This is a genomic window from Enterobacter sp. JBIWA008 (genome assembly GCF_019968765.1).
GTDB lineage: Bacteria > Pseudomonadota > Gammaproteobacteria > Enterobacterales > Enterobacteriaceae > Enterobacter.
The window spans coordinates 2,683,192-2,739,468 of the sequence record NZ_CP074149.1; the positions used below are offsets into that span (position 1 = coordinate 2,683,192).

General features: G+C 54.0%; 58 protein-coding genes, 1 pseudogene and 1 other annotated feature (2 of these 60 cut by a window edge). Of the genes and pseudogenes, 33 read left to right on the forward strand and 26 right to left on the reverse strand.

Translation table 11 applies throughout. The features are described 5' to 3' along the window. From sapB to KGP24_RS12990, 5 genes are all read left to right on the forward strand, one after another. Positions 1–170: the 3' end of a putrescine export ABC transporter permease SapB gene (gene sapB, locus KGP24_RS12970; protein WP_223560717.1), read on the forward strand. Its footprint begins 796 nt before the window's first position; 170 of the gene's 966 nt are visible here — the last part of the coding sequence; its start codon lies beyond the left edge, outside the window; the stop codon is at positions 168–170. Further along, positions 157–1,047, forward strand: a complete 891-nt coding sequence (gene sapC, locus KGP24_RS12975; RefSeq protein ID WP_223560718.1) for a putrescine export ABC transporter permease SapC — start codon at positions 157–159, stop codon at positions 1,045–1,047. Before sapB ends, sapC begins: the two co-directional genes overlap by 14 nt. Further along, positions 1,047–2,039 carry a putrescine export ABC transporter ATP-binding protein SapD gene (sapD, locus tag KGP24_RS12980; RefSeq protein WP_033145732.1) on the forward strand — a complete coding sequence of 331 codons (993 nt, stop codon included), beginning with the start codon at positions 1,047–1,049 and terminating at the stop codon, positions 2,037–2,039. Before sapC ends, sapD begins: the two co-directional genes overlap by 1 nt. A 1-nt stretch (position 2,040) precedes the next feature. Further along, on the forward strand, positions 2,041–2,847 hold the full coding sequence (sapF, locus tag KGP24_RS12985; RefSeq protein ID WP_023312051.1) for a putrescine export ABC transporter ATP-binding protein SapF: 807 nt from the start codon (positions 2,041–2,043) through the stop codon (positions 2,845–2,847). A gap of 161 nt (positions 2,848–3,008) precedes the next feature. Further along, on the forward strand, positions 3,009–3,950 hold the full coding sequence (locus tag KGP24_RS12990) for an ATP-grasp fold amidoligase family protein (RefSeq protein ID WP_223560719.1): 942 nt from the start codon (positions 3,009–3,011) through the stop codon (positions 3,948–3,950). On the opposite strand, the gene KGP24_RS12995 is transcribed toward KGP24_RS12990, so the two are convergent. Both KGP24_RS12995 and KGP24_RS13000 read right to left on the reverse strand, forming a co-directional pair. Then, positions 3,931–4,995: an ATP-binding protein gene (locus KGP24_RS12995; protein ID WP_223560720.1), complete on the reverse strand. Its 1,065-nt coding sequence runs from the start codon at positions 4,993–4,995 to the stop codon at positions 3,931–3,933. The genes KGP24_RS12990 and KGP24_RS12995 overlap by 20 nt on opposite strands. Next, on the reverse strand, positions 4,992–5,696 hold the full coding sequence (locus KGP24_RS13000) for a response regulator (RefSeq protein ID WP_223560721.1): 705 nt from the start codon (positions 5,694–5,696) through the stop codon (positions 4,992–4,994). Before KGP24_RS13000 ends, KGP24_RS12995 begins: the two co-directional genes overlap by 4 nt. A 265-nt stretch (positions 5,697–5,961) precedes the next feature. Between KGP24_RS13000 and KGP24_RS13005 the strand changes: the two genes are divergently transcribed. The 7 genes from KGP24_RS13005 to pdeR all read left to right on the forward strand — a co-directional run bounded on the left by KGP24_RS13005 (position 5,962) and on the right by pdeR (position 17,023). Next, the gene (locus KGP24_RS13005; RefSeq protein WP_223560722.1) at positions 5,962–6,354 is read left to right on the forward strand and encodes a transporter; all 393 of its coding nucleotides are present in this window, start codon (positions 5,962–5,964) and stop codon (positions 6,352–6,354) included. Between the two features lie 124 nt (positions 6,355–6,478). Beyond that, entirely contained in the window at positions 6,479–7,387 is a 909-nt protein-coding gene (locus KGP24_RS13010) for an ABC transporter six-transmembrane domain-containing protein (RefSeq protein ID WP_198885629.1), read from the forward strand. A 4-nt stretch (positions 7,388–7,391) separates the two neighbouring features. After that, positions 7,392–10,487 carry a multidrug efflux RND transporter permease subunit gene (locus KGP24_RS13015; RefSeq protein ID WP_223560723.1) on the forward strand — a complete coding sequence of 1,032 codons (3,096 nt, stop codon included), beginning with the start codon at positions 7,392–7,394 and terminating at the stop codon, positions 10,485–10,487. Between the two features lie 270 nt (positions 10,488–10,757). Next, positions 10,758–11,546, forward strand: coding sequence for an enoyl-ACP reductase FabI (fabI, locus tag KGP24_RS13020; protein WP_003856831.1), 789 nt, complete (start codon positions 10,758–10,760; stop codon positions 11,544–11,546). 153 nt (positions 11,547–11,699) lie between these two features. Continuing rightward, positions 11,700–12,686, forward strand: a complete 987-nt coding sequence (locus KGP24_RS13025; RefSeq protein WP_223560724.1) for a CMD domain-containing protein — start codon at positions 11,700–11,702, stop codon at positions 12,684–12,686. An 88-nt stretch (positions 12,687–12,774) separates the two neighbouring features. Beyond that, positions 12,775–14,709, forward strand: coding sequence for an exoribonuclease II (locus KGP24_RS13030; protein WP_223560725.1), 1,935 nt, complete (start codon positions 12,775–12,777; stop codon positions 14,707–14,709). Positions 14,710–15,031: 322 nt separating this feature from the next. Beyond that, the gene (pdeR, locus tag KGP24_RS13035; RefSeq protein WP_223560726.1) at positions 15,032–17,023 is read left to right on the forward strand and encodes a cyclic di-GMP phosphodiesterase; all 1,992 of its coding nucleotides are present in this window, start codon (positions 15,032–15,034) and stop codon (positions 17,021–17,023) included. Here pdeR and KGP24_RS13040 read toward each other — a convergent pair. Further along, the gene (locus tag KGP24_RS13040) at positions 17,020–17,889 is read right to left on the reverse strand and encodes a crotonase/enoyl-CoA hydratase family protein (RefSeq protein WP_223560727.1); all 870 of its coding nucleotides are present in this window, start codon (positions 17,887–17,889) and stop codon (positions 17,020–17,022) included. The two genes, pdeR and KGP24_RS13040, sit on opposite strands and share 4 nt — an antisense overlap. A 193-nt stretch (positions 17,890–18,082) precedes the next feature. Here KGP24_RS13040 and KGP24_RS13045 point away from each other — a divergent pair, with 193 nt between their 5' ends. The 3 genes from KGP24_RS13045 (at position 18,083) to osmB (ending at position 19,543) form a co-directional block, all read left to right on the forward strand. After that, positions 18,083–18,265, forward strand: a complete 183-nt coding sequence (locus KGP24_RS13045; RefSeq protein WP_223560728.1) for a hypothetical protein — start codon at positions 18,083–18,085, stop codon at positions 18,263–18,265. 43 nt (positions 18,266–18,308) lie between these two features. Then, a complete protein-coding gene (locus tag KGP24_RS13050) occupies positions 18,309–19,061 on the forward strand; it encodes a DNA-binding transcriptional regulator YciT (protein ID WP_223560729.1) in 753 nt (250 codons plus the stop codon). Positions 19,062–19,324: 263 nt separating this feature from the next. After that, positions 19,325–19,543 (forward strand): osmotically-inducible lipoprotein OsmB, encoded by a 219-nt coding sequence (gene osmB / locus KGP24_RS13055; RefSeq protein WP_008501216.1) that lies wholly within the window; start codon positions 19,325–19,327, stop codon positions 19,541–19,543. A 105-nt stretch (positions 19,544–19,648) separates the two neighbouring features. On the opposite strand, the gene yciH is transcribed toward osmB, so the two are convergent. The 5 genes from yciH to pgpB form a co-directional block, all read right to left on the reverse strand. Next, the gene (gene yciH / locus KGP24_RS13060) at positions 19,649–19,975 is read right to left on the reverse strand and encodes a stress response translation initiation inhibitor YciH (RefSeq protein WP_223560730.1); all 327 of its coding nucleotides are present in this window, start codon (positions 19,973–19,975) and stop codon (positions 19,649–19,651) included. Next, on the reverse strand, positions 19,975–20,712 hold the full coding sequence (pyrF, locus tag KGP24_RS13065; RefSeq protein WP_223560731.1) for an orotidine-5'-phosphate decarboxylase: 738 nt from the start codon (positions 20,710–20,712) through the stop codon (positions 19,975–19,977). The genes yciH and pyrF overlap by 1 nt, the downstream gene beginning before the upstream one ends. 185 nt (positions 20,713–20,897) lie before the next feature. Further along, on the reverse strand, positions 20,898–22,067 hold the full coding sequence (gene lapB / locus KGP24_RS13070) for a lipopolysaccharide assembly protein LapB (protein WP_023335944.1): 1,170 nt from the start codon (positions 22,065–22,067) through the stop codon (positions 20,898–20,900). Between the two features lie 6 nt (positions 22,068–22,073). Next, positions 22,074–22,382 carry a LapA family protein gene (locus KGP24_RS13075; protein WP_023312067.1) on the reverse strand — a complete coding sequence of 103 codons (309 nt, stop codon included), beginning with the start codon at positions 22,380–22,382 and terminating at the stop codon, positions 22,074–22,076. Positions 22,383–22,530: 148 nt separating this feature from the next. Next, the gene (gene pgpB / locus KGP24_RS13080; RefSeq protein WP_223560732.1) at positions 22,531–23,298 is read right to left on the reverse strand and encodes a phosphatidylglycerophosphatase B; all 768 of its coding nucleotides are present in this window, start codon (positions 23,296–23,298) and stop codon (positions 22,531–22,533) included. Between the two features lie 198 nt (positions 23,299–23,496). Between pgpB and ribA the strand changes: the two genes are divergently transcribed. After that, a complete protein-coding gene (ribA, locus tag KGP24_RS13085; protein ID WP_008501210.1) occupies positions 23,497–24,087 on the forward strand; it encodes a GTP cyclohydrolase II in 591 nt (196 codons plus the stop codon). Between the two features lie 37 nt (positions 24,088–24,124). On the opposite strand, the gene acnA is transcribed toward ribA, so the two are convergent. The 6 genes from acnA to topA form a co-directional block, all read right to left on the reverse strand. Continuing rightward, a complete protein-coding gene (gene acnA / locus KGP24_RS13090; RefSeq protein WP_223560733.1) occupies positions 24,125–26,800 on the reverse strand; it encodes an aconitate hydratase AcnA in 2,676 nt (891 codons plus the stop codon). A gap of 161 nt (positions 26,801–26,961) precedes the next feature. Next, a complete protein-coding gene (gene ymiC / locus KGP24_RS13095; RefSeq protein WP_223560734.1) occupies positions 26,962–27,060 on the reverse strand; it encodes a small membrane protein YmiC in 99 nt (32 codons plus the stop codon). Between the two features lie 138 nt (positions 27,061–27,198). After that, positions 27,199–27,369, reverse strand: a complete 171-nt coding sequence (locus tag KGP24_RS13100; protein ID WP_032656727.1) for a hypothetical protein — start codon at positions 27,367–27,369, stop codon at positions 27,199–27,201. A gap of 2 nt (positions 27,370–27,371) precedes the next feature. Further along, positions 27,372–27,512, reverse strand: coding sequence for a YmiA family putative membrane protein (locus tag KGP24_RS13105; protein ID WP_213327741.1), 141 nt, complete (start codon positions 27,510–27,512; stop codon positions 27,372–27,374). A gap of 338 nt (positions 27,513–27,850) precedes the next feature. Continuing rightward, on the reverse strand, positions 27,851–28,825 hold the full coding sequence (gene cysB / locus KGP24_RS13110; RefSeq protein WP_223560735.1) for an HTH-type transcriptional regulator CysB: 975 nt from the start codon (positions 28,823–28,825) through the stop codon (positions 27,851–27,853). Positions 28,826–29,012: 187 nt separating this feature from the next. After that, positions 29,013–31,610 (reverse strand): type I DNA topoisomerase, encoded by a 2,598-nt coding sequence (gene topA, locus KGP24_RS13115; RefSeq protein WP_223560736.1) that lies wholly within the window; start codon positions 31,608–31,610, stop codon positions 29,013–29,015. Between the two features lie 399 nt (positions 31,611–32,009). On the opposite strand from topA, the gene KGP24_RS13120 reads away from it, so the two are divergent. Beyond that, positions 32,010–32,261: a YciN family protein gene (locus tag KGP24_RS13120; RefSeq protein WP_003856804.1), complete on the forward strand. Its 252-nt coding sequence runs from the start codon at positions 32,010–32,012 to the stop codon at positions 32,259–32,261. A gap of 34 nt (positions 32,262–32,295) precedes the next feature. Here the strand turns inward: KGP24_RS13120 and sohB are convergent, their stop codons facing one another. After that, a complete protein-coding gene (sohB, locus tag KGP24_RS13125; protein ID WP_223560737.1) occupies positions 32,296–33,342 on the reverse strand; it encodes a protease SohB in 1,047 nt (348 codons plus the stop codon). Positions 33,343–33,593: 251 nt separating this feature from the next. On the opposite strand from sohB, the gene KGP24_RS13130 reads away from it, so the two are divergent. Both KGP24_RS13130 and cobO read left to right on the forward strand, forming a co-directional pair. Continuing rightward, positions 33,594–34,355, forward strand: coding sequence for a YciK family oxidoreductase (locus KGP24_RS13130; RefSeq protein WP_223560738.1), 762 nt, complete (start codon positions 33,594–33,596; stop codon positions 34,353–34,355). Next, positions 34,352–34,942: a cob(I)yrinic acid a,c-diamide adenosyltransferase gene (gene cobO / locus KGP24_RS13135; RefSeq protein ID WP_223560739.1), complete on the forward strand. Its 591-nt coding sequence runs from the start codon at positions 34,352–34,354 to the stop codon at positions 34,940–34,942. The genes KGP24_RS13130 and cobO overlap by 4 nt, the downstream gene beginning before the upstream one ends. A gap of 35 nt (positions 34,943–34,977) precedes the next feature. Here cobO and rluB read toward each other — a convergent pair whose 3' ends face one another. The 3 genes from rluB to rnm all read right to left on the reverse strand — a co-directional run bounded on the left by rluB (position 34,978) and on the right by rnm (position 37,448). Next, on the reverse strand, positions 34,978–35,853 hold the full coding sequence (gene rluB, locus KGP24_RS13140; protein WP_023312076.1) for a 23S rRNA pseudouridine(2605) synthase RluB: 876 nt from the start codon (positions 35,851–35,853) through the stop codon (positions 34,978–34,980). Between the two features lie 96 nt (positions 35,854–35,949). Beyond that, positions 35,950–36,570: an L-threonylcarbamoyladenylate synthase gene (locus KGP24_RS13145; RefSeq protein ID WP_003856793.1), complete on the reverse strand. Its 621-nt coding sequence runs from the start codon at positions 36,568–36,570 to the stop codon at positions 35,950–35,952. After that, positions 36,567–37,448: an RNase AM gene (rnm, locus tag KGP24_RS13150; RefSeq protein WP_223560740.1), complete on the reverse strand. Its 882-nt coding sequence runs from the start codon at positions 37,446–37,448 to the stop codon at positions 36,567–36,569. Before rnm ends, KGP24_RS13145 begins: the two co-directional genes overlap by 4 nt. A gap of 160 nt (positions 37,449–37,608) precedes the next feature. Next, positions 37,609–37,702 (forward strand) — a sequence feature (Trp leader region). Between the two features lie 23 nt (positions 37,703–37,725). On the opposite strand from rnm, the gene KGP24_RS13160 reads away from it, so the two are divergent. The 7 genes from KGP24_RS13160 to yedF all read left to right on the forward strand — a co-directional run bounded on the left by KGP24_RS13160 (position 37,726) and on the right by yedF (position 45,880). Continuing rightward, a complete protein-coding gene (locus KGP24_RS13160) occupies positions 37,726–39,288 on the forward strand; it encodes an anthranilate synthase component 1 (protein ID WP_047174183.1) in 1,563 nt (520 codons plus the stop codon). After that, the gene (trpD, locus tag KGP24_RS13165) at positions 39,288–40,883 is read left to right on the forward strand and encodes a bifunctional anthranilate synthase glutamate amidotransferase component TrpG/anthranilate phosphoribosyltransferase TrpD (RefSeq protein ID WP_023312079.1); all 1,596 of its coding nucleotides are present in this window, start codon (positions 39,288–39,290) and stop codon (positions 40,881–40,883) included. Before KGP24_RS13160 ends, trpD begins: the two co-directional genes overlap by 1 nt. A 3-nt stretch (positions 40,884–40,886) precedes the next feature. Next, a complete protein-coding gene (gene trpCF, locus KGP24_RS13170) occupies positions 40,887–42,245 on the forward strand; it encodes a bifunctional indole-3-glycerol-phosphate synthase TrpC/phosphoribosylanthranilate isomerase TrpF (RefSeq protein ID WP_223560741.1) in 1,359 nt (452 codons plus the stop codon). 10 nt (positions 42,246–42,255) lie between these two features. Further along, complete coding sequence (trpB, locus tag KGP24_RS13175) at positions 42,256–43,449, forward strand: tryptophan synthase subunit beta (protein ID WP_223560742.1); 1,194 nt, start codon at positions 42,256–42,258, stop codon at positions 43,447–43,449. After that, positions 43,449–44,258, forward strand: coding sequence for a tryptophan synthase subunit alpha (gene trpA / locus KGP24_RS13180; RefSeq protein WP_223560743.1), 810 nt, complete (start codon positions 43,449–43,451; stop codon positions 44,256–44,258). The genes trpB and trpA overlap by 1 nt, the downstream gene beginning before the upstream one ends. Before the next feature lie 180 nt (positions 44,259–44,438). Beyond that, the gene (gene yedE, locus KGP24_RS13185) at positions 44,439–45,650 is read left to right on the forward strand and encodes a selenium metabolism membrane protein YedE/FdhT (RefSeq protein WP_223560744.1); all 1,212 of its coding nucleotides are present in this window, start codon (positions 44,439–44,441) and stop codon (positions 45,648–45,650) included. After that, complete coding sequence (gene yedF, locus KGP24_RS13190) at positions 45,647–45,880, forward strand: sulfurtransferase-like selenium metabolism protein YedF (RefSeq protein ID WP_223560745.1); 234 nt, start codon at positions 45,647–45,649, stop codon at positions 45,878–45,880. The genes yedE and yedF overlap by 4 nt, the downstream gene beginning before the upstream one ends. Positions 45,881–46,039: 159 nt before the next feature. Here the strand turns inward: yedF and KGP24_RS13195 are convergent, their stop codons facing one another. After that, on the reverse strand, positions 46,040–46,246 hold the full coding sequence (locus tag KGP24_RS13195; protein WP_223560746.1) for a hypothetical protein: 207 nt from the start codon (positions 46,244–46,246) through the stop codon (positions 46,040–46,042). A gap of 144 nt (positions 46,247–46,390) precedes the next feature. Further along, positions 46,391–47,023: an outer membrane protein OmpW gene (gene ompW, locus KGP24_RS13200; RefSeq protein WP_223560747.1), complete on the reverse strand. Its 633-nt coding sequence runs from the start codon at positions 47,021–47,023 to the stop codon at positions 46,391–46,393. Between the two features lie 282 nt (positions 47,024–47,305). Between ompW and KGP24_RS13205 the strand changes: the two genes are divergently transcribed. The 4 genes from KGP24_RS13205 (at position 47,306) to yciA (ending at position 49,575) form a co-directional block, all read left to right on the forward strand. Continuing rightward, positions 47,306–47,710, forward strand: a complete 405-nt coding sequence (locus tag KGP24_RS13205) for a YkgJ family cysteine cluster protein (protein ID WP_223560748.1) — start codon at positions 47,306–47,308, stop codon at positions 47,708–47,710. Positions 47,711–47,735: 25 nt separating this feature from the next. Further along, complete coding sequence (locus tag KGP24_RS13210) at positions 47,736–48,479, forward strand: YciC family protein (protein WP_223560749.1); 744 nt, start codon at positions 47,736–47,738, stop codon at positions 48,477–48,479. Between the two features lie 56 nt (positions 48,480–48,535). Continuing rightward, the gene (locus KGP24_RS13215) at positions 48,536–49,075 is read left to right on the forward strand and encodes a septation protein A (protein WP_223560750.1); all 540 of its coding nucleotides are present in this window, start codon (positions 48,536–48,538) and stop codon (positions 49,073–49,075) included. Between the two features lie 104 nt (positions 49,076–49,179). Beyond that, entirely contained in the window at positions 49,180–49,575 is a 396-nt protein-coding gene (yciA, locus tag KGP24_RS13220) for an acyl-CoA thioester hydrolase YciA (RefSeq protein ID WP_008502796.1), read from the forward strand. A gap of 38 nt (positions 49,576–49,613) precedes the next feature. On the opposite strand, the gene tonB is transcribed toward yciA, so the two are convergent. Continuing rightward, positions 49,614–50,336, reverse strand: coding sequence for a TonB system transport protein TonB (tonB, locus tag KGP24_RS13225; protein WP_198886034.1), 723 nt, complete (start codon positions 50,334–50,336; stop codon positions 49,614–49,616). A gap of 220 nt (positions 50,337–50,556) precedes the next feature. Between tonB and KGP24_RS13230 the strand changes: the two genes are divergently transcribed. Beyond that, positions 50,557–50,853 carry a YciI family protein gene (locus KGP24_RS13230; RefSeq protein WP_223560751.1) on the forward strand — a complete coding sequence of 99 codons (297 nt, stop codon included), beginning with the start codon at positions 50,557–50,559 and terminating at the stop codon, positions 50,851–50,853. Positions 50,854–50,894: 41 nt separating this feature from the next. On the opposite strand, the pseudogene KGP24_RS13235 reads toward KGP24_RS13230, so the two are convergent. The 3 genes and pseudogenes from KGP24_RS13235 to KGP24_RS13245 form a co-directional block, all read right to left on the reverse strand. Beyond that, positions 50,895–51,663 (reverse strand): annotated as a pseudogene (locus KGP24_RS13235) (GNAT family N-acetyltransferase). Between the two features lie 162 nt (positions 51,664–51,825). Beyond that, positions 51,826–52,461 (reverse strand): leucine efflux protein LeuE, encoded by a 636-nt coding sequence (gene leuE, locus KGP24_RS13240; RefSeq protein ID WP_223560752.1) that lies wholly within the window; start codon positions 52,459–52,461, stop codon positions 51,826–51,828. A 111-nt stretch (positions 52,462–52,572) separates the two neighbouring features. Next, entirely contained in the window at positions 52,573–52,746 is a 174-nt protein-coding gene (locus KGP24_RS13245; RefSeq protein ID WP_086379783.1) for a YciY family protein, read from the reverse strand. Positions 52,747–52,904: 158 nt separating this feature from the next. On the opposite strand from KGP24_RS13245, the gene cls reads away from it, so the two are divergent. Both cls and KGP24_RS13255 read left to right on the forward strand, forming a co-directional pair. Beyond that, the gene (gene cls, locus KGP24_RS13250; protein WP_008502791.1) at positions 52,905–54,365 is read left to right on the forward strand and encodes a cardiolipin synthase; all 1,461 of its coding nucleotides are present in this window, start codon (positions 52,905–52,907) and stop codon (positions 54,363–54,365) included. A 33-nt stretch (positions 54,366–54,398) separates the two neighbouring features. Continuing rightward, entirely contained in the window at positions 54,399–54,728 is a 330-nt protein-coding gene (locus KGP24_RS13255) for an HI1450 family dsDNA-mimic protein (RefSeq protein ID WP_006810881.1), read from the forward strand. A 30-nt stretch (positions 54,729–54,758) separates the two neighbouring features. On the opposite strand, the gene KGP24_RS13260 is transcribed toward KGP24_RS13255, so the two are convergent. Further along, positions 54,759–55,595 (reverse strand): ion transporter, encoded by an 837-nt coding sequence (locus KGP24_RS13260; protein WP_223560753.1) that lies wholly within the window; start codon positions 55,593–55,595, stop codon positions 54,759–54,761. 47 nt (positions 55,596–55,642) lie between these two features. Next, positions 55,643–56,277, reverse strand: the 3' portion of a protein-coding gene (oppF, locus tag KGP24_RS13265) for a murein tripeptide/oligopeptide ABC transporter ATP-binding protein OppF (protein ID WP_023312094.1). 370 nt of this gene lie beyond the right edge of the window; only the last 635 of its 1,005 coding nucleotides appear in the window; its start codon lies off the right edge, out of view — the gene reads right to left on this strand; the stop codon is at positions 55,643–55,645.

Genomic DNA, 56,277 nt, shown 5'->3' on the forward strand with positions numbered 1-56,277 from the left:
CTGGCCTGGGGCGATGGATGATTAACGCCATCCGCCAGCAGGACTACGCCGCTATTTCTGCTGGTGTGATGGTGATTGGTTCGCTGGTGATTATTGTTAACGTGTTGTCCGATATTCTGGGTGCCATGGCCAACCCATTGAAGCATAAGGAATGGTATGCCTTACGATAGCGTATACAGTGAAAAGCGCACGCCCGGCGTGCTGCGTACCGTGTGGCGTAAATTCTATGGTGACACCACGGCAATGATCGGCCTTTACGGCTGCGCCGGGCTGTTATTGCTGTGCGTCTTTGGCTCGTGGTTTGCGCCGTATGGCATTGATCAGCAGTTCCTTGGCTATCAGCTGCTGCCACCTTCCTGGTCCCGCTACGGCGAAGTCTCTTTCTTCCTGGGAACGGACGACCTCGGACGTGACGTGTTGAGCCGCCTGCTGAGCGGTGCAGCCCCGACGGTCGGCGGCGCATTTGTGGTGACGCTCGCGGCAACGATCTGTGGGCTGGCGCTCGGTATTTTTGCGGGTTCTACGCATGGCCTGCGTTCGGCGGTCCTTAACCACATTCTGGATACGCTGCTGTCGATTCCGTCCCTGCTGCTGGCAATCATTGTTGTTGCCTTTGCCGGTCCGCATTTGTCGCATGCCATGTTCGCCGTCTGGCTGGCTATTCTGCCCCGCATCGTGCGCTCGGTTTACAGCATGGTGCATGATGAGCTGGAAAAAGAGTATGTCGTCGCCGCGCGTCTGGACGGCGCGACGACATTCAACATTCTGTGGTTTGCCGTGCTACCTAACATCGCCTCCGGGCTGGTCACTGAGATCACCCGCGCGCTGTCTATGGCGATCCTGGACATCGCGGCGCTCGGCTTTCTCGATCTCGGTGCGCAGCTGCCGTCGCCCGAATGGGGGGCGATGCTCGGCGACGCGCTGGAGTTAATCTACGTGGCACCGTGGACGGTCATGCTGCCGGGTGCGGCTATTATGGTGAGCGTGCTGCTCATCAACCTGCTGGGCGACGGTATTCGCCGTGCAATTAATGCGGGGGTGCAATAATGCCGCTTCTTGATATTCGCAACCTCACCATCGAATTCAAAACCGGTGAAGGCTGGGTTAAAGCCGTCGATCGCATCAGCATCACCCTCGCGGAGGGTGAAATTCGCGGGCTGGTGGGGGAATCCGGCTCAGGAAAAAGTCTGATTGCCAAAGCTATTTGCGGCGTGGCGAAGGACAACTGGCGCGTGACCGCAGACCGTATGCGTTTTGATGATATCGACCTGCTGCGCCTCTCCCCCCGCGAGCGGCGTAAGCTGGTCGGGCATAACGTCTCGATGATTTTCCAGGAGCCGCAGTCCTGTCTCGACCCGTCCGAACGCGTGGGCAAACAGCTGATGCAGAACATTCCCGGCTGGACCTATAAAGGCCGCTGGTGGCAACGCGTTGGCTGGCGCAAGCGTCGCGCCATTGAGCTTCTGCACCGCGTCGGCATCAAAGATCACAAAGACGCAATGCGCAGCTTCCCGTATGAGCTTACCGACGGCGAATGTCAGAAAGTGATGATTGCCATCGCGCTGGCCAATCAGCCGCGTTTGCTGATTGCGGATGAGCCCACCAACGCGATGGAACCCACCACGCAGGCGCAAATTTTCCGCCTGCTGTCGCGCCTCAATCAGAATAACAACACCACCATTTTGCTGATCAGCCATGACCTGCAAATGCTCAGCAAATGGGCGGATAAGATTGACGTGATGTACTGCGGGCAAACGGTCGAAACCGCGCCGAGTGAAGATCTGATCGGCGCCCCGCATCATCCGTATACGCAGGCGCTTATCCGCGCCATTCCGGATTTTGGCAGCGCCATGCCGCATAAAAGCCGCCTGAATACCCTGCCGGGGGCGATTCCGCTGCTGGAATCCTTGCCGATAGGCTGTCGTCTGGGGCCGCGGTGCCCCTATGCTCAGCGTAAATGTATCGAGACGCCACGCCTGACCGGGGCCAAAAATCATCTTTACGCCTGTCATTTCCCGCTGAACATGGAGAGAGAGTGAAATGGTCGAAACCTTACTTGAAGTCCGCAACCTGAGTAAGACCTTTCGCTACCGCACGGGGCTGTTTCATCGTCAAACCGTCGACGCGGTAAAACCGCTGAGCTTTACGCTGCGTGAAAAACAGACTCTGGCGATCATCGGCGAGAACGGTTCCGGGAAATCCACCCTGGCGAAAATGCTCGCCGGCATGGTTGAACCGACGGCAGGCGAAGTGTTGATTGACGATCATCCTCTGACGTTCGGCGATTACTCTTTCCGCAGCCAGCGCATCCGCATGATCTTCCAGGATCCGTCTACCTCGCTTAACCCGCGCCAGCGCATTTCGCAGATCCTCGATTTTCCGCTGCGTCTGAACACTGACCTGGAGCCGGAGGCGCGCCGTAAGCGCGTCTTTGAAACCCTGCGTATGGTTGGGCTGTTACCGGATCACGAAAGCTACTACCCGCATATGCTGGCCCCCGGCCAGAAACAGCGTCTGGGTCTGGCGCGTGCGTTGATTTTACGGCCTAAAGTGATCATTGCTGATGAAGCGCTTGCCTCGCTGGATATGTCGATGCGCTCGCAGCTGATTAACCTGATGCTGGAATTGCAGGAAAAACAGGGGATTTCGTATATCTACGTCACCCAGCATCTGGGAATGATGAAGCACATCAGCGATCAGGTGATGGTCATGCACCAGGGCGAAGTAGTCGAGCGCGGCAGCACGGCGGATGTGATGGCCTCCCCGCTTCATGAGCTGACAAAACGACTGATAGCCGGTCATTTCGGTGAAGCATTGACCGCCGATGCGTGGAGAAAGGATCGCTAAGCGCGACGCTCAACACAAATTGCCCCACTACATTAAGGATTAAATAGCCCGCACACGCTATTTAATCCTTTAATTTTTCATCTCCATCCCTGCTCCATATTTTAATCAATATCAATCAACAGTTCTTCTCCAGAATACCAGGACATTACGGAGGAGAAGAAATGAACACCGCCACTTACGTTCTAAAATATACCGAGTACCTCATCAGAAAATGCCGTTCATTTTTAATGACGGATCTGCACTTTCATACTGTGAGGCTTAAGAAAACAACCGGGAAAACCCCTGACATTCAGTCACCCACGACGTTGAGTGAAAAAATATGCCATCGTCTTGTTTATGACCATAATAACCTCTACACGATGCTTGCCGATAAACTCGCCGTTCGGGCATACGTTTATTCCAGAACAACGCGCGTGAAAACGGTGCCATTAATTGGTGTTTATACCAGACCATCGCAAATTGATTTTTCTGTACTCCCTGACAAATTCGTCCTTAAGTGCAATCATGACAGTGGCAGTACAATAATATGTACAAACAAAGCGCAATTTAATGTCAGGGAAGCATGTAAAAAGCTGAGCCTCTCGTTAAAGAAAAATCTTTACTACACCACGCGTGAATGGCAGTACAAAAACATTACGCCGAGTATACTTTGCGAGCCGTTTGTCGATCTCTTCGACGATGCTGACAGAAACATAACGCCCGAAATGCTGAGGATCCATTGCTTTCACGGCGTTGCCCACTATGTAGAAGCGGATTTTACGGATGATAACGGCAAAGGGTTTATCAACGTTTATGACAGGCACTGGAACTTACAACCCTTCCAGATGGAATATCCAAATACATCAGTAGAACCAGGCGAACCGCTCTTGTTCCGTCAGGCACTGTTAGCCTCCCAGGAGCTGGCGCATGGAATTGACTACTGCCGCGTTGACCTGATGCTAAAAAAAGATGAAATCTTTTTCAGTGAAATAACCTTAAGCCCCAGACGCGGTAAACTGACGATTACCCCGCAGGAATGGGATGCTAGGTTAGGGAAAATATGGCATTTATCGCCGGCAGGCGCTTTTGACCTGCCGCTGAAACTCACGAGTCGGGCCAGGTGAGTTTAAATATCGAGTGATTTTGCGTCGATAAGGTATAGGTAACATCGCCACCATGAGCCAGCATGATGGCTTTTACCACCGACAAGCCTAAACCACAGCCTTCCGGATTCACATGTCTGGCGCCATTATCGCGCTGAAAGGGCTGAAACAGGAAATCATGAAACTCTCTGGGGATGCCCGGTCCCCCGTCCTGAATAAGGATATAATTGCCTTTATCAGAAACGCCATTTTTCACGATGAGCGTGCGCGAGGTTGAATAGTGTAAGGCATTATCAAATAAAACGGTCAGACACTGATTGATGCGTAAGGGATCGAATACGCATTGCTGCTCCCTCAGTTCTGTATTGACGGTAAATGCCTTACGGCTGAACTCGGGCATGAACGTATCAAGTGCATTCTGTATTGTCCCTTTTAGATCGGTTCTGAACTGGCATAATGTGTATCCTGCCCCGCCATCCGAACTGATAACACGGAGATCTTCAATCAGGCGGGTTAAACCTTCCGTCTGTTTGAGAAGATTATTAAACAGAACCGTGTCCGGGGTAAAAACACCGTCAACCAACCCCTGAAGCCGTCCGCGTAAGATCGTGACCGGGGTTCTCAGCTCATGCGCAATAGCGGCATTCCAGGATTTTCTCTGAATATCCAGCGTCTGTAATTTTTCCGCCATTTCATTGAAATCCGTCACGAGGTGATTAATCTCGCCCAGCCGCGAACTGGCGCAGAATGCCCGGGCGTCCAGATCGCCCTGGGAAATCTTTTTCAGGCTGGACGCTACCGCGTTTAGCGGGGTGAGTATTCGCGATGAAAGTTTGACCGTGAAAAAGAGTGCAATAATCAGACTGATGGTTGTCGCGGTACTAATCCATACCCAGTCCCACATCGTCATCTGCTCGTCATCGCCCGCAGCAGCGCCGCCCGGGAGGTGATCCAGAATAAAGGAGTAAAAAAACCAGGAGCCCAGTATGGCGATGGCAATTATCGTAAACGTCAGCAACAGCATATACGTTAAGATCTGACGACTCAGGACAGACTCTTTATTCATTTCTTTTCCCCAAGCCGGTAACCCATGCCCCTGATGCTCTCGGGAACGCCATAAAGACCGGCCAGCTCCAGTTTTTTTCGCAGCTTGCTCATATGGCTGTCGACGGTTCTGTCGAGCGTATCGCCTTCCGGCAGACACGCGTTGAGTAACTCTTCGCGGGAACAGACCTTGCGCGGATATCTCGCCAGCCAGGTGAGTAATTTAAATTCGGTCGTCGTTAATACCGGGGAGACAACCTCTGCGCCCACGGTGACCTCCACGTAGAAGTCATCCGGATAGATCGTAATAAAGGGCGTTCTGAGCGGCAGGGAACCCGCCTGCTGAAGCGCGGGTTTTGTCCTGCGCAGCACCGCCTCAACTCGCGCGACAACTTCAGCAGGGTTAAAGGGTTTGATTACGTAATCATCCGCGCCGAGCCTCAGCCCCATAAGCTTATCGACGTCCTGATCGAGAGCGGAAACCATAATGACGGGGACAGCACTTTCCTGACGAAGCGTGGTAAGCACGCTCCAGCCGTCACACACGGGCAGGTGAATGTCCAGCAAGATGAGATCCGGTTTATGCAGGCGATTGAGCGCTATAGCCTGCTCGCCCTGCATGGCTCTGAGCGTTTTCATTCCCGAACGCTCTAAGTAGCTCATCAGTATATCGGCGATTTCGTCTTCATCTTCAACAACAAGGATCAGCGTATTTTTGTTCATATTATCTCCGCGGGTGAAATCCCTTTAAGCACGCTATCAGATATCTTTAGCACAATAAGACACAGCCTCCGGGAAAAAGTGCCGCAGTCACGAAAATTTCCCGTTTGATTTACCTGCCCGGTTATTTCTCCATACAGCCTACACATTCCGTCAATAAAGACTCGACAATGTCAGTTCAAAATCGCTATTGAGGTATACCCCTTTTTGCATTACGCGTTGCAAATTACCACTGTTTCTTAAAGACTTTATGAAGCTGGCTGAAATAATGAACATGGAACTTTCTAAATATTTTTCCCCTAAAAAACTGGGCATATATTCCCTGTTTCTGCTGCTGACATGGGGATTACTTTATATATGGCTGGTGTTGGTACACAGAATGGATGAGAAAGTCGCCTCGACGCTGCTCTCTTCACCCATCATCTATGGCTGTATCGCATTGTCGGTTGTCTCTCTGATAATCCAGAATAAAGCTGGCGCACTAACTGAGCTACTCGTCGTCACCTTCTGGCTGATGGTGATTTTTGTTTATCTTATTATTACGTTCACCGTGCTGTTAAACGCGATGCCCGATATCGAGGATCTGATCTTTTACTACGAGTGTTATTTGATCATTTTTTTTGGCGGAGCCCCGCTGTATCTTATTATGAGAATGATTTGACTCGTTGCTCCACACAGCCTCCACAAACCGCCCATTTCCGCTAAACAGGCGCGCGGTAGACTCTCCCTCACACTATTTTGCACAAAAATAACTCACTAAAAAAGTCTGACAAAACTTATCCATGATGATGAACCGTAATAATCTTCGTTCTTCTGAACCTGCTGGAGTAATGCACTCGCTAAAAAAACTCGCGATACGGCACCGGAAAAAACTGGCCGTCACTTTTTTCCTGGTGGTCGCTGAAAACGTGACGTTTTTACTTTATCCCGTTCTGGCTGGCATCGCGATAAATGCCATCCTCGCCGGTGAAACGCTAAACGCCGCGCTGTATGGCCTGATGGTACTTTGTATGTGGTTCATCGGTGCGGCCAGACGGAGCGTAGACACCCGCACGTTTGCACGCATTTATGCCGGACTCGCTGTTTCCGTCGTTCTGGCACAGCGCAAATATCAGCTTAACCATTCGGCAATCGCCGCCAGGGTAACGCTCTCGCGCGAATATGTGGATTTCTTTGAAATGCACCTTCCCCTGCTTATTACATCGCTGAGTTCACTTTTTGGTGCCGCAATCATGTTGCTGTTTATTGAATTTTGGGCCGGCGTCATGTGCTTTGCGATTGTATTTATCCTGCTCGGATTTGTCTCAGGATATGCCCGTAAAAATGAATGGCTGTTCATGCGTCTGAATAATCGTCTGGAAAAAGAAGTGGATTATGTTCATAAGGCGGGAACGGCCACGCTTCACCGACATTACTCCACGCTTGCGCGTTTACGTATCGCATTATCTGACCGCGAGGCATGGGGCTATTTGTGGGTCGGCGTGCTTGTTGCCGCGCTTTTTACGCTGACCATCGTCTGGATGACACGCTCAACCGGCATCACCGCCGGACATATTTACTCCGTGATGACCTACATGTGGATGTTCGCGACGAGCCTCGATGACGCGCCGCAGCTTCTTGAGAAATTTTCGCAGCTCAGGGATATCGGCAAGCGCGTATCCACAGATGATGAAATTCACGTAACTGGACGTTAATTTAATGCCGCATTTTTTTATTGAACGCCCCGTTTTCGCCTGGGTAGTGGCGCTTTTTATCGTTCTGGCAGGGCTCCTGTCTATTCCTCGTTTGCCGGTTGCGCAGTATCCAGCGGTAGCACCGCCGGGAATCATTATTTCCGTCAGTTACCCGGGTGCCAGCCCCGATATCATGAATACGTCGGTGGTATCGTTAATCGAGCGCGAAATCTCTGGAGTCGATAATTTGCTCTATTTCGAATCCTCCAGTGACACAACCGGTTCGGCATCGATTACCGTCACGTTTAAACCGGGCACGGACATCAAGCTGGCGCAGATGGATCTGCAGAATCAGATTAAGATCGTCGAGCCTCGTCTGCCTCAGGCGGTAAGGCAAAACGGCATTAACGTCGAGGCCGCTAATTCTGGTTTTTTAATGATGGTGGGGCTGAAGTCCACGAAGGGTGAATTTGAGGAAGCAGATTTAAGCGACTATTTTGCCCGAAACGTCAGTGACGAGCTTCGTCGCGTGCCCGGCGTGGGGAAAGTTCAGCTGTTCGGTGGCGAAAAAGCGCTGCGCATCTGGTTAGATCCGATGAAGCTCCACGGCTACGGGCTTTCGGTGAGCGATGTTCTTACCGCTGTTGGCCAGCAAAATGCCCTTGTTTCGCCCGGTAAAACGGGAGATGAGCCAGCATCTGCAGGACAAGGGGTGACCTATCCCATCACCGTGAAGGGACAGCTCTCCTCGGTAGAGGCGTTCAGGAATATCATCCTGAAATCTGACGCATCCGGTGCCCGCCTGAAATTGTCCGACATTGCGCGGATTGAATCTGGCCTGCAAAGCTACGCCTTTGGTATTCGCGAGAATGGGGTTCCTGCGACGGCGGCGGCAATCCAGCTCTCTCCGGGCGCGAATGCAATGAGTACGGCTTCAGGCGTGCGTGCGCGCATCGACGAGCTTTCCCGGGTGTTACCCGACGGAATGACGTTTACGGTTCCCTTCGATACCGCGCCGTTTGTGAAACTTTCTATCGTGAAGGTTGTTCAGACATTTGTTGAGGCGATGGTCCTGGTCTTCCTGGTGATGCTGCTGTTTCTGCACAAGATACGCTGTACGCTTATCCCGGCGATAGTTGCTCCCGTCGCACTTCTTGGCACCTTCACGGTGATGTTACTGAGCGGCTACTCCATCAATATTCTGACGATGTTCGGTATGGTGCTGGCGATAGGGATTATCGTTGATGATGCCATCGTGGTCGTAGAAAACGTTGAACGACTGATGGAGGAAAAAAGCCTGTCCCCGCGTGACGCCACGCGGCAAGCCATGCAGGAAATCACCCCGGCGATTATAGGCATCACGCTGGTGCTAACCGCCGTCTTTATCCCCATGGGGTTTGCTGAAGGCTCCGTCGGGATTATCTACCGACAATTTTGTATTTCCATGGCGGTCTCCATACTGCTGTCCGCGTTTCTTGCCCTGACGCTGACGCCTGCCCTGTGCGCAACGCTACTCAAGCCGCATAAGGCAGGAAAGAGCGGAGGCGGAAGGTTCGCGGCCAGGTTTAACGCGCGCTTTCGTTCGCTCACCGCCTGTTACGAAGCCGGGCTGGGTGCCGTTCTGAAGCGAACCGGGCGTATGCTGCTCCTGTACGCTGCGCTTTGTGCTGCGCTGTTTCTGGGATTGTCTTCGTTACCGTCGTCCTTTCTGCCGGACGAAGATCAGGGCTATTTTATGTCCTCAATCCAGCTCCCTTCTGATGCCACGATGCAGCGTACCCTCAACGTGGTTAAAAAATTTGAAGAGGAAATTGCGACCCGACCGGATATTGAAAGCAACCTTATGATCCTGGGGTTTGGATTTTCAGGTTCAGGACCAAATTCGGCTATGGCCTTCACCACGCTGAAGGACTGGAAAAATCGGCAGGGCTCGACGGCCCAGAATGAAGCCGACCAGATACAGGCCAGCATGGCGAACGTCTCTGATGCCGTCACGATGAGCCTGCTCCCGCCAGCCATTTCGGATATGGGCACCTCCTCAGGCTTCACCTGGTACGTGCAGGACAGAGCGGGATTGGGCTACGAGGCGTTAAAACGCGCTGCCGACGCGCTGGTCCTGCAGGCCAACCAGCGCCCTGAACTGAGTGACGTATATATAGACGGGCTTCCGGAAGGGACAAGCCTTGCGCTCCAGGTTGACAGAGAAAAGGCGGAAGCGATGGGCGTCTCATTTGATGAAATCAACCAAACGCTCTCCGTCACCCTGGGCTCAAATTACGTCAATGACTATACGAACAACGGCCGCGTTCAGCAGGTGATAGTGCAGGCCGATGCGCCCTACCGAATGCAGCCTGAGCAGATACTGAAATTATCGGTGAAAAACCGGATGGGACAGATGGTGCCGGTATCGACGTTTGCCACGCTTTCCTGGAACGTTGCGCCGCAGCAGTTGACGCGTTATCAGGGATATTCGGCTATTCGCATTACCGGAAATGCGGCGTCGGGAGAATCCAGCGGTACCGCAATGAAGGTTATGGAGAGTTTGTCCAGAGATTTACCTCAGGGCATCGCGGGCGAGTGGGCAGGGAGTTCATTGCAGGAGAGAAAATCGGAATCTCAGCTTCCGGGCCTTATCGTCCTGTCGATACTGGTCGTGTTTATGGTACTCGCCGCGCTGTATGAGAGCTGGTCTATTCCTTTTGCGGTCATGCTGGTCGTTCCGCTGGGTCTTATCGGCGCGGTGATCGCGGTGTCCGTTGCCGGCATGACGAATGACGTTTTCTTCAAGGTCGGCCTGATTACGCTTATCGGCCTTTCGGCCAAGAACGCCATTCTGATTGTTGAATTTGCCAGGCAGCTCCATCGTGAAGGGCAACCCCTGCTGGCGGCAACCGTTCATGCCGCCAGCCAGCGCCTGCGCCCCATTCTGATGACGTCGTTAGCCTTCACCTTAGGGGTTGTTCCCTTGATGCTGGCCCGTGGGGCGAGCGACAGTACTCAGCATGCCATCGGTACCGGCGTATTTGGCGGCATGATTAGCGGTACGCTTCTCGCGATCTTCTTCGTACCGGTTTTCTTTATCGTCATTGCGCGTTTTGTCGACAACATCAGGAAAGCGTGAATACCCTGGCGGAATCGCGCACCCTCTCTGGTTGGATGAGGCGAAGCTGTTGCCGGGTGATATACTGGACGAATGCTGAAATTTTGAGCCCCCGCGAGTCCGCGGTGCATTCTTCGGGGCAGGCGTCTTCGGAGAAGTGCGAGAAATATCGTGACACAAGGGGCTGTGAGTGGGCTATAATTTCGAGCTAATTTCGAATGATTTTGAAATACTGCCTGTAACACTATGAATTACAAGGCAAAATTAGCAATGAATATAAGGATTAAAGCTATGGGTTTTCTTTCCGGTAAGCGCATTCTGGTGACTGGCGTTGCCAGCAAACTGTCCATCGCATACGGCATCGCACAGGCAATGCATCGCGAAGGCGCTGAGCTGGCGTTCACCTACCAGAACGACAAGCTGAAAGGCCGTGTTGAAGAGTTTGCCGCGCAGCTGGGTTCCAGCATTGTTCTGGAATGTGACGTTGCACAAGACGAAAGCATCGACGGCATGTTTGCTGAACTGGCAAAAGCATGGCCGAAATTCGACGGTTTCGTTCACTCCATTGGCTTCGCTCCTGGCGACCAGCTGGACGGTGACTACGTGAACGCGGTTACCCGTGATGGCTTCAAAATCGCTCACGACATCAGCTCCTACAGCTTCGTTGCGATGGCGAAATCCTGCCGCGCGATGCTGAACCCGGGCGCAGCCCTGCTGACCCTCTCCTACCTGGGCGCTGAGCGCGCTATCCCTAACTACAACGTTATGGGTCTGGCTAAAGCGTCTCTGGAAGCGAACGTACGCTACATGGCGAACGCAATGGGTCCTGAAGGCGTGCGCGTTAACGCCATCTCTGCAGGTCCTATCCGCACCCTGGCAGCTTCCGGTATTAAAGATTTCCGTAAAATGCTGGCACACTGCGAAGCGGTTACCCCGATTCGTCGTACCGTTACCATTGAAGATGTGGGTAACTCTGCAGCATTCCTGTGCTCTGACCTTTCTGCTGGTATCTCCGGCGAAGTGGTTCACGTTGACGGCGGCTTCAACATTGCTGCAATGAACGAGCTGGAAATTAAATAAGCTGTAACTCTCTTCCCGCACGGGAAGAGAGTTTTCTCCCCGCCCCATCCCTTCGTTATTCCGTTCTGCTATTTGTTATCACCTAACAATATTTTTCCCTTTATCTGCCTTACGCCAGGATATTGATCGCCATTTTGAGATCAAGGAACGCACATGGAACAACGCCGTTTTTCCGGCAAAGGCCACTGGTATCACGAAACCCAGTCAAACCACGCGCAGACAGATGTTCTGCCTCTGGTGCCCGAAGCCGCTAACGTCGACGATCGTTTTTTGCTCGATTTAGCCCTGCCTGATGAGATTGTCGCCGCCTGTTCTGGCTGGCTTACCCCTGCCAGAGCCTTATGCCACCAGCTGTTTCCGCTCTCGATTCCCGTGAACCGCCTGCATACGCTCAGCGCCTACGATCGACTCAGTACCGCGCTAACGGTCGCACAGGCCTGTGGCGTTCAGCGGCTCTGTAATCATTACGCCGCCCTCCTCGCCCCGCTTCCCGGCCCGGACTCCTCGCGCGAGAGTAACCGACGTCTGGCGCAAATTACGCAGTATGCCCGCCAGCTCGCCAGCTCCCCTGATGTCATTGATGATAAAGCACAGAACCAGCTTGATGAGGTTGGCCTGTCAATATATGACATTGTGGTGATTAACCAGATTATCGGGTTTATTGGTTTTCAGGCGCGCGTGGTCGCGGTTTTTCAGGCGCTGTTAGGACACCCCGTTCGCTGGTTGCCAGGCCATCATATTCAACCGCACACGCTGCCTGCGCGCCACGCCGCGTGGGTGCCGCTTTTGCCCGTTGTCGAGCTGCGCTATGCGAGTGCGCATCAGCTTGAGTCGCTGTCTCGCTGGCAGGCAGAACCCGCGCTGGAGGCGCTAACGCCGGTCCTTTGCCATGAGCCGTCGCTGCTCGACCTGACCGGAGAGATCCTGTTAAACAGCCGCGAAGAGACCCCACTGACGTCCCCCGAGCTTTCGGCTGCGGTCGAACTGCTGACACGCTCTCCGGACCGCTTCAGCGCCGCGCAGTTTACCCCGCTCACGGATCAAGGACTCCCCGGCGAACATGCCATCACCCTGCTTACCCGGAGTGCGTTTGATGGCTGGCTCAATCGTCTGAAAGTCGCGTTTGGTAAAGAGGAATAACCATACTAATTACCCAAAGACCGCTTGCTGAGACAGTGAGAATCGCGTAAAACTGTCAGCCGCTCAATGGCTACGAAAATAGAACATTATGTTTCAGGACAACCCGCTGCTAGCGCAGCTTAAACAGCAACTGCATTCCCAGACGCCGCGTGCGGAAGGGGTCGTAAAAGCCACGGAAAAGGGCTTTGGCTTCCTTGAGGTTGACGCGCAGAAAAGCTACTTCATTCCGCCTCCGCAGATGAAGAAAGTGATGCATGGCGATCGCGTCATGGCCGTCATTCATACCGAGAAAGACCGAGAGTCTGCCGAGCCGGAAGAACTGATCGAACCGTTCCTGACCCGTTTTGTGGGTAAGGTGCAGAGAAAAGACGATCGTCTTTCTATCGTGCCGGATCATCCCCTGCTGAAAGATGCCATTCCCTGCCGCGCCGCCCGTGGCGTTGAGCATGATTTTAAAGAAGGTGACTGGGCCGTAGCAGAAATGCGCCGTCATCCTCTGAAAGGCGATCGCGGTTTTTATGCTGAGCTGACCCAGTTCATCACCTTTGGCGCCGATCATTTCGTGCCATGGTGGGTCACGCTGGCACGCCACAATCTTGAAAAAGAAGCGCCGAACGGCGTAGCGACTGAGATGCAGGACGAAGGTCTGACGCGCCGCGATCTCACCGCGCTGGAGTTTGTCACCATCGACAGCGCCAGCACGGAAGATATGGATGACGCGCTGTACGCTGAAGAGAGCGCCGATGGCAAACTGCATCTGACCGTCGCCATTGCCGATCCAACCGCCTGGATTGCCGAAGGCAGCAAGCTGGATGACGCGGCGAAAATCCGTGCGTTCACCAACTACCTGCCGGGCTTCAACATTCCGATGCTGCCGCGCGAATTGTCAGACGATCTCTGCTCGCTGCGTCCAAATGAAGTGCGCCCGGTCCTTGCCTGCCGCATGACTATTGCCGCAGATGGCGCGATTGAAGACGATATCGAGTTTTTTGCCGCCACTATCGAATCGAAAGCCAAGCTGGCCTACGATAACGTCTCCGACTGGCTTGAAAATACCGGTAGCTGGAAACCTGAATCAGACGCCATTGCCGCGCAAATCCGTCTGCTGCATCGCATCTGTCTGAACCGCGGCGAGTGGCGTAAAACCCATGCGCTGGTGTTCAAAGACCGCCCTGATTATCGCTTTGTTCTGGGCGAGAAAGGCGAAGTGCTGGATATCGTGGCCGAACCGCGACGCATTGCAAACCGCATCGTTGAAGAGGCGATGATTTCCGCCAACATCTGCGCCGCACGCGTGCTGCGCGACAAGCTGGGCTTCGGCATTTACAACGTCCACACCGGGTTTGATCCGGCGAATACCGAAGCGCTGGCGGCCCTGCTGAAGAATCACGATGTGCATGTTGATCCGGAAGAAGTGCTGACGCTGCCGGGCTTCTGCAAGCTTCGCCGCGAACTGGACGCGCAGCCTTCGGGCTTCCTGGACAGCCGCATTCGTCGCTTCCAGTCCTTCGCTGAAATCAGTACCGAGCCTGGCCCGCACTTTGGCCTTGGCCTCGAAGCTTACGCCACCTGGACATCGCCGATCCGCAAGTATGGCGATATGGTTAACCACCGTCTGCTGAAAGCGATTATCAAAGGTGAAACTATTGCTCGTCCTCAGGAGGACACCACGCTGCAGATGGCCGACCGTCGCCGTCTGAACCGCATGGCGGAGCGTGACGTTGGAGACTGGCTGTACGCACGCTTCCTGCAGGATAAAGCCGGTACGGACACCCGTTTCGCCGCAGAGATTATTGATATCAGCCGCGGTGGAATGCGCGTCCGTCTGGTCGATAACGGTGCTGTCGCGTTTATTCCTGCGCCGTTCCTGCATGCGGTTCGTGACGAAATGGTCTGTAGTCAGGAAAACGGTACCGTGCAAATTAAAGGTGAAACAGTTTACAAAGTCACCGACGTGATTGACGTCAATATCGCCGAAGTTCGCATGGAAACCCGCAGTATTATCGCACGTCCTGTCGCCTGATAATCAATTCAATTGTCGGCCATTTCCTTTCCGGAAGGGCCGACAATTTTTCTTTTTATCCCCGCCACAAAATCATTATTTTTCCTTATTATTTTCAGCATCCCTTCGCCCAAAACCGCCATAATTATCTACAGTAAAAGAGTGTTGTTATATTCGGTTACGTGAATTTTTATACGCTCAGTATCCTTTTTAACCTGTGTCGTCTTAATATAAGAAAACAGGGAAAAAACAACAGGTTCACTTCGGTTTTGCCGCTGTTTTCAACGGAAAAGTCGACTGCAAATGAATAATTTGTGCGCTAATGAACAGCTGCGGGAGAAACATGATGGACGATCAGGGGCAGAATTTGCTGTTTCGCTACATGGGGACCCACAGTCCGTGGTGGCGCTTGTCAGCTGACAGCAACGCTCTGCACCTTGCAGCCAGCGAAAATGCCGATGTCACTCAGGTGATTGCCCTGGAGGATGATCAGGCCGATCTCATCCGTCATTTAACCGTTATTACCTCCAGCATTTCCATGTCGCTCTCCCTGTACGGGGAAGATGTTCCGGTCCATCTTGTGGGCCGTAAAATTACCCGTAACGAGTGGGCCGGAACCGCTTCCGCCTGGAACGATACGCCCTCCGTGGCGCGCGATCTGGCTCATGGGCTCTCTTTCGCGGAGCAGGTTGTCTCAGAGGCCAACTCCGTCATTGTTATTCTCGATCAGCACGGCAATATTCAGCGTTTTAATCGGCTTAGCGAAGAGTACACCGGCCTGAAAGAGCAAGAAGTAATTGGCCAGAACGTGTTTAAGCTGTTCATGAGCCGTAGCGAAGCAGCCGCTTCAAAGCGCAATATTACCGGTTTCTTTCGCAACGGCAGCTCCTACGAAGTCGAACGCTGGATCAAAACGCGTAAAGGGCAACGACTGTTTCTGTTCAGAAACAAATTTGTTCACAGCGGCAGCGGTAAAAATGAAATTTTCCTTATCTGTTCCGGAACCGATATTACCGAGGAACGCCGCGCTCAGGAGCGGCTGCGCGTGCTGGCCAATACCGATACCATCACCGGCTTGCCAAACCGCAATGCGATCCACGATCTGATTTCTGACGCCATCGGCAACCGCGGCGACACGCAGGTGGGCGTGGTATATCTCGACCTGGATAATTTTAAAAAGGTCAACGATGCTTACGGTCATATGTTTGGCGATCAGCTGTTACAGGCTGTCGCCCTCGCCATTTTGAGCTGTCTGGATGAGGGACAGGTGCTGGCGCGACTTGGCGGCGATGAGTTTATCGTCATGGCCACCAATACCTCTCAGGGCTCTCTGGAGGCAATGGCATCGCGCATTTTAACCCGTCTGCGCCAGCCGTTCAGAATCGGTCTGATTGAAATTTATACCGGTTGCTCACTGGGTATCGCCCTCGCCCCGCAGCATGGGAACGACCGGGAAAGCGTGATTCGTAACGCCGATACCGCCATGTACACTGCCAAAGAGAACGGCCGGGGCAAGTTCTGCGTCTTCTCACCCGAGATGAACCAGCGCGTATTGGAGTATCTCTGGCTGGATACCAACCTGCGTAAGGCCCTGGATAACGATCAGCTTCTGATCCACTATCAGCCGAAAATAACCTGGCGCGGGGAAGTCAGAAGCCTTGAAGCACTGGTCCGCTGGCAATCTCCAGAACGAGGATTGATCCCGCCGCTGGAGTTTATCTCTTATGCCGAGGAGTCGGGGTTGATTGTGCCGCTGGGCCGCTGGGTGATGCTGGACGTGGTTCGTCAGATTGCTAAATGGCGCGACAAGGGGATTAATCTGCGCGTGGCGGTGAACGTCTCAGCACGCCAGCTCGCCGACCAGACTATTTTCAGTGACTTAAAGCAGGCGCTGAAGGATCTGAATTTTGAATACTGCCCTGTCGACGTTGAATTAACCGAAAGCTGTCTTATCGAGAATGAAGAGTTGGCGCTGTCCGTGATCCAGCAATTCAGCCGGCTCGGGGCGCAAATTCATCTTTATGATTTCGGCACCGGCTATTCTTCCCTCTCACAGCTGGCCCGTTTCCCTATCGACGCCATTAAACTCGATCAATCGTTTGTCAGGGATATTCATAAGCAATCTATTTCACAGTCACTGGTGCGCGCTATCGTCGCGGTAGCGCAGGCGTTAAACCTGCAGGTGATTGCCGAAGGGGTCGAAAATGCGAAAGAAGACGCCTTTCTGACCAAGAACGGCGTCAACGAACGGCAGGGTTTTCTGTTTGCTAAGCCGATGCCCGCTGCCGCATTCGAGCGATGGCTAAAACGATATCAAGCGCGGAATCAACGTTAACTGGCTTTACGCAGGCCGGCCGCATGAAGGCGGCTTTGCAGCGTAACCAGACGCTCCATGTAAGCGATATCTTTCGGCTCCAGGCAGAAAGCGGCATCAACCCAGTCTTCCGTGATGTCCATCAGTTCGCTGCGAGGCAACTGCAGAACGCGCGTACGGGCACGCAGCATCGCCCTTACGCCATTCAGTTTTGGCCGCAGCGTATCGATGAAGGTTCGGGTGGAGACATAGCTTTGTCCGGGTTTAAACAGGACATCCACCAGCCCGTGCTGTTCGTACCATTCAGCCGTATGGGATTCCCCTTTGTAGATGAGTTCCTCCGCCAGCTTCATGCCTGAACGGCGTGCGACCAGGGAATATCCCCCCATACCCGGAAACAGGTTGAAGGCAATCTCCGGGAAACCCAGACGGGCATCGCGCTGAGCCAGGACGAAATGGTGCGCCAGAGCGGCCTCAAACCCGCCCCCTAGCGCACTGCCTTCTACCATTGCCAGAGTGATGGCCCCCGTATCAAACCCCCTTGAGGCTGCATGGACGCAATCAACGCAAGCGCGAGCGTACGCCCGTAACGCTTCCCGACGTCCGTTCTGAATGCACTCGACGAAGAACTGTAAATCACCGCCCACATTGTACATCCCGGGAACCAGCGAACCGGTTACCCAAAAATCAACCGCAAAACCAGACTGGCGAACCAGCCATGAAAAATTCATGATCTCCTCAATTAACGCATGGTTGAAGCAGGGTCGTGGCTGAGCCCGCAGCATCATCCAGACCGTGTGACGCTCCGCCTCGTAATACCCTGACAGCTGCGTGAACCGTTCAGTATCGGTAAACAGTGTGCAGCCAGGCTGATTGATAACTGTCATAGTCTAATTCCTCATATAAAAAAGCGCCTTGCGCGCAGTTTTAGACTAATCCAGTCATTAAGCCTGCTGTATGAGGGGGAATAAATTTATCACTTACGTTTATGTAATTTAGTTATTGCATTTTTTCCCTTCTCTTTTGAACCTAATTTCTGCATCATTGAAAATATTAACTTTTCGCGCCTGGGGTGAGATTATGTCGACTATTGACGCACAAGCTGTAGCACAACGAATTGATACCGTGCTGGATATCCTGGTGGCGGGCGATTATCACTCTGCTATCCGTAATCTCGAGATCCTGAAGTCTGAACTTCTTGCTCAGAATGGCGCTGACAATGCGTCTGAAGACAGACAGCCAAAAGCGCCGTGGGAAGTTTAACCCCACCGTCTCCGACCTCGTTTCGCTTTATTAAATGGATGCTATGAATTCCCGACAACAACTCATTTTGCAGATGGTCATCGATCAGGGACGCGTAAGCGTAGTCGATCTCGCTAAAACCACCGGCGTTTCTGAAGTCACCATCCGTCAGGATCTTAATCTGCTGGAAAAACAGAGCTACCTTCGTCGCGCGCACGGATATGCTGTCCCGCTGGACAGTGATGACGTTGAGACGCGCATGATGAATAACTACGCGCTTAAACGTGAACTGGCAGAATTTGCCGCGTCACTGGTGAATAACGGCGAGACCGTCTTTATTGAAAACGGCAGCAGTAATGCCCTTCTGGCGCGCACGCTTGCAGATCAAAAGGACGTTACAATCATCACCGTCAGCAGCTATATCGCGCATTTGCTGAAAGAGACGCGCTGCGAGGTGATTCTGCTGGGCGGTATTTACCAGAAAAAAAGTGAAAGCATGGTCGGCCCGCTGACCCGTCAGTATGTCCAGCAGGTTCATTTCAGCAAGGCCTTTATCGGGATTGACGGCTGGCAACCGGAGACAGGTTTTACCGGCCGGGATATGATGCGCTCTGACGTGGTGAATGCCGTGCTGGAAAAAGAGTGTGAAGCCATTGTGCTGACCGACAGCTCTAAATTTGGCGCCGTTCACCCTTATATGATGGGCCCCGCTTCACGCTTTAGCCGCGTGATTACTGACGAACGGTTGAGCAACGCGCACCGTAATAAACTGGAAGATGACGGACTGATCGTCAATATTATTAAAACAACCGCCTGAGCCTCCTCCGCGCCCGAATTTCGGGCGCATACGCCCCTCTTTCTCTGGGATGATTCCTGGTACGTCTTTAAGAGTTTTTACCTGTTTAAGCTGCATCAAAGTCGTAAAATTAATGTTAGCGATATAACAGGAAGTGACTATCACCTGCGTGATTACGTAACGCCTGCGCGACCAGCTTTCACGGAGAACAGAATTAAGTATTCGATTCGTCTATACTTAACGTGTACCTCTTTCCGTGAATCGATAATTCAGGAGAAAGTATTATGACCTTAACCAGCAAAAAATTAGCCGCCGCTGTTCTGGCAATCACTGTAGCAATGTCCCTGAGCGCGTGCTCTAACTGGTCTAAACGTGACCGTAACACCGCTATTGGTGCCGGTGCCGGTGCTCTCGGTGGTGCAGTATTAACGGATGGTAGTACGCTGGGTACATTAGGTGGCGCTGCTGTCGGCGGTATTATCGGTCACCAGGTTGGCAAATAATTATTATCTAAGCCTTCCCCGGCATCGCGATATTTGAACGCATTTCAGGTCTGACATACGCACGTATATAACATGAGCCACGGCATTTGCCGTGGCTCATTTATTTTAGCCGCCTGCCAGTTTGACTTTCATGCCTTTGGCCTCCAGCAGTGATTTTATTAAATCGCGCTTATCGCCCTGGATTTCAATAATGCCGTCTTTCACGGCACCGCCGCAGCCACACTTCTTTTTCAGCTCGGCCGCCAGCTTTGCCAGTTCAGCATCATCCAGGTCAATGCCGGAGATAAGGCAAACCCCTTTCCCTTTTCGTCCACTGGTTTGACGCTGGATCCGAACGATACCGTCCCCTTTTAGACGTTCCACTTTCGCTTTCGGTTCGTCTATACGCCCGCTATCGGTTGAATAGACCAGACGGCTGTTGGAATCGGTCATTACGCCCCCTTCTTCAGCGTTGCGTTGATAGCCTTAAGCGTCTCAGCCGGATTTGCAGACTGCGTAACCGGACGTCCGATGACCATATAGTCAACGCCAGCAGCCAGCGCCTGCTCAGGCGTCATAATGCGGCGCTGATCGCCTACGTCGCTGCCTGCAGGGCGGATACCCGGCGTAACCAGTTTAAAATCCTGACCCAGCGCTGATTTGAAACGTACCGCTTCCTGCGCGGAGCAAACAACGCCATCCAGGCCGCAATGCTTCGTCAGACGCGCGAGACGTTCGGCATGCTCGGCGGGTGACAACGTCACGCCCAGGTCGCGTAAATCATTTTCGTCCATACTGGTCAGCACGGTGACCGCAATCAGCAACGGCGCATCTTTACCGAACGGCAGGAGCGCCTCTCGGGCGGCTGTCATCATTCTTGCCCCACCCGATGCATGGACATTGACCATCCATACGCCCAGCTCTGCGGCTGCGGCAACCGCGTGCGCCGTGGTATTCGGGATATCATGGAATTTCAGGTCGAGGAAAACGTCAAAGCCGCGCTGCTGCAGATCGCGAACGATTTGCGGTCCAAACAGCGTGAACATCTCTTTGCCAACTTTCAGGCGGCAGTCGCGAGGGTCAATGCCGTCGACAAACGCCAGTGCAGCGTCACGCTTGTTGTAATCAAGCGCAACAACAACAGGAGAATCCGTAATTACGCGGGAAGTGGAGGATGTAACAGACGTCATGACCAGCCCTTTTCGTCTATGGGCGCGCAGCGGCGCGGAACAGATAAACGGCCAGCATTCTACCTGCCGACGCCGCAAATTGACAGGATCCATTTACGCGCCTGCCAGGCCGGCAAACCGCACGGAATTCAGGACAGGGTAAAAACCATCAGTATGTTGTAACTAAAATGAGGCGTTTTAAAAAATTACTGCCCGTCCAGGCCGCGGATTGGTTTGATGGTGGACCAGGCACGGCAGGAAGGACAGTGCCAGTAGAGCGTATACGCGGTAAAGCCACACTTCTGGCAGCGATAGCGCGGCTTGCTGCGCACCTGCTCGCCAACCATGTCGCGCAGCACCATTAGGCTCTCTTTGGCGCGCCCTTCTTCAGCGTCGTTCAGGTGGTAATCCATCAGCTTATGGAATACCCGCATGGTCGGATGACGCTGCAGCTGACGCGTAATATAAACCTGCGCGGTGTCGCTTCCCTCATACTGCTCAACGACGTCTGAGAGCATTAGTTCAGCGGTGGCACCGGTATTCTCTTCCACGCAACGACGCAGGAATGCTACCCACTCTTCCTGCTTGTCCAGCTGTTGATAGCAGGTTTGCAGCATTTCCAGCGTTTCACTGACCAGCTCTTTGTCCTGGTCGATAACCCGCAGCAGGCTTTCAACGGCTTTAGCGTAGTCGCCATTCGCCATAAAGACACGCCCCATCATGATGGAGATCCGCGCGCTGTTGCGGTCCGCGGCGGCGCCTTTCTTCAGCAGCGCCATGGCTTTATCCATGTCGTCATTGCCCATCTGCTGAAGCGCAAGCTCACAGTAGAAATGCGCTATCTCCACGCGCTGCTTATCTTTACCCAGCTTCACCAGCCGTTCAGCGGTATCAATGGCTTTCTGCCAGTCGCTGGTGGCCTGATAAATCTGCAGGAGCTGCTGCAACGCGCCAATGCGAAAATCTGTTTCATCTACCAGCTGCGCGAACATATCTTCAGCGCGATCGTACAACCCCGCGGCCATGTAATCACGCCCCAGCTGTTGCACCGCAAGGAGACGTTGATCGTAGGTCAGCGAGGCGCTTTCCATCAGGGTCTGGTGAATGCGAATGGCGCGATCGACCTCGCCGCGCGAGCGGAACAGGTTGCCCAGGGTGAGATGCGCTTCAACCGTCCCCGTATCCTCTTTCAGCATATCAAGGAACAGATCTACCGCTTTGTCCTGCTGATTGCTCAGGAGGAAGTTTACCCCCGCAACGTAGTCGCGGGAGAGCCGGTTGGCCTCATCCTGTTTTGTTTGTTGCGCACTTCTGCGGCCCATATACCAGCCATAGGCTGCGGCTACAGGCAAAAGCAGAAACAACAACTCCAGCATAGTCGATTATTCCTTCACGACCGGCACACCAGAGCTTTCCGGGATGTCAGACGCAGGGGCAATGTTATTTTCGAGTCGCTTAATTTTACGTTCAGCGCGCGCAAGAGAAACACGGACTTTCAGCCAGAACAGACCGCAAACCAGCCAGCCAATGGCAAAGCCGGCAGCAAATAAGACCGCCAGCAGGCTCGAGACGCGATACTCGCCCTGAGCCAGCAGATAGTTAAACGTCACCTGCTGATCGTTTTGTGCACCCAACGTGACTGAAATGACAAAAATCGCCAATACCAGTAAGAAAATGAGTAAATATTTCACATTACTTCCCGTTATGTGGTTCAAGCGAATAAAGTGTGTTCAATTCACCGCAATCAGCCTTATAAACTACCATTTTAGCGACGAGCGCGAAACGGAAAAAGTGACGCGCAGGTCATGGATCTATGGGCAAAATACGGAATATCAACCGTCAGGCGTCTGTCTGGTCCCTTTCGGCTATTTCTTCTTTCTCTTCTGGCGGTGGCGTTAGCGGGCCGCAGAATCGTTCAGTGAGCCAGGTCGCCATCATAATCAGCAGCCATGAGATGAGCGTGGCGACGACCAGATCGCGCGGCCAGTGCATCCCCAGCAGCAAGCGGCTGCCCATAACCCCCGTCGCCCAGACCAGTAAAATCACGATAGTGACCGTTCGACGCCGTGGCCAAAGCAGCCCAACCCCCAGCAACGCCCAGCTGGCCGCAAACATGGTGTGACCGGAAGGAAACGCGAACCCCGTCTCTTTCTGCCAGTGTTTACGCAAGAATTTCGGGATATCCTGCTGTTCCGCAAGCTGTTCTTTCACCAGCGCGCCGCGATCTTTACGCTTTAAATTGTAGAACTCATCCACCGGAATATGATGCGTTTTTTCCAGCCAGACGACAAAAGGACGCGGCTCCTGAACGCGATCTTTAACCCAGGACTTCACGCCCTGCCCGACAAGGATAGCGCCCCCGAGGATCGCAAAGAGCATCAGCGCCGCGCGCAGACGAAAGCGCAGGCACCACAGAAACCAGGCGCAAAGAAGTACGTGGGTAATAACTCCCCACGGCTGGGTGACCGTTTCCGTTATCCAGTATAACGTTTTCAGCCACATGGCGTTCTGCCCGGGCTGCCACATCCAGCCTGAAAGCCATACGGCCAGAGGCATAATCAGTAAAATGACCGCACCTGCTGCCGTACGTCTGGCGATTGAAAGCATGTCTTCTCCTTTTTTCGCTAAGCATCACAATCATAACTGAAATTAATCCTCCGGGTGGAGATGTCGGATCGTGCGTTTAACGTTCATATAGCATGGTGCCCATTAGGCGAACCTGCTGAGATTGTGGCAAAATGAATTGATACAGAAAGCAAAACAGGGCAAAGGCACGAAACGTGTCAGCCTACTCTGGAGAATCACATGCAGCTTAAACGTGTGGCAGAAGCCAAACTGCCAACCCCATGGGGCGATTTCCTGATGGTGGGTTTTGAAGAACTGGCAACCGGACAGGATCATGTCGCGCTGGTGTATGGCGACATTTCAGGGCAGACGCCGGTGCTGTCCCGCGTCCATTCAGAGTGTCTCACCGGCGACGCGCTGTTCAGCCTGCGCTGTGATTGTGGTTTCCAGCTGGAAGCCGCCCTGTCTCATATTGCAGAAGAAGGTCGCGGTGTGCTGCTTTATCACCGTCAGGAAGGTCGTAATATTGGTCTACTGAATAAAATCCGCGCTTACGCGCTTCAGGACCAGGGCTACGATACGGTTGAAGCAAACCATCAGCTCGGCTTTGCCGCTGATGAACGTGACTTCACCTTGTGCGCCGATATGTTCAAGCTTCTGGGCGTGGACGAAGTTCGCCTGCTGACCAATAACCCGAAAAAAGTGGAGATCCTGACCGAGGCCGGGATCAACATCGTCGAGCGTGTACCGCTGATTGTGGGTCGTAACCCGAAAAACGCCCACTACCTGGATACCAAAGCCGCCAAAATGGGCCATCTGCTGAAAGAGTGATCCTAAAAAGCCCGGCACGCGTGCCGGGCTCGTTTCATCAGTCCAGCATCTTACGAATCACATAATGTAAAATGCCGTCGTTTTGGTAATAGGTCAGTTCGGTTGCCGTATCAATACGACACCGGCAATCCAGCACCTCGGTTTTCCCGTCTATCCGCGTTAGCTTCACCGGCACCGTTTTACCCGGCTGCAGGTTTTGCAGACCGCTAATCTCAATCTGCTCTTCCCCGGTCAGTCCCAGCGTTTTACGCGTCACGCCCTGCGGAAACTCGAGCGGCAGGATCCCCATACCGATCAGATTCGAGCGGTGAATACGTTCAAACGATTCGGCGATGACCACGCGAACGCCAAGCAGACGCGGACCTTTCGCCGCCCAGTCACGGCTGGAGCCGGAACCGTACTCTTTCCCGGCGATCACGGCCAGCGGCGTACCTTCCTGTTGATATTTGACCGCCGCATCATAAATCGAAACCACTTCCGTACCCGGCAGATGACGCGTCATGCCCCCTTCCACGCCCGGTACCATTTCGTTACGAATGCGGATGTTAGCAAACGTTCCGCGCATCATGACTTCATGGTTGCCGCGGCGCGATCCGTAGGAGTTAAAATCACGGCGTTCGACGCCCCGGCTTTGCAGATAATGACCAGCAGGGCTATCGGCTTTGATGCTCCCCGCCGGAGAGATATGGTCGGTAGTGACGGAATCTCCCAGCATCGCCAGTATGCGCGCGCCGTGGATATCCTTAAGCGGTGCCGGCTCGGCCTGCATCTCATCAAAGAACGGCGACAGACGAATATAGGTCGAGTCATCCTGCCAGTCGTAGGTATCTGAGCCCACGACGTTGATGGTTTTCCACTCCGGCGTGCCTTCAAAGACCTCCGCATACTCTTTGCGGAACATCTCGGTTGAGACCTTTTCAACGGCCAGCGCGATTTCACGCGAAGATGGCCAGATATCTTTCAGGTAGACAGGATCATTCTTGCGATCGTGGCCAATCGGGTCGGTCGCCAGGTTGATATTCATGTTACCTGCCAGGGCATAAGCTACCACCAGCGGCGGCGAGGCGAGCCAGTTGGTTTTCACCAGCGGGTGAATACGCCCTTCAAAGTTACGGTTGCCGGACAGGACCGCGCCTACCGTCAGGTCGCCCTGCTTGATCGCCGTTTCAATGGGTTCAGGCAGCGGACCGGAGTTACCAATACAGGTCGTACAGCCGTAGCCCACGAGGTTAAAGCCCAGCTCGTCAAGGTACGGCGTCAGTTTGGCCTGTGCCAGGTAATCCGACACCACTTTGGAACCCGGTGCCAGCGAGGCCTTGACCCATGGCTGAGGTTTTAGCCCAAGCTCTACCGCCTTTTTAGCCAGCAGACCGGCCGCCATTAATACGCTGGGGTTCGAGGTATTGGTGCAGGAGGTAATAGCGGCAATAACCACCGCGCCATCCGGGAGCTGATACTGATGTCCGTTCATAACATAGCCGACCGGACGATGGTCTTTCTGCGCCACGTTCACTTCCAGCGCATTGCTGGCGGCAAAGGCTTTTGGCACGTCCCTCAGCGCAACCCGATCCTGCGGACGTTTCGGCCCGGCGAGGCTCGCCTCGACGCTTCCCATATCGAGTTCAAGCGTGCTGGTGAAGACCGGTTCATCGCCCGGGTTTCGCCACATGCCCTGCGCTTTGGTATAGGCCTCCACCAACGCGACCTGCTCTTCGCTGCGCCCGCTAAGGCGCATGTACTCCAGCGTGACATCATCGATGGGGAAAAAGCCGCAGGTTGCTCCATATTCCGGTGCCATGTTGGCAATGGTGGCGCGGTCGGCCAGCGGCAGCGAATCCAGTCCGTCTCCGTAGAATTCGACAAACTTACCCACCACACCATGCTTACGCAGCATCTGGGTGACGGTGAGCACCAGATCGGTGGCGGTAATGCCTTCAGACAGCTTGCCGGTGAGCTTGAAGCCCACCACGTCAGGGATAAGCATGGACACCGGCTGGCCGAGCATGGCCGCTTCCGCTTCGATACCCCCGACGCCCCACCCCAACACGCCCAGACCGTTGATCATGGTGGTATGGGAGTCCGTGCCCACCAGCGTGTCCGGATAGGCGACCCACTCTTTATCCTGCAACTCACTCCAGACGGCTTTACCCAGATATTCAAGGTTAACCTGGTGACAAATACCGGTACCCGGCGGGACCACGCTAAACCGGCTGAACGCCTGCTGCCCCCACTTCAGGAACACGTAGCGCTCGTGGTTGCGCTCCATCTCAAGACGCACGTTCTCGCCAAAGGCGTCGTCATCACCAAAGCGGTCAACGGTTACGGAGTGGTCAATGACGAGGTCAACAGGGGAAAGCGGATTCACTTTTGCCGTATCTCCGCCGAGACGCTTAACGGCCTCGCGCATCGCGGCTAAATCAACGACGGCAGGGACGCCGGTAAAGTCCTGCATCAGCACCCTTGCCGGGCGGTAGGCGATTTCTCTGTCGGCATGGGCTTTTTCAAGCCACCCTGCCAGCGCCTGGATATCATCGAGGGTGACAGAGTCACCGTCCTGCCAGCGCAACAGATTTTCCAGTAAAACTTTCAATGACTTGGGTAAACGCGAAATGTCCCCAAGCGTTCTGGCAGCCAGCGGCAGGCTGTAGTAATGCCAGGTTTTGTTTTCTGCCTGTAATGTGTCCTTACTGGCTTCGCGTAGGGTTAACGACATAAGCTCCTCCTTAATCACAGAGATGCCCCGACAATCATCAGGGCCGTAATTAAAGATAACACAAAGATGTCGTAACGTTTTGATAACAACCCAAATTGATAAATTTAGGATTGGTCCCGAATGGGAAAACAAAAAACCCCGCCGTAGCGAGGTTTTACAATTTAGCGGAGGGCCAACCAGATGAGCTGACTCCAGAACAGAATCGACACGGTAAAAACGCCGATCCATGACCAGTATTTGTGAGACGTCATGTTATTCATCGTAGGGACACCAGGCATTATTTATTAAAAGTTCCGAGGTGAGTCCTCAGTGCTATATTGCTGATGTGTATTTATTAAAGAGTACAAAAGTGCAGAGTCGATATTCAGACTATTTGCATCATTACGCAATTAACTAAATTATTGTTTTTTGGGTTCGTCTTCTGCGAACACATCAATAAACGCTTGCTGCTGCGGCGTCAGTTTCCAGGACGCGGGTACAACAGTCGCAGGTGCTTTACGCCCTCTGTGGCCGTTGTCACGATGCTGACACATCTGTTTCACCGTTTCTGTACGTACCGTCACTGCCATATTTAACCCCAATATTTCCAGGCCAGGAGAGCAACCACTACCCAAAACAGGGTAGAGACGAGAAAGACCGCCAGCCAGGCTTTACGCTTGAGCGCAGGATCCCTTTGCGGTTCTTCACTTCCTGAAGGCATTGCTAACCTCATACAATCGACATCGCTTATCATTTAGGACCAAACAATTGGTACAATTAATCATCTGTTGAGATAAATCCTAAAGAAACTTTAGCCGAAAAGCCAGTGAATTTACGCACCGGGAGGTATGAAATATTCAATCTTTTGACCAGAAATAAATAATTGAAAAGAAAAATTTGCGAAGGCGTAAATTAGTTTCTACTTTTGTCGCCAATTCACGACATTATAACCTTACGAATTAAATGGATAATGACATTATATGGCAGAGGATACGTAGATGATGATAATTCTAATTTAGCTTTGAGGCGTTATTTCGGTATCTTTCCCTAAGGGAAAGATACCGGGTGTGATTATTTTTCGGGGAGTTTGATGTCTTCAAACATCTCTTCAATATCTTCATTTGAGCGTAATGCAACGGCGGTATCAACCACGTCACGCGTTAAATGAGGGGCAAAGCGCTGAATAAAATCATACATATAGCTGCGCAGGAAGGTGCTGCGACGGAATCCAATCTTTGTGGTGCTATGACTGAAAACATCGTGCGCATCAAGACGCACCAGATCAGGGTCTGACACCGGATCCACCGCCATGCTGGCAATGACGCCCACCCCCAGACCAAGCCGCACATAGGTCTTAATCACGTCGGCATCCGTCGCGGTAAAGACAATACGCGGCGTTAACCCTGCCCGATTAAAGGCCGTATCAAGCTCGGACCGTCCGGTAAAGCCAAACGTATACGTCACCAACGGATATTGCGCCAGCTCTTCGATAGTGACCGATCCTTTACCCGCCAGGGGGTGATCGGGGGTCACCACGATAGAACGGTTCCAGTGATAGCATGGAAGCATGACCAGATCGTCATAGAGGTGAAGCGCTTCGGTGGCAATGGCAAAATCAGCATTCCCCTTGGAAACGGCTTCAGCAATTTGCGTTGGCGAGCCCTGGTGCATATGCAAAGAGACGCGAGGATAACGCTCGATAAAGCCTTTGATAACACCGGGTAGCGCATAGCGCGCCTGAGTATGCGTTGTGGCAATATACAGCGAGCCTTTATCCGGCCAGGTGTGTTCCCCCGCCACAGACTTAATCGCATCGACTTTAGAGAGGACTTCACGCGCAATGCGGATAATCTCCTGCCCCGCAGGCGTCACCTGGGTAAGATGCTTACCGCTGCGGGCAAATATCTGGATACCTAGCTCATCCTCCAGCATACGAACTTGTTTGCTGATGCCCGGTTGCGAGGTATACAACCCCTCGGCGGTAGAAGAGACGTTAAGGTTATGATTCACCACCTCAACGATATAACGAAGCTGCTGTAATTTCATGCCAGACCATCCGATTTAGCGCATGCGGTCAATCGCTTAAGACGATTTAATAATAAGAAACAGGTTAACTATAACCACTATATCATTTATAGCCTGACTGTATAGTACGGAACAAAAAATAATAACAAGGCAATAAAAAAGGGCCGGAAATACGGCCCTTTCACAGGTAAGTTACGGTAAGGGAAGATTATTTCTTGCCTTCAACCCATTTGCCATCGACAAAGAAGGCTGACCATCCAGTCGCTTTACCCTCTTTCTCTGCCGCAACATACTGCTGCTTGGTTTTACGGCTGAACCGTACCACGGTTTTGTTGCCTTCCGGATCCTGCTGTGGCGCATCGGCCAGATAACGCAGTTTCTCCGGCAGACGATCGCGGAAACGGTACAGCTCTTCCACCAGCGGCGCTCGCGTTTCGCGCGATTTCGGGAAGGTGTTGGCGGCCAGGAAGACACCTGCGGCACCATCACGCAGTACGAAGTACGCGTCGGATTTTTCACACGGCAGTTCTGGCAGCGGAACCGGATCTTCCTTCGGCGGAGCCACTTCACCGTTACGCAGAATTTTGCGCGTGTTTTTACACTCGTCGTTGGTACAGGCCATGTACTTACCGAAACGCCCCATTTTCAGGTGCATTTCAGAGCCACACTTCTCGCACTCCACAATCGGGCCGTCATAGCCTTTAATGCGGAATTCGCCCTCTTCGATCTCATACCCGTCACACGTTGGGTTATTACCGCAGACGTGCAGCTTGCGTTTTGGATCGATCAGGTAGCTGTCCATTGCCGTACCGCATTTTTTGCAGCGGCGTTTGGCACGCAGAGCGTTAGTTTCCGCATCGTCACCTTCCAGCACGTTGAGAACTTCGTTCTCAGGCACAAGGTTGATGGTGGTTTTGCAGCGCTCTTTTGGTGACAGTGCGTAGCCGGAGCAGCCAAGGAACACGCCCGTGGTTGCGGTACGGATCCCCATCTTGCGGCCGCAGGTTGGACAGTCGATGCTGGTCAGAACCATCTGGTTTGGCAGCATGCCGCCCTCTTCAGGATCTTTCTCCGCTTTTTCAAGCTGGTCGGTAAAGTCGCTGAAGAAGCTGTCGAGAACCTTTTTCCATTCCGCCTGATGGGTGGCAACCTGGTCGAGGCTGTCTTCCATCTGCGCGGTAAAATCGTAATTCATCAACTCGCGGAAGTTCGCTTCCAGACGGTCGGTAACGATCTCGCCCATTTTTTCCGCATAGAAACGGCGGTTTTCAACGCGAACGTAGCCACGGTCCTGAATCGTCGAGATGATGGACGCATAGGTCGACGGACGGCCAATACCGCGTTTTTCCAGCTCTTTTACCAGAGATGCTTCACTGAAGCGTGCAGGCGGCTTGGTGAAGTGCTGTGCAGGCACGAGATCAACCAGCGAGAGCTCATCCCCTTTGTTCACCGCCGGCAGCGTGCGGTCTTCATCACCTTTACGCAGCGCTGGCATCACTTTCGTCCAGCCGTCGAAACGCAGGATACGACCGCGCGCTTTGAGACGGAAATCACCCGCGCCAACGGTCAGCGTGGTGGAGTCGTACTGCGCTGGCGTCATCTGACACGCCACGAACTGGCGCCAGATCAGCTGATACAGCTTCTGCGCGTCGGCTTCCATATCTTTTAGCGATTCCGCCAGCACAGAGACATCAGAAGGACGAATCGCTTCGTGAGCTTCCTGAGAGTTCTCTTTGCTGGCGAACTGGTTAGCGCTTTCCGGCAGGTATTTCTTACCGAAATTGTCACTGATGTAGCCGCGCACCATGTTGACCGCGTCCTGGCTCAGGTTGGTTGAGTCGGTACGCATATAGGTGATGTAACCCGCTTCATACAGGCGCTGGGCCATCATCATGGTCTTCTTCACGCCATAGCCCAGACGCGTGCTTGCAGCCTGTTGCAGCGTAGAAGTAATAAACGGCGCACCTGGCTTGCTGCTGGTCGGTTTGTCTTCACGCTCCAGCACCTGATAACGTGCTTTTTCCAGCAGCGCCACGGCGGCCATGGTCTGGTCGCGGTTTTCCGGACGGAAAGGCTTGTCGTTCTGATGGCTGACCTGCAGCGGCAGTGCGTCACCGCCCGGCGTAGTCACATTGGCATCGACTTCCCAGAACTCTTCCGGGACGAAGGCTTTAATTTCGCGCTCACGCTCAACGACCAGACGTACGGCGACGGATTGCACACGACCGGCGGACAGGCCACGGGCAATCTTCTTCCACAGCAGTGGAGAAACCATGTATCCCACAACGCGGTCCATAAAGCGACGTGCCTGCTGTGCGTTTACACGGTCAATATTCAGTTCGCCCGGCTTCTCAAACGCCTGACGAATCGCATTCTTCGTAATTTCGTTAAACACTACGCGGCTGTAGCGTTTGTCATCACCACCAATCACTTCCCGCAGGTGCCACGCAATGGCTTCCCCTTCGCGGTCAAGGTCGGTTGCGAGATAGATGTGGTCTGCTTTTTCAGCAAGCTGCTTCAGCTCGTTAACGACTTTTTCTTTCCCGGGCAGCACTTCATATTGTGCATCCCAGTTGTGCCATGGGTTCACACCCATGCGGTTGACAAGCGCGCTACGTTCATCCTTTTTAGGCTTTTTAGCCCCTTTGGTGGAGGTAGAGTCTGCGCTCTTTTTGCTGGCTGAGCCACTGGTCGGCAAATCGCGGATATGACCCACGCTGGACTTAACCACGTAGTCATTACCCAGATACTTATTGATCGTTTTGGCTTTTGCCGGGGACTCAACGATGACGAGAGCTTTACCCATATTCACCTTTACCTAATTTAATTCTTCCAGGAATACGCCGCACGTTGATTTCCCTTCCACTGACGACGAGCCAATGATATTGCGACTGCGTCAGGAGATATCAACCCCTTTGTCTTACCGGGCGTTAAAGAAAAGACGCCCAGGTGATTGAGTTTTCGGGTATTTTTCTCACATCTAGTGTAATTCGTGACGAATTCCCGGTTGAATGTCAAGCAATTCTGTTGCCAGAATGACGAAAGCGCACACTCTACCTGATAAAATTCGTTACGCAACTTTATTAGCATGCAAAAGCAAATCCCGCCAGCCAGGCCCCTGCACCTTATCCCCTCACATTACAGGGAAAATTTGCCCCCAAAGCGCCCTCGGCGTAGACTATTGTCACTGTTTAAGGAGTGGATTATGCAGAATACGACCCAACCTATTGACCGAGCCTCTCTGCTTATCGAAGCAAACAAGCTTATCCGTGACCATGAAGATACGCTGGCAGGCATTGAAGCCACCGGCGTAGAGCAGCGAAATGGCGTGCTGGTTTTCAGCGGCGAATACTTCCTTGATGAACAGGGCTTACCGACCCCGAAAAGCACCGCCGTGTTTAACATGTTTAAATACCTGGCGCATACGCTTTCCGAGAAATATCACCTGGTCGACTAACGCAAAACGCGAGGCATATGCCTCGCGTTTTTGTTTACAGCAGCGGTTTTTGTCCGCGCTGTAGCCAGCGGAGAAGCAGGCGATCCGCGCTTTCTGCCGCACTGTTGGTAAAACGGTCAAGGAGTCGCTTACGCCGGGTAAAGCGCACGCCCACCAGTTCCCGGCCTTCCATCAGGTTGAGGAGCAGATCGTCGCTGGTTCCAACTTCATCCACCAGCCCTTTCTCCTGCGCCTGGACGCCGTACCAGTGCTCGCCCGTCGCGACCTGTTCAATATCGAGCGTTGGGCGCATACGGTGTACAAAATCTTTAAAGAGATGATGCGTTTCGTTGAGATCTTCACGGAATTTTTGACGCCCTTCTTCCGTATTTTCCCCCAGCAGCGTCAGGGTACGCTTGTACTGACCCGCCGTGTGAAGCTCGATATCAATCTCTTTGTTTTTCAGGAAGCGGTTAAAATTCGGAATTTGGGCGACCACGCCGATCGAGCCAATAATGGCGAACGGCGCGGCAACAATTTTGTCCGCCACGCAGGCCATCATGTATCCACCGCTCGCCGCCACTTTATCCACGGCCACGGTCAGCGGGATCTGTTTTTCACGCAGGCGCTGCAGCTGCGAGGCGGCCAGCCCGTAGCCGTGAACCACTCCCCCCGGGCTTTCAAGACGCACGACGACCTGATCCTGCGGTGTCGCCACGGCCAGAACGGCAGTCACTTCCTCCCGCAGAGAGGAAACCTCATGCGCATCCATACTGCCTTTAAAATCGAGCACATAGACGCGTGGCGTCGCCTTATCCTGCGGCGCATTGAGCTTTGCTTTTGCCTTTGCCGCTTTGGCTTCCTGTTTATGCTTTTTCTTCTGCGCTTTCAGCCAGAGTTTCTGTTGATGACTATCAAGCAGTGCCAGAGACATATCTTCCTGCATCTCTTTATACTGCTCACTCAGACGGGTGATGCGTAACTCCCCACGCTGACGCTTTCGCTGCGTCAGGTTGACAATCAGAACGGCAACCACCGCAATGGCAATCACCACCGTCGCGATTTTGGCCAAAAACAACCCATATTGAGAAAGTAATTCCACGCGTTCCACCTTGATTTAACCACGAATCTTTCACGGCAGTGTACAACAGCCCTGCCCATGCGTCTCGCTCGTGACATTACCTCTGCGAGCAGCCTTCAGGAATCCCCGATCTGGAGTTTAAATATTTGCAAATTGTTAATTTTACAGCAATGCGTCCTGTAGACTGATTGAATTATTAGGCTAATTCGGGCATAAAGCCGAAAAGTCATAAAAGAAGGCGTCTTAGAGTCACTGTGCGCCGAGGAGTCACCGTGCATTATCAACCGCAAAAAAATCTGCTGCAGAACCGGATTATTCTTGTCACCGGTGCCAGCGACGGGATTGGCCGTGAAGCGGCGCTGACCTACGCTGAATATGGCGCGAGCGTCATCCTGACTGGTCGAAACGAAGAAAAACTTAAAAGTGTGGCACAGGAGATTGAAGCAGCAGGGGGGATTCCTTCCCGCTGGTACACGCTCGATCTGCTCACCTGCACGCCCGCGTCATGTCAGGAGCTTGCTCACCGCATCAGCACCCATTACCCACGGCTGGATGGCGTACTGCACAATGCCGGCTTGCTTGGCGAAGTTCGCCCGATGGATGAACAAGATCCAGAGATCTGGCAGGAGGTCATGCAGGTCAACGTCAACGGCACGTTTTTCCTGACCCAGGCACTGCTTCCTTTATTACTCAAATCGGATTCCGGCTCACTGGTATTTACCTCCTCCAGCGTAGGCCGCGAGGGGCGCGCAAACTGGGGCGCCTATGCCGTATCAAAATTCGCAACCGAAGGCATGATGCAGGTGCTTGCAGAGGAGTACCAGAGCCGCCATCTGCGCGTAAACTGCATTAACCCGGGCGGTACGCGCACCAAAATGCGCGCCAGCGCGTTCCCGAGCGAAGATCCGCATAAGCTGAAAACCCCGGCAGACATTATGCCGCTCTATCTCTGGCTGATGGGCGACGACAGCCGCCGCAAAACCGGAATGACCTTTGATGCCCAGCCGGGCCGTAAACCAGGAATCTCGCAATGAGTGAAGAACGTCACCAGCAGCGCCAGCAGCGGCTGAAAGAACAGGTCGATGCGCGCGTTGCCGCGGCCCAGGACGAGCGAGGGATCCTCATCGTCTTTACCGGCAACGGTAAAGGCAAAACCACCGCCGCATTCGGCACGGCGACCCGCGCCGTCGGACACGGGCAGAAAGTGGGTGTGATCCAGTTTATTAAGGGTGAATGGCCTAACGGCGAGCGTAATTTGCTTGAACCTCACGGCGTCGAGTTTCAGGTAATGGCGACCGGGTTTACGTGGGATACTCAGAACCGGGAAACCGACACCGCAGCCTGCCTCGCCGTCTGGGAGCACGCGAAAAGAATGCTGGCCGATCCTTCACTCAATATGGTTCTGCTGGATGAGATCACGTATATGGTCGCCTACGACTACCTGCCGCTGGACGCCGTACTTAATGCACTGAAAAACCGTCCCGCTCATCAGACGGTGATTATCACGGGGCGCGGGTGTCATCGGGATATTCTGGAGCTGGCAGATACCGTGAGTGAGCTGCGTCCGGTCAAACACGCGTTTGATGCAGGCATCAAAGCGCAAATTGGAATTGATTACTAAAGAAAAAAGCCCGGTGCGTTGACCGGGCTTTTATATTAACCGTTGTTATTACGGCTGCCGGAGCGGCGGCTGCTGCTCACCTGGCTGTGGCGCTTCACCGCACGGCGAATCTGGTTCGCCTTCATGCGTCGACGATCTTTTTCCACCGCCACTTTTGAAGTGGTTTCCGGCGTCAGGCCGACCAGCTCGCGCAGATAGTTAGTTTGGGTCAAATCCAGTTCGGTATAACCACCTCGCGGCAGACCTTTCGGCAGCAGAATGTCACCGTAACGGACGCGGATCAGACGGCTCACCTGAACGCCTACCGCTTCCCAGAGACGACGTACCTCGCGGTTACGGCCTTCGGTCAGGGTCACGTTGTACCACTGGTTAATGCCTTCCCCACCGGTGAATTTGATGGTTTTGAACGCCGCAGGGCCGTCTTCCAGCTGAACGCCACGCGACAGGTCGCGCAGTTTATTCTCATCAACCTGGCCAAATACGCGTACCGCGTATTCACGTTCTACTTCACGGCTTGGGTGCATCAGACGGTTCGCCAGTTCACCATCGGTGGTAAACAGCAGCAGACCGCAGGTGTTCACGTCCAGACGACCGACGGCAATCCAGCGAGCGCCACGCAGTTTAGGCAGACGGTCAAACACCGTCGGACGACCTTCCGGGTCATTGCGGGTGCACAGCTCGCCTTCCGGCTTGTAGTAAGCCAGCACGCGGCAGATTTGTTCGGCGGACTCTTTAACGGAGATAAGATGACCGTCGATACGGATCTTCAGCCCCGGTACGATTTCTACGCGGTCACCCAGCGTGGCGATTTTACCGTCCACACTCACGCGACCCGCTTCAATAATGGCTTCGATTTCACGGCGTGAACCGTGGCCGGCGCGCGCCAGCACTTTCTGTAACTTCTCGCTCATTGAGCTTCCTCAGGTGTCGCCTTCACAGGCGTCGAATCAGGTCAAAAGAGGGCTGTGCCCTGCTTTGATGGCCGCGTAGTATATCTGCTTATACCTTTACAAGAAAGGCTTTACGTCACCCACACCTTCACGAATCACTTCCGGTGCATCTTCGGTTAAGTCGACCACGGTAGTCGGCTGCTGGCCAAGATAACCGCCGTGAATAATCAGCTCGACCACCTTCTCCAGACGATCTTTGATCTCTTCCGGATCGGACTCGGTAAACTCGCTGCCCGGCAGCATCAGCGAGGTAGACAGCATCGGTTCCCCGAGAGTTTCCAGCAACGCCTGCGCAATTGGGTTCGACGGCACGCGCATGCCGATAGTCTTACGTTTTTCCTGCAGCAGACGACGCGGTACTTCCTTCGTGCCCTTCAGGATGAAGGTGTAGTTACCCGGCGTATTGTTCTTAATCAGGCGAAACGCCACGTTATCAACATACGCATAGGTCGACAGCTCAGAGAGATCGCGGCACATCAGGGTAAAGTTATGGCCGTCCGGCAACTGGCGAATACGGCAAATGCGTTCCATCGCCCCTTTATCTTCAATTTTGCAGCCCAGCGCGTAGCCTGAATCGGTCGGGTAGACAATCACGCCGCCTTTGCGGACGATCTCCACGGCCTGGTTAATCAGACGTGGCTGGGGGTTATCCGGATGGATATAGAAAAACTGACTCATACTTCCCTCTCTTCAATTTGCTGCGGCTGTTCCCAGAGCTGCCAGACCGGCTCAACGCCAGCGGGCAACCAGAGCTTGCGCCCTAGTTCGATCCACGCGCAGGGCTGATGGAAATCAGACCCCTGTGACCCAAGCAGGCCGAACTGGCGGGCATAGGTCGCGAGCTGGGCGCGCTCGTTGGGCGCCTGCTGACACTGGGCGACTTCCATCGCCTCGCCACCGCATTCGGCAAAGTGTGCCAGCAGCCTTTTCAGCCATTTAGCAGAAAGATTATACCGCCCCGGATGGGCCAGCACGGCCTTACCGCCAGAATGATGAATCACATCAATAGCTTGTTTTATTGTACACCACTGTGGCGGAACGTATCCGGTTTTCCCGCGCGCCAGATACTTTTTGAAAACATCCGCCATCGTAGTGGCTTTGCCTGCCTCTACCAGAAAACGGGCGAAATGACCGCGCGTGACCGCCCCGCCGTTCGCCATCTTTTGTGCGCCTTCCAGCGCGCCCGGAATGTGCGCCTTTTCGAGACGCTCGCCGATCATCTCTGCACGCTGATTGCGCCGCGTTTTTTGCTCTTGCAAAAAAGCAGTAAGTGCCGGATGGTCTATATCGATGTTGAGGCCAACAATATGAATCTCATGGTTTTCCCAGATGGTCGAGATCTCGACGCCGGACACCAGATTCAGCGCCAGCCCGCTGCGGGCGATCTCAGCGCGCGCCGCCGGAATGGCATCTGTCGTATCGTGATCGGTGATCGCCAGCGTACCGACGCGCATTTCAACGGCACGATGAACCAGGGCTTCGGGTGTCAGCAGGCCATCAGAGGCCTGAGTATGGCTGTGTAAATCATAAATAATGGCGTAGGTGGTATCGCTCAAAGCACTTCCCATAACAGGTTGGAGACATCCGAAAGCACCATGATACCGACTTAACGCGAAATTCTGAAATCAAGGGTTGACAACTTGCCATCGAACTAGTTAACTAGTACGCAAGTTCACACGAGAAAGGTATCTGAAAATGACAGCACATTTCACTCTGCACGGCTGGTGGCGCACTTCCTGATCTCCGGGCAGTGTCACGCGTCTGCGAAATGCAAACAGATACCCGCCCGCTTCCCAGCGGGCTTTTTTTTGAACAAAATATGAGAACAACAACATGCAAACAGCCAAACCTCATCTCGAACTGCTGACCTGCGAGGCGGCCTATCGCCACAACCCGACCGCGCTGTTTCATCAGGTGTGCGGGGCACGTCCGGCAACGCTGCTGCTGGAATCTGCGGATATCGACAGCAAGGACGACCTTAAGAGTCTTCTGCTGGTCGACAGCGCGCTGCGCATTACCGCTTTAGGTGACACCGTCACCATCAAGGCATTGTCTGACAATGGCGCATCGCTGCTGCCGCTGCTGGATGCCGCCCTGCCTTCAGGCATTGAAAATGAACGTCATCCAGAAATGCGCATTCTGCATTTCCCGCCGGTGAGCCAGCTGCTGGACGAAGACGCGCGCCTCTGCTCCCTGTCCGTTTTCGATGCCTTCCGCCTGCTGCAGAACCTGGTCACCGTGCCGGAAGACGAGCGTGAAGCGATGTTCTTCGGCGGGCTGTTTGCTTACGACCTGGTTGCCGGTTTTGAAGATTTGCCGGAAACCGAGCAGGGTAATCGCTGCCCGGACTATTGCTTCTATCTGGCTGAAACGCTGCTGGTGATCGACCACCAGAAGCAATACACCCGCATCCAGGCGAGCCTGTTCACGCCGTCTGCCGCTGAGAAAAACCGTCTTGAGCACCGCATCGCTCAACTGCAGCAGCAGATGACGGAAGCGCCGCCCGCGCTGCCGGTGCAGCGCGTGGAGAAAATGACCTGCGACGTTAACCAGACTGACGATCAGTACGGTGCCGTGGTTCGCCAGATGCAAAAAGCGATTCGCGCGGGGGAAATTTTCCAGGTCGTACCGTCCCGTCGCTTCTCGCTGCCCTGCCCGTCGCCGCTCGCAGCCTACGACGTGCTGAAAAAGAGTAACCCAAGCCCGTACATGTTTTTCATGCAGGACAACGAGTTCACGCTGTTCGGCGCCTCGCCGGAAAGCTCGCTGAAATACGACGCCACCAGCCGTCAGATTGAGATCTACCCGATTGCCGGTACCCGTCCGCGCGGACGTCGCGCCGACGGCTCGCTGGACCGCGATCTGGACAGCCGCATCGAACTGGAGATGCGGACCGACCATAAAGAACTCTCCGAGCACCTGATGCTGGTAGACCTGGCGCGTAACGATCTGGCACGCATTTGTACCCCCGGCAGCCGCTACGTGGCGGACCTGACAAAAGTCGACCGCTATTCGTTCGTGATGCACCTGGTCTCCCGCGTGGTCGGTGAGCTGCGCCACGATCTCGACGTGCTGCACGCCTACCGCGCCTGCATGAACATGGGCACCCTGAGCGGCGCGCCTAAAGTGCGCGCCATGCAGCTGATTGCCGCCGCCGAAGGACGCCGTCGCGGCAGCTACGGCGGCGCGGTGGGTTACTTCACTGCCCACGGCGATCTCGATACCTGCATCGTGATCCGCTCTGCCTACGTTGAAGACGGGATTGCCACCGTCCAGGCCGGCGCCGGGATTGTTCTCGACTCTGTTCCGCAGTCTGAAGCTGACGAAACCCGCAGTAAGGCTCGCGCGGTATTGCGCGCCATTGCTACCGCACATCATGCACAGGAGATTTTCTGATGGCTGACATTCTGCTGCTCGATAATATCGACTCCTTTACCTATAACCTGGCAGATCAGCTGCGTGCGAATGGCCACAACGTCGTTATCTACCGCAACCACGTTCCGGCGCAGACCCTGATTGACCGCCTGGCAACCATGCAAAACCCGGTGCTGATGCTCTCTCCGGGGCCAGGCGCACCGAGCGAAGCGGGCTGTATGCCGGAGCTGCTGACCCGGATGCGCGGCAAACTGCCGATCGTCGGCATCTGCCTCGGCCATCAGGCAATCGTTGAAGCCTATGGCGGCTACGTTGGCCAGGCGGGTGAGATCCTGCACGGTAAAGCGTCCAGCATTGAACATGACGGCCAGGCAATGTTTGCCGGGCTGCCTAATCCGCTTCCGGTCGCGCGCTATCACTCGCTGGTTGGCAGCAACATTCCCGCCGGGCTGACGATCAACGCCTCGTTTGAAGGCATGGTGATGGCTGTGCGCCACGATGCGGACCGCGTCTGCGGCCTGCAGTTCCACCCGGAATCGATTCTGACCTCCCACGGCGCCCGCCTGCTGGAGCAGACGCTCGACTGGGCGTTACAGAAGCTGGAGCAGACCAATACCCTGCAGCCGATTCTCGAAAAACTGTACCAGGCGCAGACCCTGAGCCAGCAGGAGAGCCACCAGCTCTTCTCCGCCGTGGTTCGCGGTGAGCTGAAACCTGAACAGCTGGCGGCCGCGCTGGTGAGCATGAAGGTGCGCGGCGAAAGCCCGCAGGAGATCGCCGGTGCCGCTACGGCCCTGCTGGAAAATGCCGCCCCGTTCCCGCGCCCGGACTATCAGTTTGCCGATATCGTCGGCACCGGCGGTGACGGCAGTAATAGCATCAATATCTCCACCGCCAGCGCCTTCGTGGCGGCGGCGTGCGGTTTGAAGGTCGCGAAGCACGGTAACCGCAGCGTTTCCAGCCGGTCAGGTTCTTCCGATTTGCTCGCCGCATTCGGTATTAATCTCGATATGAACGCCGAGCGTTCCCGCGAAGCGCTGGATGACCTGGGCGTCTGCTTCCTGTTTGCGCCGAAGTACCATACCGGTTTCCGCCACGCGATGCCGGTTCGTCAGCAGCTTAAAACGCGCACGCTGTTTAACGTGCTCGGCCCGCTGATCAACCCGGCTCACCCACCGCTGGCGCTGATTGGTGTCTACAGTCCGGAACTGGTTCTGCCGATTGCCGAGACGCTGCGCGTGCTGGGTTACCAACGTGCCGCCGTGGTGCACAGCGGCGGTATGGATGAGGTTTCTCTTCATGCGCCTACGCTTGTGGCCGAACTGCGCGATGGTGAAATCCTGAGCTACCAGCTGGAAGCTGCCGACTTCGGTCTTGCGCCATACCATCAGGAAGCGCTGGCAGGCGGTACGCCGGAAGAAAACCGTGACATTCTCACGCGCTTATTACAAGGTAAAGGAGAGGTCGCACACGAGGCAGCGGTTGCTGCCAACGTCGCCATGCTGATGCGTTTGCACGGTGAGGAAGACCTGAAGGCCAACGTTCAAAAAGTTCTGGATGTACTGCGCTCCGGTGCAGCTTACGATCGCGTTACCGCACTTGCGGCAAGAGGGTAAAGAATGCAGACCGTTTTAGCGAAAATCGTTGCCGATAAGGCCATCTGGGTGGAAGCCCGCAAGCAACAGCAGCCGCTTGCCAGTTTCCAGAATGACGTCGTCCCGAGCAGCCGTCGTTTCTATGACGCCCTGCAGGGTACGCGCACCGCATTTATTCTTGAGTGCAAGAAAGCGTCCCCGTCCAAAGGCGTTATTCGTGACGATTTCGACCCGGCGCGTATTGCCGGCATTTATAAGCATCATGCATCAGCCATCTCCGTGCTGACGGATGAGAAATATTTTCAGGGCAGCTTCGATTTTCTGCCGATCGTCAGCGGCATCGCGCCGCAGCCGATCCTGTGCAAAGACTTTATCATCGACCCTTATCAGATCTGGCTGGCGCGCTTTTACCAGGCCGACGCCTGCCTGCTGATGCTCTCAGTGCTCGACGACGAGCAGTATCGCCAGCTTTCCGCCGTGGCGCACAGCCTGAACATGGGCGTGCTGACCGAAGTGAGTAATGAAGAGGAGCTTGAGCGCGCGATTGCGCTGGAAGCCAAAGTGGTCGGAATTAACAACCGCGATCTTCGCGACCTGTCCATTGACCTTAACCGTACGCGTCAGTTGGCGCCGCGTCTGGGGTCTGGCGTCACGGTGATCAGCGAATCCGGCATTAACAGCTACGCCCAGGTGCGCGAGCTGAGCCACTTCGCCAACGGTTTCCTGATTGGCTCCGCCATGATGGAGCATGACGATCTCAGTGCGGCGGTACGTCGCGTGCTGCTGGGTGAAAACAAAGTCTGCGGCTTAACCCGCGAACAGGATGCCCAGGCCGCGTATGAAGCCGGGGCGATTTATGGCGGGCTTATCTTTGTGGATTCCTCTCCGCGCGCGGTCAGCGAAGAGCTGGCGCGTAAGGTCATCGCAGCGGCTCCGCTCAGCTACGTGGGCGTTTTCCGCAATGCAGATATTTCAGACGTTGCGGCAAAAGCCGACGCGTTATCCCTGAGCGCGGTACAGCTCCACGGCGATGAAGACCAGAGCTATATCGATGCCCTGCGCGCCGCGCTGGCACCACAGGTGCAGATCTGGAAAGCGCAATGCGTTGGCGATACTTTGCCCTCGCGTAACCTGAACCACGTGGATAAATATGTCCTCGATAACGGCCAGGGCGGCACGGGCCAGCGTTTTGACTGGTCGCTGCTGAACGGCGAAAAACTGGACAACGTCCTGCTGGCGGGCGGATTAAGCCCGGATAACTGCGTAGAAGCCGCCAAAACCGGCTGCGCAGGCCTCGATTTCAATTCAGGCGTAGAGTCAGAACCGGGTATTAAAGATGCCAGCAAGCTGGCCTCGGTTTTTAAAACTCTGCGTGCATATTAAGGAAGAGAAGATGACGACATTACTTAACCCGTATTTTGGTGAATTCGGCGGGATGTACGTCCCGCAAATCCTGATGCCCGCGCTGCGCCAGCTGGAAGAAGCGTTTGTCAGCGCGCAGAAAGACCCGGCGTTTCAGGCTGAGTTTACCGACCTGCTGAAAAATTACGCCGGTCGTCCTACGGCGCTGACCAAATGCCGCAACCTGGCGGAAGGCACCAAAACCACGCTGTATCTGAAGCGTGAAGACCTGCTGCACGGCGGTGCGCATAAAACTAACCAGGTGCTGGGCCAGGCGCTTCTCGCCAAGCGTATGGGTAAAACCGAAATCATCGCCGAAACCGGTGCGGGTCAGCACGGCGTGGCCTCTGCGCTTGCCAGCGCCCTGCTCGGTCTGAAATGCCGCATCTATATGGGCGCGAAAGACGTTGAGCGTCAGTCTCCGAACGTCTTCCGTATGCGTCTGATGGGGGCGGAAGTGATCCCGGTGCACAGCGGCTCCGCAACGCTGAAGGATGCCTGTAACGAGGCGCTGCGCGACTGGTCTGGCAGCTATGAAACCGCACACTATATGCTCGGTACCGCGGCGGGCCCGCACCCGTTCCCGACTATCGTGCGCGAATTCCAGCGCATGATCGGTGAAGAGACCAAAGCGCAGATCCTCGAAAAAGAAGGTCGCTTGCCGGATGCGGTGATCGCCTGCGTTGGCGGCGGTTCTAACGCCATCGGTATGTTCGCAGACTTTATCGACGACACCAGCGTAGGTCTGATTGGCGTCGAGCCTGCCGGTCACGGCATTGAATCGGGTGAACACGGCGCGCCTCTGAAGCATGGCCGCGTGGGGATCTACTTCGGGATGAAATCCCCGATGATGCAAACCGACGAGGGCCAGATTGAAGAGTCTTACTCTATTTCTGCCGGCCTCGACTTCCCGTCCGTCGGGCCACAGCATGCGTATCTGAACAGTACCGGCCGCGCGGACTATGTCTCCATTACCGATGACGAAGCGCTGGAAGCCTTTAAAACGCTGTGCCGCAGCGAAGGGATCATCCCGGCGCTGGAGTCTTCACACGCCCTGGCGCACGCGCTGAAAATGATGAAAGAGAACCCGGAAAAAGAACAGCTGCTGGTGGTAAACCTTTCCGGCCGCGGTGACAAAGATATCTTCACAGTTCACGATATTCTGAAAGCACGAGGGGAAATCTGATGGAACGCTACGATAACGTATTTGCAGAGCTGAAATCCCGCCAGGAAGGCGCGTTCGTTCCCTTCGTCACCCTGGGCGACCCGGGCCCGGAACAGTCGCTGAAAATTATCGACACCCTGATTGAAGCCGGAGCCGACGCGCTGGAGCTGGGGATTCCGTTTTCCGATCCGCTGGCGGATGGCCCGACCATTCAGAATGCGACGCTGCGCGCATTTGCCTCAGGCGTTACGCCGACCCAGTGCTTCGAGATGCTGGCGGCGATTCGCCAGAAACACCCAACCATTCCGATTGGCCTGCTGATGTACGCCAACCTGGTGTTCAACCGCGGTATCGATGAGTTTTACGCCGAGTGCGCACGCGTGGGCGTCGACTCCGTTCTGGTGGCAGACGTGCCGGTTGAAGAGTCCGCGCAATTCCGTCAGGCGGCGATGCGCCATAACGTCGCCCCGATTTTCATCTGCCCACCGAACGCTGATGACGAACTGCTGCGCCAGATTGCCTCTTACGGACGGGGGTATACCTACCTGCTCTCCCGCGCAGGCGTGACCGGTGCCGAGAATAAAGCCGCCCTGCCGCTGCATCATCTGGTGGAAAAGCTGGCGGAGTACCATGCCGCACCGCCGCTGCAGGGCTTCGGGATCTCCTCTCCGGATCAGGTCACCGCAGCGATTGACGCGAAGGCGGCAGGTGCCATCTCCGGCTCCGCGATTGTGAAAATCATCGAGAAGAACGTCGACAAGCCAGAGCAGATGCTGGCCGAGCTGAAAGCGTTTGTGACCGCAATGAAAGCGGCGACGCGTAAAGCATAACCTCTCTACCGTCTGGCTCCCTGCCAGACGGTTACCCTTCTTTCCCCGCCTTCTACAACGGATTACCTTAAAATTGATCCCGTCGATATTTTCGGCGTGAGTGGCTTTCCATTCTTACGTGCAAGCGTATGATCTGGACTCTTTTTTATCTTTAATCCTTCTGAGTTCAGAGGCTTATTCATGTCATGGCAATACTTCAAACAGACTTACCTGGTTAAGTTCTGGTCACCTGTTCCGGCCGTTATCGCGGCAGGCATTCTCTCTACCTACTATTTCGGCATCACCGGCACCTTCTGGGCCGTGACCGGCGAGTTCACCCGCTGGGGTGGTCAATTACTGCAACTCGCTGGCGTGCATACTGAAGAGTGGGGTTACTTTAAACTCATTCATCTGGACGGAACACCGCTTACCCGCATCGACGGGATGATGATCATCGGCATGTTCGGCGGCTGTTTCGCTGCGGCGCTATGGGCAAACAACGTTAAGTTGCGGATGCCCAAAAGCCGGACCCGCATTCTTCAGGCAATTGTCGGCGGTATCATTGCCGGGTTTGGGGCCCGTCTGGCGATGGGGTGTAACCTTGCCGCCTTTTTTACGGGTATTCCTCAGTTTTCGCTTCACGCCTGGTTCTTTGCTGTTGCCACGGCCATCGGCTCTTACTTTGGCGCAAAATTTACCCTTCTGCCGCTATTTCGCATTCCCGTCAGAATGGTCAAAGTGAGTGCAGCGTCGCCGCTCACGCAAAGGCCCTCTCAGGCTCGCCGCCGTTTCCGTCTCGGAATGTTGCTCTTTTTCGCTATGGTGGCATGGGCTCTGTGTACGGCTCTGAACCAGCCCAAACTCGGTCTGGCGATGCTGTTCGGCGTGGGTTTTGGTCTGCTCATTGAACGCGCGCAGATCTGCTTTACCTCCGCGTTTCGCGATATGTGGATCACCGGCCGCACGATGATGGCGAAGGCGATTATCGCCGGGATGGCGGTGAGCGCCATCGGAATCTTCAGCTATGTTCAGCTAGGCGTTGAACCGAAAATCATGTGGGCTGGCCCTAATGCGGTGATTGGCGGTCTGCTGTTTGGCTTCGGGATTGTACTGGCCGGCGGGTGTGAAACCGGCTGGATGTACCGTGCCGTTGAAGGCCAGGTGCATTACTGGTGGGTGGGCCTTGGAAATGTTATTGGCTCTACGATCCTGGCGTACTTCTGGGACGATCTGTCCCCAGTGCTGGCCACGAACTGGGATAAGGTCAACCTGCTGAGCACCTTCGGCCCCCTCGGCGGCCTGCTGGTCACCTATGCCCTGCTGCTGGTCGCTTTTTTACTGGTTGTCGCGCAGGAGAAACGCTTCTTCCGCCGTGCGAGTGTTAAAACAGAAACGCAGGAGAATGTTGCATGAAAGAGATCGTGCCCGATTACCGTCTGGATATGGTCGGTGAACCCTGCCCTTATCCAGCTGTTGCCACGCTTGAAGCGCTCCCGCAGCTTAAAAAAGGGGAAATTCTGGAAGTGGTCAGCGACTGCCCGCAGTCCATTAACAACATTCCGCTGGATGCGAAAAACCACGGCTACAGGGTGCTGGATATTCAGCAGGATGGCCCAACCATTCGCTATTGGATTCAAAAATGATCGCTGAAGGCCTCGTCAGAGGCCTTTATCGTCTTGAATTATAAGATATCTTGATTCACAGCAAAAACGCGTTTTTTGACTTAAGTAAAATCTCATTTCCCTTTTGAAGGAGGTTTTCGCGGTTTGATGTATTTACGAGCTTTACTGGTTTTCGCCTTATTAATTCCCTTCCATGCGCTGTCCCTGAACTTCTCTTCTACCTTCCTGCGCCTTAATTGTCCGCAAAGAGGACTTGTCGAGGTTATTCTGCACGTTTATGACCATACCCAGGAACGATGGCACGGTCATTTTGAAACCGGCGCGGGACATAAACGCGCGGGTGATACCGAAATTATCCCGTTTGCCAACGGCGATATTCTTTTCCATTCCACGTCCAGCGACGCTTTCGGCTATTTATATGATGGGGAAAAGGTCCTGAGGCACTGCGAAAAACTTGATGAACGGCCGGTTTATCCGTCGTTTTGAAGTGAGCAAAGCAAACTGGCCATCCTGTGGCCAGTTTGACGGGGATCAGAAACGATAACCCGCAGAGAACATAAACACCCACGGATCCAGGCGAGTATTGATACTCTGCTGCTGACCACCCGCCTTGAAGCGTACGTCCGTATCAATATCCATATACCAGACGGAGGCGTTAATTAACCAGTCTCGGTTAATCAGATAATCCAGCCCGACCTGCCCTGCCATGCCCCATGAATCTTTCAGGCTGAGGTCAGACAGACCGGCCTCTTTACCGGTATCGTTAAACTTCTCGTCAAAGAAGGTGGTGTAGTTCACACCGGCGCCAATATAAGGACGCACCTTGCTGCTTGAATCGCCAAAGTACCATTGCGCCATCAGCGTTGGCGGTAAATGGTGAACCGTGGCGATATCACCGGTTGGCCCGAGGCCCACGCGATGACGGAACGGTGTTGCAGCCAGAAGCTCAATACCCACGTTATCCGTCGCCATATAGGTAAAGGTTAAACCTAACTGGGTGTTATTACTGACGTTAAAACCGCCCATTTTCAGTACGTCATCCGATCCTTCAGTCGGGCGAACCGTTGCCGAACCGGCACGAATAAAGAATTCGCCTGCTTCATGCGCATACGCGCCGCCAGAGATACTGCTTAATACAAGGGCTGCCACCGCTAATTTTTTCATATCCGCTCCATCGTTGTGGTTTTAATCGCGGATGAGAATATACTCATAAAAGAGTAATAAGTGATCTGCCACAGATCACATTAAAACCAGTAAGTTAACATTCATTGATCTGGGTTAATTTTTTGTGGCGGGTTGAAAAACAATAAGTTGTTTCCATGTCAATTTTTGGCATTTCACAGTTACAAAATTTTCCCTTTTCCCCCTCTTGCTCTTCCTCTGGCGGCTGGATAATTTATCGCTCTCACAAGTTGATTTGATGCGTTCTTCTTTAGCAGGTGTGCCATGAGTGATATTAACCCGTGCATGACGTGCGGAGCCTGTTGTGCGTATTTTCGAGTCTCTTTCTACTGGGCCGAGGCCAGCGATGGCGGCGGTACCGTTCCGGTTCATCTTACCGAGCCGTTAACCCCCTTTCTGCGCTGCATGAGCGGAACAAACCAAAAGCAGGCCCGCTGCGTAGCGCTACAGGGGGAGCCCGGAGTCTCTACCCGGTGTGCTATCTACGAGGATCGCCCCAGTCCGTGCCGGGAATTTGCCATGTCGGGGGAAGATGGGCAGGTCAACGAAGCCTGTAACCGCGCCCGGGCCCGCGTTGGATTACCGCCGCTTTACAAAGATATGCTTTTCCATACAAGCCTTGATGCTGCCACAGCAGGTGCATCCGGTGTACAATTGCCGGCTAATTAACACCTGCAATACTCAAGGAGAGTGCATGTCTATCACGGCGAAGTCTGTCTACCGTGACACGGGAAACTTTTTCCGCAATCAGTTCATAACCCTTTTACTGATCGCGTTGCTATGTGCCTTTATCACGGTGGTGCTGGGCCATGCCTTCTCACCGAGCGATGAACAGATTGCCAGCCTGAGCCAGGGTGACCACCTTGCCGGAAGCGTTGGGCTATTTGAACTGGTGCAGAACATGACGCCGGAGCAGCAGCAAATTCTGTTGCGGGCGTCTGCCGCATCCACGTTCTCAGGCCTGATTGGTAATGCAATCCTGGCGGGCGGCGTTTTGCTGATGATTCAGCTGGTATCGGCGGGTCACCGGGTCAGCGCCTTACGGGCGATTGGTGCCAGTGCGCCAGTTTTACCTAAGCTGTTTATCCTGATCTTTTTAACCACCATGCTGGTACAAATGGGGATTATGCTGGTCGTGGTGCCGGGCGTATTACTGGCTATCGTGCTCTCATTTGCGCCTGTGATGGTCGTGCAGGATAAGATGGGGATTTTTACCGCGATGCGCAGCAGTATCAGACTGGCATGGGCTAACATGCGTCTGGTGGCTCCCGCCGTGATCGGCTGGCTGCTCGCCAAAACGCTCCTGCTATTGTTTGCACCGAATTTTGCGGTATTAACGCCCAATGTTGGCGCGGTAGTGGCGAATACGCTGAGCAATCTGATTTCAGCGGTACTGCTGGTCTATCTGTTCCGCCTCTATATGTTAATTCGTCAGTAATCCTGAGGCGGGGGGCATCGCTGTCTCCCGCCCCGCTCAGAAGATGGAATCACAGAATGAAGCAGTTTCTTGATTTTTTACCGCTCGTGGTCTTTTTTGCTTTTTATAAGCTTTACGATATTTATGCCGCGACCACTGCGCTGATCGTTGCAACCGCCGTCGTGCTGATCTACAGCTGGGTTCGCTATCGTAAAGTCGAAAAAATGGCGCTGGTTACCTTCGTTCTGGTCGCCGTATTCGGCGGGCTTACGCTGTTCTTCCACAACGATGAGTTTATTAAGTGGAAAGTGACCGTTATTTACGCGTTGTTTGCGGGCGCATTGTTAATTAGCCAGTGGGTCATGAAAAAGCCGCTGATCCAGCGCATGCTGGGCAAAGAGCTGACGCTGCCTCAGGAAGTCTGGTCCCGTTTGAATATCGCCTGGGCGATCTTCTTTATTCTCTGTGGTCTTGCCAATATCTATATCGCCTTCTGGCTGCCGCAGAATATCTGGGTCAACTTTAAGGTCTTCGGCCTGACCGCGCTGACGCTTATCTTCACGCTGTTAAGCGGCGTATACATCTATCGCCACATGCCGCAGGACGACAAGCACTGATTAATGACTGACCAGAACGTCAACGACAGGCGTTCTGGTCTATTCTCTCCGCACGCGAATCATAGTAGCATCCCGCCTGAAGTCTTCCGTTACGAGTTAAAACAATGACAACAACTAACGCCCCTCAGGGCGAACTGGTTTTACGCACACTGGCAATGCCCGCTGACACCAATGCCAATGGCGATATTTTTGGCGGCTGGCTGATGTCGCAGATGGATATGGGCGGCGCAATTCTGGCAAAAGAGATCGCCCACGGGCGCGTGGTGACTGTACGAGTGGACGGCATGACCTTCCTGCGCCCGGTTGCGGTGGGAGATGTGGTTTGCTGCTACGCGCGCTGCGTGAAACGCGGTAATACCTCCATTTCCATCAACATCGAAGTCTGGGTGAAGAAAGTCTCTTCTGAACCTATTGGGCAGCGTTATAAGGCCACTGAAGCACTGTTTATTTATGTCGCAGTGGATAGCGAGGGCAAACCTCGTCAACTTCCCCAGGCCTGATCGACAGGCAAAAAAAAGCCTCCATCAGGAGGCTTTTTTTATTCCATCTGTGCCCCGCCGTTCAGGCGGAAAACAATATTCACAATCAGTCCGTTGCCCGGTTTTCCTGCTTCATAGCGCCATCTGCGCATCGCCGATTTCACTTCACGCTCAAACATATTAGAAGGCTGAGCGGACAAGATTTCCACATTATCCACGCGGCCATCGGCAGTGACGTCAAATTTTACCCGTACGCGGCCTTCAATACGTAAGGCCTGCGCTCGCGCCGGATACTGAGGCTGGTTGCGACTCAGCGCGCGCGGGCCCGCGGGGGCACTGACTGTCGGCTTAGGCGCGGTTGCGGTGTTATTCATCACCGGACGCGAAGGCGCCGCATTCTCCACCGTCTGGGTCGCACGCGGTTCAACCGGACGTTCCTCGCGTTTCGGACGCTCCTCGACCTTCTTCACCGGTTTTGGCTTCGGCTTAGGTTTTGGCTTCGGTTCAGGCTTGTGGATCACCACCGGCGCTTCCTTCGGTGGCGCCGGAACTGGCTCGGGCTCTGGCTCAGGTTCAGCCACCGGCTGCGGTGGCGGAGGTGCTACCTGCGGCGGTTCGAGATCCGCTGGCGATACCATCGTCACCGAAATCGGCTGCGCGGGCGCGGGCATTTCAATAACCTGATGAACCGAGGTATACAGTAAACCCGCCACAACAGCACCGTGAATCACGACAGAAAGCAGCGTCGGCCAGGGAAAGCGGCGAGGTAAATCAAGGGTCATCGAAGTCATAATCATCAACGTTAAAAAACCGAACACTGATTTTAAATGCAAATAGCAATCATATTCAATAAGACACTTTGTTCTGACGCAACTTTAGCGCCTGAGAGGCCAAAAAAGGCTCATTCGGATCAGGGTATTAACATTGTTTTTATTTTACATTGCAGTCGTTAGCCCTTTCACATAACGTAACTCGCACTTTTACTGGTTAAGGAGCTTCGCCGTGTTTTACGTGATTTACTCTGAAGATGTTGCCGATTCACTCGAAAAACGCCAGTCTGTACGCCCTGCGCATCTGGCACGTTTGCAGCTGCTCCAGGATGAGGGCCGTTTACTCACCGCCGGCCCAATGCCTGCAGTAGATAGCAACGATCCTGGCGCCGCCGGTTTTGCCGGTTCCACAGTGATTGCTGAGTTTGAATCTCAGGAAAGCGCTCAGGCATGGGCTGACGCAGATCCGTACGTTGCCGTAGGTGTGTATGCGAAAGTAACGGTTCGACCGTATAAGAAAGTGTTCTGATACCAAAGCGGCTCCGAAAGGAGCCTTTTTTATGGCGGCGGCTATGCGTCTCTATGCCGGGTAAACTGCTGCTCTATGATAAGGCTTCCCCACTGGTCGCCTTCCCACACTTTTACCAGCGTAGATCCAAACGAGTCGTACAGACACCGGGCGGCGGTAAGCTTATTGAGTGTCCAGAGATGCACGGCAGAGAAACCAACACTGTCGCAAAAGCGCATCGCTTCGGTCAGCAGTTTTTTTCCCCACCCCATGTCCCCGGCAACCATCGTCAAGAATAAACCAGCGAAGATGGGCTTCACCCGGCGCCAAATCTTCGCCATCTATCGCCACTGACCCCACTATCCTGCCGTTCATCACCGCCAGCCAGATCTGGTTGCATGTCTTATCCAACCGTTCACTAAATTCTGCAACCCCTGCACTATCGTGAGCTCGTCGGAGTGCGTGTCGTTACCCGTCTCACGGCATGCCAGCAGCGCGTTGGCATAGAGGGAGAGTCCCTCAGAAATGGTCTGCTGCTGGGCAGGAGCAAGAGGCTTTATTGCTGAGACCACGCGCTCATTGCTAAAGATATTAATTTTACTGACCGTCCCATGACCTTTCGCGGTCAGCCTGAAACTCTTAGCTCTCGGATCTTCAGCTGAAGTCACCTCCTCCAGTTCGCCCGCTGCAATCAGGCGAGCCAGCATCCGGCTGACGATGGACTTTTCCAGGCCCAGCAGTTGCACCAGCTGACTCGCCGTCATTTCTTTGCGTAGGGCAGGGTTTGGACGGCCGAAGGTGAGTAATTCGTTGAGGCCTGGGTAGACTCATAAAACCTAACTCTCACACCATCAGGCGAGAGGAACGTCGAATAACACTGACTACCGGGGTTTCGCTGTGCATATTTTGCCCGCATCATTTAGTTTCACCATACAACTAAATGATGAGGAATTGTCAAACAGAATTAAAAAGGCTCCCTCAGGAGCCTTTCAATCAATGTAGCGACGCCAACCTCGCCGCAAATCCAACAAACAGCAACCCTATCAGCCCGTTCCCCAGCGTTGCCATTTTCTTTTTCGTTTTGAGATAGCGTGTGACAAACGCACCGGAGAAGATCAGGAAGCTCATGTACGTAAAGCTTATTAACTCCAGCGTCGTCGCGAGGATCAGGAAAGAAGTGCCGGTGCTCTGTGCATTCACGTCAATGAACTGAACAAAGAACGATACGTAGAACAGGATCGCTTTGGGATTGGTCAGACTTAACACCAGCGAACGTTTCATGATCATACTGGCTGGTTCAGGGCCACTCTCATGGGCGTTTTTCTGACGATTCACCACCGACCAGAGCATTTTGCCCCCCAGCCAGAGCAGATAGAAAGCCCCGAGATAGCGCACGATATTAAACAGTACGGGGGTGGTCTGGATCAATGCCGCGACGCCCGCCCAGGCAAGAAACATCAGAACCGCATCGCCGATAAATACGCCCAACGCGGCAAGATATCCTTTTTTAACGCCGTGTCCAATTCCGGTTTTGAGCACAAACAGGGTATTCGGCCCCGGTACCAGCACGATAAAAAACGCGCCAACAACATACGTCCAGAAATTCAGTACGCCAAACTCCGCAAACACTTCTCCCTCCTTTTGCTAAACACAGCAGGAATAGCGCTGCAAATACGCTATTCCCCAAAAAATCAGACGCTATAAAATCAGCGGGCATCAGTTACGGTGCCCTCATGGTACTCAGATATCCTGGACTGCAAACAACAACGCATTGCGGTGCCGGGTCAATCCACATTTTCTGATGGCGTGAATACGCATATTGCGGCGGGATTGTGCTTCCAGCCAACGAGCCTTGCGACGACTCACCTGTCGCAACATGCGCCAGCGCCCTACTTCTGTTCTACTGCGCTTCATGTCTACAACTCTTTCTCTAACACTTTTTCTCTAAAAGAAAGGCCATTATAAACCCAACCCGGCAGCAAACCAGCGCTTTTACCTGGCGTTTTTATTTGCCAGATGAATCCTGATGCGTACACTCATAACAATACGCTTTCAAAAGGATTTTTTTACCTATGACAACCTTCTACACCGTGGTGAGTTGGCTGGTCATTCTGGGATACTGGCTGTTAATCGCGGGTGTGACATTACGCATCCTGATGAAGCGCAGAGCCGTACCCTCTGCCATGGCCTGGCTTCTGATCATCTACATCCTGCCGCTGGTGGGAATTATTGCCTATCTCTCTTTCGGTGAGCTTCATCTGGGTAAACGCCGCGCCGAGCGCGCCCGCGCCATGTGGCCCTCAACCGCAAAGTGGCTGAACGATCTTAAGGCCTGCAAGCATATCTTCGCCGAGGAGAACAGCAGCGTCGCATCGTCACTGTTTAAGCTGTGCGAGCGCCGTCAGGGGATTGGCGGTGTTAAGGGCAATCAACTGCAACTACTTACCTCGTCCGACGACGTCATGCAGGCGTTAATCCGCGATATTCAGCTGGCGCGTCATAATATCGAGATGGTTTTTTATATCTGGCAGCCCGGCGGGATGGCTGACCAGGTCGCTGAATCGCTGATGGCCGCCGCGCGGCGCGGCATTCACTGCCGCCTGATGCTTGACTCCGCAGGCAGCGTGGCATTTTTCCGTAGCCCCTGGGCGGGCATGATGCGCAATGCCGGGATCGAAGTGGTTGAGGCGTTGAAGGTGAATCTCCTGCGCGTGTTTCTACGCCGGATGGATCTCCGCCAGCATCGCAAAATGATCATGATCGATAACTATATTGCCTACACCGGCAGTATGAACATGGTTGACCCGCGCTTCTTCAAGCAGGACTCGGGCGTGGGCCAGTGGGTGGATTTGATGGCGCGAATGGAAGGGCCGATTGCCACCTCGATGGGCATCGTTTACTCCTGCGACTGGGAGATTGAAACCGGCAAGCGTATCCTGCCGCCGCCGCCGGACGGCAATATTATGCCTTTTGAGGAGGCCAGCGGTCACACTATTCATACCATTGCTTCCGGGCCGGGCTTCCCGGAGGACTTAATCCATCAGGCGCTGCTGACAGCAACCTACTCAGCGCGTGAATATCTGATCATGACGACGCCCTACTTCGTCCCCAGCGACGACCTTCTGCACGCGATCTGTACCGCCGCCCAGCGCGGTGTCGATGTGAGCATCATTTTGCCGCGTAAAAATGACTCCCTACTGGTAGGCTGGGCCAGCCGGGCATTCTTCAGCGAACTGCTGGCCGCCGGGGTGAAAATTTACCAGTTTGAAGGCGGATTGCTCCACACCAAGAGCGTTCTCGTCGACGGTGAACTGAGCCTGGTGGGCACGGTCAATCTGGATATGCGCAGCCTGTGGCTAAACTTTGAAATCACTCTGGTCATTGATGATGCCGGCTTTGGCGGCGATCTGGCAGCGGTGCAGGATGATTATATCTCCCGCTCGCGTCTGCTGGATGCCAGACTGTGGGTAAAACGTCCGCTGTGGCAGAGAATTGCCGAACGACTGTTTTACTTCTTTAGTCCGTTGCTGTAAAACGTGCCCAACGATGTTAAACAGGTAGTCATCATGGAAATGGATCTGAACAATCGCCTGACCGAAGACGAAACGCTCGAGCAGGCCTATGACATTTTTCTCGAACTGGCGGTTGATAATCTCGATCCCGCGGACGTGATCCTTTTTAATCTGCAGTTCGAAGAGCGCGGCGGTGCCGAATTGTTCGACCCTTCAGAAGACTGGGCTGAGCATGTTGATTTCGACCTGAATCCGGACTTCTTTGCCGAAGTGGTGATTGGGCTGGCCGATGAGGACGGTGGCGAAATTAACGATATTTTCGCGCGCGTCCTGCTCTGTCGTGAGAAAGACCATAAGCTGTGCCATATTCTCTGGCGCGAATAATAAAAAGGCTGCGATTGCAGCCTTTTTTATTTACTCCGGCAATTTATTGCCGCAGCGATGACAATACCGCGCGTCGTGTTCATGTTCGCCCTGCTGGCAATGAGGACACTTGCGCTGCTGCTTCCGGCTCTGAAAGGCACTACTCATGTGTGTAGTAATAAGCCCCGTCGGGATTGCTATCACCGAATAGCCAATCAAAATCAGCACTGACGCCACGATGCGACCCAGTGGGGTATGGGGCGTAATATCACCGTAACCCACGGTCGTGACGGTCACAATCGCCCAGTAGACGGACGCATTGAGCGTCGTAAAGCCATATCTGGGCCCTTCTATTAAATACATCAGCGCGCCAAAAACAATCATGACGATGGCAATAAACGAGTAGAACAGAATAAGCTGATGCCGTGCGCTGACGATTGCACTCCAGAACACGCGTAATGACGGCATAAAACGCAGTAATTTCAGAATACGTAATACCCGAATCACGCGCATCGCTCGCCAGACAAAGACATAACTGAGGCTGATCTCCGGCCACAGCCACATCACATAGAGCGGCAGGGTGGTGGCTAAATCGATAAATCCCCAGAAGCTGAAAACATATCTGGCCGGGTTGGGCCAGGCTATTACTCTGAGGAGATATTCGGCGGTAAAGACCAGGGTAATCGCCAGCTCAAGCCAGACAAAGATATGCCATTCGTCAAACGTAAGGTGATATTGCGTCCCGGCACCCGATTCAAAAAAGATGACAACCACGCTGAGAAGCGCAAATAAACCGCAAACACCTTCGACGCGACGCCCGGATACCGTTTCAGGATCGAATAGAAAATGATAAAGCCGCCGACGAGCTGACCTGAATAAACGCGACACAATAACCTCTCAAAAAATAAGGGCTGACATCATGTCAGCCCTTGCGATTATAACGGGTCTACTTTCAGGCAGGAAACCGCATGTCGGAAACTGCCTTCGAGAACCGGTCGCGTTTTTGCACATTCCGGCCCGGCCATTGGGCAGCGCGTGCGGAAGACGCAGCCAGAGGGCGGGTTAATCGGTGAGGGTAATTCACCTTCCAGCAGCTGGATGGTCTTATTCTTTTCCAGATCGGGATCTGGGATCGGCACCGCGGACATCAGCGCTCTGGTGTAAGGATGCAATGGATTGTGGTACACCTCGTCATAGGTACCCAGCTCCACGGCATGACCCAGATACATCACCAGCACGCGGTCAGAGATGTGTTTTACCACGGCCAGATCGTGCGCGATGAAGATCAGCGACAGCCCCATTTCGCGCTGCAGCTTCTGCAGCAGGTTAACCACCTGTGCCTGAATGGACACGTCCAGCGCGGAAACCGGCTCATCGCAGATAATCAGCTTCGGTTCGAGGATCAGCGCACGGGCTATACCAATACGCTGGCACTGACCGCCGGAGAATTCGTGCGGGTAGCGGTTGATGAGGTTAGGCAACAGGCCGACTTTCATCATCATTGCCTTAACGCGATCGCGCACTTCCTGACGAGACATCTTCGGATGATAGGTCCGCAGCGGCTCGGCAA

Bases quoted from the DNA above. Each gene is read 5' to 3' on its own strand.
- KGP24_RS13015 (WP_223560723.1), top strand. From the start codon at position 7,392: ATGCCGCATTTTTTTATTGAACGCCCCGTTTTCGCCTGGGTAGTGGCG.
- pgpB (WP_223560732.1), bottom strand. From the start codon at position 23,298: ATGCTTTCAATCGCCAGACGTACGGCAGCAGGTGCGGTCATTTTACTG.
- cls (WP_008502791.1), top strand. From the start codon at position 52,905: ATGACAACCTTCTACACCGTGGTGAGTTGGCTGGTCATTCTGGGATAC.
- KGP24_RS13000 (WP_223560721.1), bottom strand. From the start codon at position 5,696: ATGAACAAAAATACGCTGATCCTTGTTGTTGAAGATGAAGACGAAATC.
- yedE (WP_223560744.1), top strand. From the start codon at position 44,439: ATGTCATGGCAATACTTCAAACAGACTTACCTGGTTAAGTTCTGGTCA.
- yciH (WP_223560730.1), bottom strand. From the start codon at position 19,975: ATGACCGATTCCAACAGCCGTCTGGTCTATTCAACCGATAGCGGGCGT.
- pyrF (WP_223560731.1), bottom strand. From the start codon at position 20,712: ATGACGTCTGTTACATCCTCCACTTCCCGCGTAATTACGGATTCTCCT.
- trpB (WP_223560742.1), top strand. From the start codon at position 42,256: ATGACGACATTACTTAACCCGTATTTTGGTGAATTCGGCGGGATGTAC.
- KGP24_RS13010 (WP_198885629.1), top strand. From the start codon at position 6,479: ATGATGAACCGTAATAATCTTCGTTCTTCTGAACCTGCTGGAGTAATG.
- rluB (WP_023312076.1), bottom strand. From the start codon at position 35,853: ATGAGCGAGAAGTTACAGAAAGTGCTGGCGCGCGCCGGCCACGGTTCA.
- KGP24_RS13145 (WP_003856793.1), bottom strand. From the start codon at position 36,570: ATGAGTCAGTTTTTCTATATCCATCCGGATAACCCCCAGCCACGTCTG.
- yedF (WP_223560745.1), top strand. From the start codon at position 45,647: ATGAAAGAGATCGTGCCCGATTACCGTCTGGATATGGTCGGTGAACCC.
- KGP24_RS12990 (WP_223560719.1), top strand. From the start codon at position 3,009: ATGAACACCGCCACTTACGTTCTAAAATATACCGAGTACCTCATCAGA.
- KGP24_RS13105 (WP_213327741.1), bottom strand. From the start codon at position 27,512: ATGAGGTTAGCAATGCCTTCAGGAAGTGAAGAACCGCAAAGGGATCCT.
- KGP24_RS13205 (WP_223560748.1), top strand. From the start codon at position 47,306: ATGAGTGATATTAACCCGTGCATGACGTGCGGAGCCTGTTGTGCGTAT.
- cobO (WP_223560739.1), top strand. From the start codon at position 34,352: ATGAGTGAAGAACGTCACCAGCAGCGCCAGCAGCGGCTGAAAGAACAG.
- acnA (WP_223560733.1), bottom strand. From the start codon at position 26,800: ATGTCGTTAACCCTACGCGAAGCCAGTAAGGACACATTACAGGCAGAA.
- KGP24_RS13210 (WP_223560749.1), top strand. From the start codon at position 47,736: ATGTCTATCACGGCGAAGTCTGTCTACCGTGACACGGGAAACTTTTTC.
- osmB (WP_008501216.1), top strand. From the start codon at position 19,325: ATGACCTTAACCAGCAAAAAATTAGCCGCCGCTGTTCTGGCAATCACT.
- KGP24_RS13195 (WP_223560746.1), bottom strand. From the start codon at position 46,246: ATGGAAAAGAATATCGCCGTTGGCAAACGGGATAATTTCGGTATCACC.
- sapF (WP_023312051.1), top strand. From the start codon at position 2,041: ATGGTCGAAACCTTACTTGAAGTCCGCAACCTGAGTAAGACCTTTCGC.
- cysB (WP_223560735.1), bottom strand. From the start codon at position 28,825: ATGAAATTACAGCAGCTTCGTTATATCGTTGAGGTGGTGAATCATAAC.
- fabI (WP_003856831.1), top strand. From the start codon at position 10,758: ATGGGTTTTCTTTCCGGTAAGCGCATTCTGGTGACTGGCGTTGCCAGC.
- pdeR (WP_223560726.1), top strand. From the start codon at position 15,032: ATGATGGACGATCAGGGGCAGAATTTGCTGTTTCGCTACATGGGGACC.
- ompW (WP_223560747.1), bottom strand. From the start codon at position 47,023: ATGAAAAAATTAGCGGTGGCAGCCCTTGTATTAAGCAGTATCTCTGGC.
- yciA (WP_008502796.1), top strand. From the start codon at position 49,180: ATGACAACAACTAACGCCCCTCAGGGCGAACTGGTTTTACGCACACTG.
- KGP24_RS13215 (WP_223560750.1), top strand. From the start codon at position 48,536: ATGAAGCAGTTTCTTGATTTTTTACCGCTCGTGGTCTTTTTTGCTTTT.
- sapC (WP_223560718.1), top strand. From the start codon at position 157: ATGCCTTACGATAGCGTATACAGTGAAAAGCGCACGCCCGGCGTGCTG.
- KGP24_RS13245 (WP_086379783.1), bottom strand. From the start codon at position 52,746: ATGAAGCGCAGTAGAACAGAAGTAGGGCGCTGGCGCATGTTGCGACAG.
- topA (WP_223560736.1), bottom strand. From the start codon at position 31,610: ATGGGTAAAGCTCTCGTCATCGTTGAGTCCCCGGCAAAAGCCAAAACG.
- KGP24_RS13045 (WP_223560728.1), top strand. From the start codon at position 18,083: ATGTCGACTATTGACGCACAAGCTGTAGCACAACGAATTGATACCGTG.
- KGP24_RS13120 (WP_003856804.1), top strand. From the start codon at position 32,010: ATGCAGAATACGACCCAACCTATTGACCGAGCCTCTCTGCTTATCGAA.
- KGP24_RS13255 (WP_006810881.1), top strand. From the start codon at position 54,399: ATGGAAATGGATCTGAACAATCGCCTGACCGAAGACGAAACGCTCGAG.
- KGP24_RS13050 (WP_223560729.1), top strand. From the start codon at position 18,309: ATGAATTCCCGACAACAACTCATTTTGCAGATGGTCATCGATCAGGGA.
- ribA (WP_008501210.1), top strand. From the start codon at position 23,497: ATGCAGCTTAAACGTGTGGCAGAAGCCAAACTGCCAACCCCATGGGGC.
- sapD (WP_033145732.1), top strand. From the start codon at position 1,047: ATGCCGCTTCTTGATATTCGCAACCTCACCATCGAATTCAAAACCGGT.
- KGP24_RS13100 (WP_032656727.1), bottom strand. From the start codon at position 27,369: ATGGCAGTGACGGTACGTACAGAAACGGTGAAACAGATGTGTCAGCAT.
- lapB (WP_023335944.1), bottom strand. From the start codon at position 22,067: ATGCTGGAGTTGTTGTTTCTGCTTTTGCCTGTAGCCGCAGCCTATGGC.
- tonB (WP_198886034.1), bottom strand. From the start codon at position 50,336: ATGACCCTTGATTTACCTCGCCGCTTTCCCTGGCCGACGCTGCTTTCT.
- KGP24_RS13030 (WP_223560725.1), top strand. From the start codon at position 12,775: ATGTTTCAGGACAACCCGCTGCTAGCGCAGCTTAAACAGCAACTGCAT.
- KGP24_RS13160 (WP_047174183.1), top strand. From the start codon at position 37,726: ATGCAAACAGCCAAACCTCATCTCGAACTGCTGACCTGCGAGGCGGCC.
- KGP24_RS12995 (WP_223560720.1), bottom strand. From the start codon at position 4,995: ATGAATAAAGAGTCTGTCCTGAGTCGTCAGATCTTAACGTATATGCTG.
- trpA (WP_223560743.1), top strand. From the start codon at position 43,449: ATGGAACGCTACGATAACGTATTTGCAGAGCTGAAATCCCGCCAGGAA.
- KGP24_RS13005 (WP_223560722.1), top strand. From the start codon at position 5,962: ATGAACATGGAACTTTCTAAATATTTTTCCCCTAAAAAACTGGGCATA.
- KGP24_RS13025 (WP_223560724.1), top strand. From the start codon at position 11,700: ATGGAACAACGCCGTTTTTCCGGCAAAGGCCACTGGTATCACGAAACC.
- ymiC (WP_223560734.1), bottom strand. From the start codon at position 27,060: ATGAATAACATGACGTCTCACAAATACTGGTCATGGATCGGCGTTTTT.
- trpD (WP_023312079.1), top strand. From the start codon at position 39,288: ATGGCTGACATTCTGCTGCTCGATAATATCGACTCCTTTACCTATAAC.
- trpCF (WP_223560741.1), top strand. From the start codon at position 40,887: ATGCAGACCGTTTTAGCGAAAATCGTTGCCGATAAGGCCATCTGGGTG.
- KGP24_RS13040 (WP_223560727.1), bottom strand. From the start codon at position 17,889: ATGACAGTTATCAATCAGCCTGGCTGCACACTGTTTACCGATACTGAA.